The following is a 57671-nucleotide window of genomic DNA, read 5'->3' as shown; positions in this document are numbered from 1 at the left end:
ACAACAAAACCTTGTTGTTGATAGACGAATTCGGAACCGGCTCCGATCCGGAATTGGGTGGTGCTTTGGCGGAAAGTTTTATGGAATATTTCTATGACAAGAAAAGTTTCGGAATTATCACAACACATTATACAAACATCAAATTGGTTGTGGAACAGCTTCCTGCCGCAACCAACGCTGCAATGCTTTTTGATGAAAGAACACTTGAACCACTTTATAAACTGGAAATCGGACAAGCCGGAAGTTCCTTTACTTTTGAAGTTGCGGAGAAAAATAGAATTCCGAGATTCATTATCAAAAATGCGAGAAAAAAAGTAGAACACGACATCGTAAATCTCGATAAAACAATTGTGAAGCTCCAGCAGGAAAAATTTGAAGTTGAAAAACTGAAATCCGATCTGTCAGAAAAACGAGATTCTGTAGAAGACAAACGTGATAATCTTCAAAAGCTGAATGAACAGCTCCAGCAGAAGCTATTCAACTTCCAGAAACTTTACGAAGAAGAACACAGAAAACTACAATTCGGAAACAAGATCGAAACCTTTATCGATAGTTATGTGAAAGGCAAATCCAGAAAAGATGTCGTGAAAGATTTTGTGAAAATCCTGGAGCAGGAAAAATTCCGGAAACTGGGTACAGACAAAGATGAAAGCAAACGTCTCCAGGTTGTGAAACGCAAGATCACGCAGCAGCTCAAAAAAGAAGATGTCATAGAAAAAATTGCTGAAACCAACGAAAAGCTGGAAGAAAAACGCAAAGCAGAACGCGCTGTCTGGATGAAAGTTGGTCAACGTGTCCGAATCTCTGGAAGTACAAGCGTAGGAACGATTGAAAAGATCTCGAAAAACAAAGTCATTGTCAATTACGGAGCTTTCAAAACCACGATCGACTCTGGAGAGTTGGAGAGAATATAATAAAAGCGCAGGTTGACCTGCGCTTTTTGTTTTATGCGTGAAAATGATTTTTCACTTCTTCCAAAACCTGTTGCTCACTGAGTTGAGAATCCGTTCCAAGCTTGATATTCAGATTCTTGTATTGTGGCGTTTCCCGAAGATGATTTCTTAAATTCTTCCTGAGAAGTTCCGGGGCCAGTGACATATAAATCCGTACTGTTGGTAATGATCTTTTCTATTTCCTTATAGAATTTTACCTTGTTGGTCTGTTCTACATTATTTGCCGCATTTTCGCTGGAATTTCCGTGCTGGACATCTGCCTTTACGGTATCAACTACTGCAAATTCTGTGACTTCCTGCCCGTCGTGATTCGTAACAACTATTGCTTTTCTGCCGTCTATCCAAAGTCCGGCCAATTTTTTATCGCTCATGATCTTATTATTTGAGGATAAAGTTCCAAGTATTGTGCAAATCATCTGTTAACAGACGTTAAAGTTGAAGATCAATGATGGTAAACATCGTCATACATCACGCCAGCTTCAATCCTAATCGGTAATTTATTTTCTTCCGGAACAATCGGACAGTTGTAATCAAAAGCGTTGTAAGCACAAAAGGGTTGATAAGATCGATTAAAATCCAAAACAATTTCGTTCCCTGACGGAATTTTCAAGTCCATATACTTTCCGCCGCCGTATGTTTCCTTCCCATTGGTCTCATCGCGAAAAGGCAGGAAAAGATAATCTCTGTACTTCTCCATTTTCATCAGATCCAGACTTTGGTACAAAGTCAATGTCAACGATTTTCCGTCCAATTCGAAAGTTGCTTTTCCATATTCCTGATATTGTTTGAATTTTCCGGAGGAAGTTGGCAACTCAAACGGAACAGGATTTTCAGTTTTTACAAATTTTGCAGTAACTCGATATTTCAAATCGATTGGAAAGAACGGATGTTTTTTGAAATTCTTCAGGTTATCACCACGTAAAGGCGATTCCTTTGGATTCAGATATTCTGCATTCAGTTCTTCTTGAAATTTTTTGACAGCTACGATATTTTCTTTTTCTATTTGGGCATTCAGAAACAAAGATAATATTATGAATAGGAAACTTAATTTTCTCATAGTTTTTATTAAACACAAAGTTCACGAATTTTTACACAATTAGTGTTATTAGCGGTTAACTTTCTTCATTGATATCATTAGACTTCAACTCAGCTTTTTTCTTCTGAAAATACTTATCAAAGGTCGATCTGAAAACCGGAACATCGTCATCCTCACCCATCAGGAATCCCCATGATTGGAGACCTTCTACTCTATCGAAAATGATTTTCAGAATCGCCAAAACCGGGATTGTCAAAAACATCCCCGCAATTCCCCAAAGCATTTCGCCGATGACCAAACCAATGATCACGATCAGAGAGTTGATCTTCACTTTAGAACCGACAACTCTTGGCATTATGATATTCCCGTCTATTGCGTGAATCACAACGATCGCAATCACAATAAACAAAACATGACTGATCCCAGAAGTCGCAAACGTAATCAAAGCACCAATCAGCAAAGCGATAAAAATCCCGATGTAAGGAAGAATATTCAGAATTCCTGTGATGATCGCCAGCATAAAATTGTACTTGACCCCGATAATCGTATAAGCAATAAGTGACAAAATCGTCACGATAATCATCTGCAGAAACAATCCTACCAGATACTTTTTCACCATAAACTGAATGCTGTGAACTACCTCAAAAACAGTTTTGTGATGTGTTTCTGTAAAACTTGCGACCAGGAACTTCAAAAGATGTGTCCTGTACAAAAGGAAAAATAAAGCAAACAAAAATGTAAAACCTGTCAGCATCAGGATATAGCCAATCGATTTCAAAGCTTTTTCTAAAATCGCCGTTCCTGTACTGATCGATTTTCTTGCCGTGTCATTCAGATATTCCAACTGATCGCGTCTCCTGACTCCGAAAGTTCTGGAGATCCAGCTTTGCAAATCATCCGTCAAAGTAATAAACTGTTTCTGGAACTGGGGCCAATCATTCGATAATTTTGCTACCTGTATGGAGATGCCGTAAATCACACCTCCAATAATTGCCAATGCCAAAAGACTTGCCACAATAGAAGACAAACTCCTCGGAAACCTCAGTCTTCTTTCCATAAAACGGGAAAGTGGGGTCAACAATATCGCAACGAGCAGTCCCAAAATCATCGGAACAAAAATCTGCTCACCAATAATGGCCAAAAATCCCAGAACAACAATACTGATGAGTATACAAGATAATTTGAGATAAAAAGGATAAGTTTGCTTCATACTATTAATTTACAATTCTTGAATTTATAAAATATTTCACCACATAGTTTTTGTGACCTTAAAGAATAAATAGCTATTATCTAGGTGGTTTTAAAATCATTTCCCAATCAAAAAAACAGCCGGAACCTTATGTAATTCCGGTTTTTCTTTTTTCCAATCGTTGATGGTTTTTGTTCTTATAAATTCGGTTTCCGGGTCATTGATATTGGCAGCGATGCACAATTTCGTATTCGGGCCCAGAAATCTGGTCAAATCATCGAACAATGGATTATTTCTGTAAGGTGTCTCCATAAATATCTGCGTGAATCCAGTCTTCTCAACCAGATTTTCCAGATGCTGGATCTCCTTTTTCTTCTTATATTTCTCAATCGCCAAGTAGCCGTTGAAAGAAAACTGCTGTCCATTAAACCCACTTGCTATCAAAGCCAATACAAATGAACTTGGTCCGTTGACAGGGACCACTTTGATATTATTTTTGTGAGACCAGCCTACCATAATATTTCCCGGATCGCCGATGCAAGGCAGACCGGCTTCTGATAACAGTCCGAAATCAACACCTTCTTTCATCAGTTTTTGTGCTTCCTTCAAGTCTGCTGTTTCAGAATATTTGTCGAGGAGAAACAATTTGAGTTCCGGTTGTTTTTTCTCGGGAGCAAAAAACTTGATGACCTTTCGGGCTGTCTTTTCGTTTTCCACAAAGTAATGGTCGACATTCATAATAATGTCTTTGATTGTCGGTGCAAAATAATCAACAGGAGAATTTTCTGAAAGATAAGCTGGTAAAAGGTATAGCATTTTATGTTTATTAATTATGTTATGTTCTTTTGTCCTGAAACAAAAGAACCAAAAATTCAAGACTGTGGAAACTCAGCTAAAATATTGAATAAATTACTAAAAAATCTAAACTCGCTGCCACCGTTTTTCCAGCAACAGCTTCAAACAGTAGATTTTTCTTAACGCAATTTTTTCAATATTTCTTAACCCTTCCGTTTCCAATGTCATTTTTGAACGTCGAATTGCACGCAGCCCGACTTGAGCGGAGCTCATTTTTTGCTTGGATTTAACGTAGGCAAAAAATAGCGGGAGCGGAAGGCGGATCAAGCTGCCCAAGCCTAACGCAGTGGTTCGACGTAGTCAAATCCAAATCATTACAAATTTAGTTCAAAACTTCTTTCAATCGGTCTTTATCCAATCTATTTTCCCAATTGGAAACGACAACTGTAGCAACTGCATTTCCAATGACATTGGTCAATGCGCGACACTCCGACATAAATTTGTCAATCCCGAGAATCAGGGTCATCCCGGCAATCGGGACTTCGGGAACCACTGCCAAAGTCGCAGCCAACGTGATAAATCCAGCGCCAGAAACACCTGCTGCACCTTTGGAGCTGAGCATCGCCACCAAAAGCAATCCAATCTGATGTTCCAAAGTCAAATCGATATTGCAAGCCTGCGCGATGAACAATGCGGCCAACGTCATATAAATATTGGTTCCGTCGAGATTAAAGGAATAACCGGCTGGAACCACCAAACCCACAACTCTTTTATCACAGCCTGCATTTTCCATTTTTTTCATCAATCCGGGAAGAGCAGGTTCGGAAGAGCTTGTTCCCAAAACAAGAAAAATCTCTTCTTTGATATACTTCAGAAATTTGAAAATATTGAATCCATTATACCAGGCAACACTTCCTAAAATCAAAACGATAAACAACGCCGAAGTCACGTAAAATGTTCCAACAAGCATTGCCAGGTTTCTGAGCGATTCCACACCGTATTTGCCAATCGTGAAAGCCATTGCCCCGAATGCTCCGATTGGCGCCAATTTCATTAAAATTTCCACAATTTTGAATATCGGAATCGTTAAAGTTTGGAGAAAATCGAGGACAGGATAACTTTTTTCTGACGTGACTGCCAAAGCGACCCCAAATAAAATCGCTACCAGCAAAACCTGCAAAATATTGTCACCCGTCAACGGGCTAAATAACGTCTCAGGAATAACATTGAAAATAAAACTGACCAAAGAATTGTCGTGTGCCGCTTTTACATATTTCTCAACTTCTGCACCATTCAGCGTATTTGGGTCGATGTTCAAACCTTTTCCTGGCTGAACAATATGACTGACAATCATTCCGATAATCAATGCCAAAGTTGAAAATGTAAAAAAGTAAATGAATGCTTTTCCTGCAACCGTTCCTACTTTCTTCAAATCGCTCATTCCTGCAATTCCTGTAGAAACAGTCAAGAAAATCACAGGCGCAATAATCATTTTGACCAGCTTGATAAAACCTTCGCCGAGAGGTTTCATTTTCTCGCCCAAGTCAGGATAAAAATAACCAAGTGAAACACCAAGGAGAATTGCAATCAGAACCTGGATATAGAGCAACTGATAGATCTTTTTGGGTTTTACAGGTTTTTGTTCAATGTCCAAATTCATAAAAAGACTTATCTTACAAATTTAGAATTGTTTATGAATTATATCGTGTTATTCTTGATTTTTTCTGCAATTATTTCGCAGGAATCGTTGAGCATTTTATAAACTTTATCAAAACCGTCGATGCCGCCAAAATATGGGTCCGGAACTTCCAATTCGTTATCGAGAATCAATCTGATCTTGTGTTTTTGAGAATCGTCCGTCATTTTCAGGACATCTTTGTAATTGTTTTTGTCCATACAGAAGATCAAATCAAAGTCATCCAAATCTGATTTTTTGATCGGTCTTGATCTTTGCATCGAGATATCGATTCCGTTTTTGGAAGCGGTCTTTACAGAACGTTCGTCGGGACCGCTCCCTTCATGGTAATTGATCGTTCCCGCACTGTCCACAAAATAACCGTCATCGAGTTTTGATTTCAAAATCCCTTCAGCTAAAGGACTTCTGCAAATATTTCCAAGGCAGACCATTAAAATTTTCATTGCAAATTGAAGTATAAATTATTACAAGCTCAATTTATTAATTTTAAAAATTAATTCCAAAAATTATTTGTCAATAAAATAATAATCGTAATATTGCAATATTAAGTTAATTAAAATGGGTGCAACCAAAACAGAACATTTCACAGAACAACAAAATAGGATCGCGAACATTGCCAAAGCACTTGGACATCCTGCGAGAATTGCCATTATCGAATATCTGATGAAGGTCAACGAATGCATCTGTGGAGAAATAGTCAATGAGCTTCCGTTGGCTCAGCCGACCGTTTCCCAGCATTTGAAGGAACTCAAAAATGCAGGGATCATCAAAGGAAATATCGAAGGAAATTCTATCTGCTATTGCATTGATGAAAAAGCGATTGAAGTTCTGAATGGCTATTTCTCGAAAATCATTGAAACGGTTTCCAAAACAAAATGTTGCTAAATATTTTTTTGAAAACATTAATCGTAATATTGCAATGAAACATTAAATTTAAAATATTGATATTATGACATTAGAACAAATCAAGGAAATTCTGCCAACATTGGAGAATGTAGAATTTCAACTGGAAAACGGAACTTTTGTACCTGAACATTTCCACGTCACAGAAATAGGAATCATTAATAAAAACTTTATTGATTGTGGCGGAACAATCCGAAACGAGAAGGTTGTGAACTTCCAACTTTGGAATGCCGATGATTACGAACATCGTTTAAAACCGAGAAAATTACTTAACATCATTAATCTATCGCAAGAAAAACTGGGTATCGAAAATTCTGAAATCGAAGTGGAATATCAAGCTGATACTATTGGAAAATACGATCTGGATTTCAATGGACAACATTTCATCCTTAAGAACAAAACGACAGCATGCTTAGCACAAGATGCTTGCGGAATTCCTGCGGAAAAAACAAAGAGAGATCTATCTGAACTCAAAGTAAACCCTGCCAACTCCTGTACACCCGGAAGCGGATGTTGTTAACTAAAAGCATAGAAAAATGTTTCAGAAAATAAAAGAACGTTGCGAAATTCTCAGCAAAAATTTCAAAGAAATCAACCCTGAAAGAAAAGCTTTACTTGAAAAACTTGCCTCTCATATTCAGGTTAAAATCAATGGGAATATTGGTATCAACTTGATTTATGTTTGTACCCACAATTCTCGCCGAAGTCATCTCGGACAGGTTTGGTCAAAAGTTGCGGCTGATTTTTACGGGTTCAATATCAATACTTTTTCAGCGGGAACCGAGGCGACAGCTTTTAATCAAAATGCCATCCATGCTTTGATCTCTGCCGGTTTTGAAATCAAAAAATCAGATGGAACAGACAACCCGAGATATGAAGTGTTTTTTGGCGATGGAAAATCGAATCTCTGTTTTTCAAAAACGATCGATGATGAAAGTCTGCCCAAAGAAAATTTTGCAGCAGTAATGACTTGCGGCGATGCAGATGAGAACTGCCCTTTCATTCCGGGATGTGATTTGCGAATCGGAACAACTTATTTTGACCCGAAATCTTACGATAATTCTGTTCTCCAGAACGAAAAATACACCGAAAGGAGCAACCAGATCGCGATGGAATGTCTTTACGTTTTTTCATTATTAAAAAAATAAAATGCAACCAAAATTAAAATTTCTTGATCGGTACTTAACGCTATGGATCTTTCTGGCAATGGCAATCGGAGTGGGGATCGGGTATTTTAACCCTGATATTTCCAGACTTGCAGAGACTCTTTCAGTGGGAAGCACCAATATTCCGCTTGCAATTGGCCTGATCCTGATGATGTTTCCTCCGCTTGCAAAAGTAGATTATTCTCTGCTGCCAAAAGCGCTTAAAGACAAAAAAGTACTTTCCATTTCTCTGATGCTTAACTGGGTTATCGGTCCACTTTTAATGTTTATTCTTGCTATAATTTTCCTCCAAAACGAACCGGATCATATGGTGGGACTAATCTTGATCGGTTTGGCAAGATGCATTGCAATGGTCATTGTCTGGAATGATTTAGCGAAAGGAAATCGTGAATATGCTGCGTTTTTGGTCGCCTTGAACAGTATTTTCCAAATTTTTTCTTACAGTTTTCTGGTCTGGTTGTTTATCAATGTGATTCCAAATTCATTGGGATTAGGTAATTTTTCGGTGAATGTTCCGATGAGCGATGTTACCGAAAGTGTCCTGATCTATCTCGGAATCCCTTTTCTGACCGGATTTTTAACAAGATATTTTTTGGTGAAGAAAAAAGGAATCGAATGGTACAACCGAAAATTTGTTCCAGCCATTTCCCCTATCACTTTGTATGCTTTATTGTTCACTATTGTTCTGATGTTCAGTCTAAAAGGAAATACAATAATGGAACTTCCTTTTGATGTACTGAAAGTTGCCGTTCCTCTGATCATTTATTTTGTAGTGATGTTTTTTGTAAGCTTCTTTATCAATAAAACAATGAAAGTTCCCTATGATAAAAATGCAGCCATATCTTTTACGGCAACCGGAAATAATTTTGAGCTTGCCATTGCAGTAGCCATTTCAGTTTTCGGAGTCAATTCGACACAAGCTTTTGTTGGGGTTATCGGTCCATTGGTGGAAGTTCCTGTTTTGATTCTTTTGGTGAAGCTAAGTTTGTTTTTGAAAGATAAATATTACCTAAAACAAATATTTTGAAATAATGGAATTTTTCACAATAAAACCTTTGCAATCAAATCACAACAAAGAAATCTTAGATATTTACAAACTCGGAATCGAAACTAAAAATGCGACATTCAACACAGCAGTTCCAACATGGGAAGCATGGGACAAAGGTCACCTGAAGCATTCCAGGTTGGTAATAAAAGCCGGTGACAAGATCGCTGGCTGGATCGCACTAAGCCCGGTTTCATCGCGATGCAATTACTCGGGAGTTGCAGAGGTCAGCGTTTATATCTATCCGGGTTTTGGCGGTCTGGGATTGGCTTCCAAATTGATGGAAATGATGATTCCTGAAAGTGAAAATAATGGCATCTGGACATTACAATCCAGCGTTTTTCCAGAAAACAAAGCCAGCATAAAACTTCATGAGAAATTCGGATTCAGAAAAGTGGGTTACCGAGAAAAGATATCAAAAATGAATGGTGTTTGGAGAGACACGATTCTTTTGGAAAGAAGAAGTCCGAATTTGATGTAAATAAAAAAAGTCTGAATAAATAATTCCAGACCTTTTTATTTTTATTGAGCGATCTTTTCTTTTAGATCCTTGATATATTTCTTCAATTCTTTATCAATTTTCGAAACATCCCGAATCGTGTCGCAAGCATACATGACGGTTGAGTGGTCTTTTCCTCCCATTTCCTCACCGATTTTTGTAAAAGTTGCGTTGGTATATTCTTTTGCAAAATACATTGCCAATTGTCTTGGCAAAGCGATTTCTCTTTTTCTGGTCTTCGAAAGCAATTGTTCTCTCTGGATCCCGAAATAATCGCAAACAATCTCCTGAATATAAGGAATATTGATGGTTTTCTTCTGAGTTGTCGCTAGTTTATTGATCGTATCTTTTAATAGGTCCAAACTGAAATCCGATTTGTAAACCGTAGAATAAGCAATCACCGCATTTACAACACCAATCAGCTCTCTTACACCGTTGGTCTTAACTTCAGAAGCCAGATAGTCTAACATATCATCGGTTAGTTCGATTCCGTCACGGCTTAATTTATCCACGATGATCTTTCTTCTTGTCTCGAAATTCGGAGATTTGATCTCCGCAGAAAGTCCCCATTTAAAACGGGAAATAATTCTTTCCTGAGTATCAAGGATATCGGCCGGTGCCTTATCAGAGGTCAAAATAATTTGTTTCCCATTTTGATGCAAATAATCAAAAATATGGAAGAAACTATCCTGAGTCGCCGCCTTACCGGAAAGGAATTGGATATCATCGATGATCAAAACATCGATCATCTGATAGTAATGCTGGAAGTCGGTTTTGTTCTGAGACTTCGCCGCCTTCACAAAATCCTGAATGAATTTTTCCGAAGACTGATACAAAACCACTTTTTCCGGGAAGGAAGCTTTCACCTCCAAACCGATTGCCTGGGCCAAATGCGTTTTTCCAACACCATAACCACCATAAACGAATAGCGGATTAAATGCTGTAGAACCTGGTCTTTTCGCAATTGACCTTGCAACTGTAGAAGCAAACTTGTTGCTTTCTCCTTCTATAAAGTTATCAAAAGACTGGTCAGCCTTCAGATTGGAATCGATATTGATTTTCTTGATTCCCGGAACCACAAAAGGGTTCACGTTATTTTCCTTCAGAACCGGTCTTGCCTCTTGGATTTTCGGAGCTTGTGTAGAAATGCCTTTTACGTTCATCGTAATTGGTTTTTCTTTTCCCGATGGTTTGTTTTCCATCACAGAATACCACAATTTCACACCTTTACCGATATTTTTTTTAAGCGCAGCAGACAGTAAAGACAAGTAATTGTCCTCGATATATTCTTTGTAAAAATCACTAGGAACAAGCAACGTGAGATTATTGTTCACCAAAGAAATTGGCTGAACTTTATCAAATAACAAGTCGAAAGAATTTTCTAACTTTTTGAGGTCTGTGTTATCCTCCGCTGCGTTTAGATTGTCTCTCATAAATTGGAGACACCTATCCCAGATCAATACTAAATTTTCATTCATTTTTCTGCTGCTATTTCCGGTGGGATTTTAGTTTTTTAAGAAGACAACAAATATCTAATTATTAATCTTGATAAAAAAATTTTTTCACTATTGATTATTTAAAAATATATTTGTATGAATTATTAATGACTTAAAATGATACACACAACAAACACAATACGAGTACGTTACGGAGAAACAGACCCTATGAAATATGTCTATTACGGTAACTACGCAGAATATTTCGAAGTGGCAAGAGTTGAACTTTTCCGTACCCTCGGGATGTCATACGACGAGATAGAAAAAAGAGGAATTTTCTTACCTGTTTCAGAATATAAAATTAAGTATTTGAAACCAGGACTTTATGACCAACTTTTGGAAATTCATACCTATGTCAAAAAAGTCCCGGGAGTTAAGATCGAATTCGATTATGAGATCTATAACGAAGATAAAATTAAAATCACCGAAGCTTCTACTACCTTATTTTTCCTGGATGCTGAAACCAACAAAATTGTAAGATGTCCGGATTTTTTATTGGACCTGATCAAGGAAAACTGGAAAGAATGAATTGTCTTTCCTTAAATTTTCAATATATTCGGAATCAAAATAAACCTTAAATGAAAAAATTACTCTCAATAGTTTCATTATCTATCGTATCATTATTTTCAGCACAGCAAAAAACCTATTGCAACCCTATCAATATAGATTATGGTTACACGCCGTTCGAAGTTTTCTCCAAACAAGGGAAACACCGCGCAACTGCCGACCCAGTCATTGTTAATTTTCAGAAAAAGCTATTTTTGTTCTCTACCAATCAGGAAGGCTATTGGTATTCTGACAATATGCTGGACTGGAAATTCGTTCACAGAAAATTTCTCTTAGATAACAAATATACGCACGACCTAAACGCTCCGGCAGTTTGGGCAATGAAAGATACTTTATATGTTTTCGGTTCAACTTGGGAACAGGATTTTCCGATTTGGAAAAGCACCAATCCAACAAAAGACGACTGGAAAATCGCAGTCGATACTTTGAAAGTTGGCGCTTGGGACCCGGCATTTCATTATGATGAAGACAAAGACAAACTTTATCTCTATTGGGGCTCAAGTAATGAATGGCCTCTTCTCGGAACCGAAGTCAAAACAAAAACTCTGCAATCTGAAGGTTTTGTAAAACCCGTCATCAGACTGAAACCAGAAGACCACGGCTGGGAAAGATTTGGGGAATATAATGACAATGTATTTCTTCAGCCCTTTGTAGAAGGTGCTTGGATGACTAAACATAATGATAAATATTATCTTCAATATGGTGCACCTGCAACGGAATTCAGTGGTTATTCAGACGGCGTTTATGTTTCAAAAAATCCATTAGAAGGCTTCGAATACCAGCAACACAATCCGTTTTCTTATAAACCCGGAGGCTTTGCAAGAGGCGCAGGACACGGCGCAACTTTTCAGGATAATTTCAATAATTGGTGGCACGTTTCCACGATTTTCATTTCGACCAAAAATAATTTCGAGAGACGCTTGGGAATCTGGCCGACAGGATTTGATAAAGATGATGTGATGTATACCAATACAGCCTATGGAGACTATCCGACTCTTCTTCCGCAATATGCACAAGGAAAAGATTTCTCCAAAGGATTATTTACCAATTGGATGTTATTGAATTATAACAAGCCCGTTCAGGTTTCATCGACTTTAGGCGGTTATCATTCTAATTATGCAGTGGATGAAGACATCAAAACGTATTGGTCTGCAAAAACCGGAAATTCCGGAGAATGGTTTCAAACTGATTTGGGAGAAGTTTCCACAATCAACGCAATTCAAATTAATTATGCTGACCAAGATGTTGAGTTTATGGGAAAAACACTCGGTAAAATGCACAAGTACAAAATCTACGGTTCCAACGACGGCAAAAACTGGAAACTGATTGTTGACAAATCAAAAAACCAAACCGATGTTCCGCACGATTATGTAGAATTGGAAACGCCAGCAAAAGCAAGATTCCTCAAAATGGAAAATCTGAAAATGCCAACAGGAAAATTCGCTTTGAGCGGATTCCGAGTTTTTGGAAAGGGCGCCGGAACAAAACCTGCGAAAGTCCAAAACTTTGTCCCTCTTAGAGCCGACCCGAAAAAATATGGCGAGAGAAGAAGCATCTGGTTCAAATGGCAACAGAATTCTGACGCGGATGGCTATGTTATCTATTGGGGGAAATCACCTGACAAATTATATGGAAGTATTATGGTCTATGGCAAAAACGAATATTTCTTCACAGGAGCAGACAGAACAGATGCTTATTATTTTCAAATTGAGGCTTTTAACGCAAACGGGATCTCTGAAAGAACAGAGGTTGTAAAATCAGAATAAATTTTAAAGTTTTTCAAACAAAAATTCAAGCTTTCGGAGTCAATCTTCGAAAGCTTTTTTATTTTTTCTGATTATTATTTCGAAATATTAAATTCTCATTAATTCAATGATTTTTAAAATTAGATTAATATTCATTAATAAACTCAAATTTTAAGAGAAAAATACTCAACATTTTTTCATCAATTGAAATAATTTTATAAATTTATAAGAAATAAGAGAATTAAAATAGAATGGAGTTTTTTCTGACATCAGAAGACAATGATGACCGACCGATTTTCGTTACCGGGAATTTTAACAAATGGAATCCGAAAGATTCAAAGTTTGAATTGGAAAAATTGAATGAGGATAATTATTTCATCAATATTCCCGACGAAATTTTAAATGATGAAATCGAATATAAATTCACAAAAGGCGGTTGGGAAAACGTAGAGATTGACAAATATGACAACATCACACCGAACAGAAAAATAAGAAAGGAGGAAAAGAAAACACAGGATTCGGTTGAAAAATGGAGACTGAATTGGGGACCTTTCAAGCAGGAATTTTTCCCGATTGTAGAATTGGTGGATGAAGAATTTTATATTCCTCAACTCGATAAGACAAGGAAAGTATGGGCACTTTTGCCTTATGATTATTACGGTTCAGAGAAGAGTTATCCGGTTTTGTATCTTCAGGATGCACAGAATTTGTTCAATGAAGGTTCGGCTTACGGGAATTGGGAAATTGATAAAAAATTATCCCTGCTGGCAGAATATGGTCGCGGCGATCTGATCGTAATAGCTGTTGAACATGGCAATGATGACAGAATCAAGGAATATATTTTCGATAATGAAGATGTAACGAAAAATGCAGAAGGAAAAAAATATCTAAGATTCATCACAGACACTTTGAAACCTTGGATTGACAAAAATTACAGAACTAAAAAAGATAGGGAAAACACAGGAATTGGCGGAAGTTCTTTGGGTGGATTGATTAGCATTTATGGGGGATTTCTTTATCCGGAAGTCTATTCCAAATTATTGATTTTTTCGCCGTCGCTTTGGGTTGAGCCTGAAAATGATTTCCCGATGATAAACTTCACGAATCCTTACAAGATCAAAGTTTATCTCTACGGCGGAAGATTAGAAGGCTCCCGAATGGTAGGAAGAATCAGATTATTTGAAAAAGCTTTGAAAAAATTGACAGCTCAGAAATCATTTGATTTTGAAGTCAGGACCAACATCAGCGACAAAGGAACGCATCAGGAATTTTTCTGGTCCCAGGAATTTCCAAGAGCAGTAGAATGGCTTTACATAGATAGTCTCGAAAGTCCTGTGAAAGCCAAAAATGAATTAGAAAATGACATCAATAGCGTCGGGCTTTAGCCTGATGAAGAATTAAATATTGTATTTGGCTTTAGCCAAAACTTATAAAAATTATGATCAAAATTTACAATAAGAAAGAATCAACAACTCAAAACATATATCTGTTCAGCGAAGATGATTGGGAACAGGAAAAAAGTTCGCATCCGAATGTTGAACTATTCTTCAATGGGAAAAAGAATGAAGTTTTCATCAAAACTCAGTCTGATAAATTTGATTTCTTCATTGGAATTGGAAAAGATTCAAAAGGATTCGAGATTCAAGCTATCGCCAACAAATTTGCTAATGATTACAAAAAAAATCTGCAGGCGGTTCCAACTTCGGTTCATTCAAAGTTAAGATTGAATTTGACGGAAGAATTTGTAAAAGGTTTATTCTTGGGAACGTACCTCTACCCTTTTGAAAAATCGCATCCGTTTTGGCAGGAGAATTTTGAACTTCATTTTGAAAATATTTCTGAGGAAGAAGGAAAAGATCTAGCCTTGAAAACAGAAGCACTTTGCAACGGACAATTTGCCGGAATGGAATGGCTGAATAAACCAGCCAATCACAAAAAAGTGAATCAGATTTCAGATTTTTTGAAATCGACCGCAGATAGATATGGATTAAAATATAAATCATTCAACAGAGAAGAATCAATAAAAGAAGGTTTGGGAGCGTTTGTCGCTGTGAATCAAGGAAGTTCGCAGGAGGCATCTTTCACGATTTTAGAATACAATTGCGAAAAAGATAACGCAAAAACCTTTGGATTAGTTGGAAAGTGCGTTTTGTTCGACACAGGCGGAATTTCCATCAAACCGTCTGATAATATGCATTATATGAAAAGCGATATGGGCGGAGCAAGCGCAGTTATCGGAGCTTTGATCACAGCTTCGGAATTGAAACTTCCTGTTAATATCATCGCTATTCTTCCGATCACGGATAATGCAGTTTCGGAAAATGCATATTTACCGAGCGATGTTGTGACAGCTTACAACGGAAAAACAATCGAAGTCCTGAACACCGATGCAGAAGGAAGAATGACTTTGGCAGACGGACTTTCATACTTATCAAAAAATTACAAAACTGATGTTCTGATAGATTTGGCAACGCTTACGGGAAGTTCGGTCAGAATGTTCGGATACACTTGTGGAGCTTATTTCTCGAACAATAATGATTTGAAAATCAAACTGGAAAAATCTGCGGATAAAACCAACCAAAGACTTTGGAATCTCCCACTTTGGGATATTTGGAAAGATGATTTCACTTCAGATGTTGCTGATTTCAAAAACATCTCGATGAAACCATTTGGTGACTGCATTATTGCTGGAAAATTTTTGGAACAGTTTATAGAAGAACATCCAAATTGGGCACATCTTGATATTGCCGGCGTTGCTTTTGGAAATGTTGGTTATGCCAAAGATAAAGCGGCGACAGGTTATGGCGTTCAACTCTTGTTAGATTTAATTGAAAATTATTAGACTAGATTAAAGAAGTAAATCTTTATACATTTTACTTTCTACACAATACAATTTTGAAAATGAATATGGAAAAAACGATTGTCTGTATCTCCTGTTATTACAAAGGTTACGATTTTATGGACGAGTGCAAAAAAATCGGGAACAAAGTCATTCTCATCACTTCGGAAAACCTGAAGGAAAGACCTTGGCCTTGGCACGCTATCGATGAAGTTTATTATATGCCAGAGCTAGAACCTTCGGTTTGGAATCTTGACCATTTGGTTCAGGGATTCGCATATTTGATGAAAAATCATCAGATCGATGCTGTGATCGCATTAGATGATTTCGATGTGGAAAAAGCAGCGATGATTCGCGAAACTTATCGTATTCCTGGAATGGGGCAGACAACGCATCGTTATTTCAGAGATAAATTGGCAATGCGCCAACAGGCAAAAGACAACGGAATTTCTGTACCAGAGTTTTCCTCGATTTTCAATGATGCGAAATTGCATCAATTCACACAAGATGTTCCCGGACCTTGGGTATTGAAACCTCGTTCCGAAGCTTCAGCCAGCGGAATCAAAAAAATCAATTCAGCCGAAGAACTTTGGCCGGCTGTGGAAAATCTTGGTGATGAACGTTACAAATTTCTTTTAGAATCTTTCAAGCCAGGCGATGTTTATCACGTGGATTGTCTGGTTTACAATAAAGAAATTGTGTTTTCCTGCTTTTCAAAATATCTTTCTCCTCCGATGAAAGTTTCTCATGAAGGTGGTGTTTTCCGCACCAAAACTTTGGATAAAAATTCAGAAGAAGCAAAAGGCTTAAACGAAATTAACAAACAAGTTCTGGACAAATTCGGAATCCAAAACGGCGCAACTCACAGCGAATATATCAGAGGAACTGACGGACGGTATTATTTCCTTGAAACGTCTTCCAGAGTTGGTGGTGCTCATATTCCTGATATGGTGGAAGCTGCAACCGGAGTCAATATCTGGAGAGAATGGGCAAAATTGGAAAATGCTCTTTTAGACGGAACTCAATATTCGGTTAAAGAAACTCAGAATTTATTTGGTGGATTGATTGTAGCATTAGCAAAAGATAAACATCCTGATACTCAGAATTTACAAAGTGACGAAGTGGAAAAGTTCTTACCAATCGATTATCATATAGGGATTGTTTACAAGGCAAAAACTGCAGATATCATCGAGGAAAGATTGGACCAAGCAGCAGAAGTTGTCACAGAACAGATTCTGAATATTCTTCCACCAAAAGATAAACCAACGAGTTAGATTTTTGTCTTCGAGAACCTCAGACTGACAAAAAATCAATTATAAATTACCATCTATCAACTATAAAAAGATGCCACAAATAACACATACAGATTATTATTCACACATTCTTGGAATGAGCCTTCAGGTCGAAGTCACAGGACATTTCGGATATCCGATCATTATGTTCCCGACTTCTCAGGGTTCTTATACTCAGAATGCCGATTTCCATTTGAACGGAAGCATTTCGCACTTCACAGACAATGGAATTTTGAAATTATTCAATGTTCAAACAATTGATAAATTCAGTTTTTATGACAAAGGGATTTCACCTTACGAAAGAATCAGAAATTATGAAATGTATGTTCAGTTTTTGGTTCAGGAATTCATTCCTTATATCCAAAGAACTCATAACACACATCGTGTAGCTGTTGCAGGTGCAAGTTTCGGAGGTTATCACGCAGCTAATTTTGCATTTAGATTTCCGGATCTGGTTTCGCATCTTTTCTGTTTGTCGGGCGCATTTTCTATACGAAGTTTTATGGATGGTTATGATAATGATCTGATCTACTTCAATTGCCCTGACGAATTTGTAAAGCACGATGCTGCTTGGCGATACAAACATATGCACATCGTCCTCAGCACATCCGACCAGGATATCTGCTTGGAACCAACAAGAAAAATGGCAGGTATCTTAACGGAAAAAGGAATCAATCACTGGTATGATGAGCAAAAATGGATAAACCACGACTGGCCATTGTGGAGAATGGTTTTCCCAAAATTTATTGGAAGATTTTTCGGGTAAATTTTAAAATAAATCTCTCGCAGATTTTATTGATCTAGCAAATATATAATTATGAAAAATCTGCGTAATTTGCTTAATCAGCGAGGCAAATAATTTTAAATTAATAAAATAAACATACAAACTTCGGACTTCGGACATCCGTCTTCCGACCTTAAAAAACAAAATTATGGCAAAAAAAATTGGAATTTTATTCGGGATGGAAGACACTTTTCCTTGGGCTTTTATTGATAAAGTCAATGAACTGGGCAAAGGAGAATATATTGCAGAACCTGTCCAAATCGATAAACTGGAACAAGGTGCTGATTATGGTTATGCCGTGATTATCGACAGGATTTCACAAGACGTACCTTTCTACAGAGCTTATCTTAAAAATGCGGCTGTTAACGGAACTTACGTTATCAATAATCCATTTTGGTGGAGTGCAGATGAGAAATTCTTCAATAATGCATTGATGTCAAAAATAGGGATTCCGTTGCCGAAAACCGTTTTGCTACCTTCTCACGAAAGACCAACCAATACTTCGGAAACCTCATTCAGAAACTTGAAATTCCCTCACGATTGGGAATATATTTTCAATTATATCGGATTTCCGGCTTATATGAAACCTCACGACGGTGGTGGCTGGAGAAATGTCTATCGAGTTGAAAGCCCTGAAGATATGTGGGCAAAACACTCTGAGACAGAACAATTGGTAATGATGGTTCAGGAAGAAATTGTTTTCGAGGATTATTACAGAGTGTATTGTCTAGGCAGAAAATACGTTCACATTATGCCTTATGAACCAAGAAATCCGCACCATTTGAGATATGCAACAACGCATCAAACCGGAGGAAAGGAACTCGAAAAACTATTAAAAACCATTACAGATTATACAATTAAAATGAACGAAGCCTTGGGCTACGATTTTAACACTGTTGAATTTGCTGTAAGAGACGGGATTCCTTATGCGATTGATTTCTGTAATCCGGCTCCTGATGCGGACAGAAACTCCGTTGGAGAAGAAAATTTCCAATGGATTGTAGAACACGCTGCAAAGCTGGCAATTGAAAAAGCAAAAGATTATAAGCCTGGAAAAATCAATATCGATTGGGGAAAATTTGTAACCAATCAGCTTTAAAAAAATAATAATATTTATGGCAGCTTAATCCGCCCTCCGTTCCCGCTTTTTTCTTTTTTATCAAAAAAAGAAAAAGAGCTCCACTCAGGTCGGGCTGCGTGTAATTCACTGTTAAACTAACTATTACTAACTTTAATTTACAAACACAAAGAAAAAATATGCACAAATTCACAATAGGTGTGGAAGAAGAATACCAGATCATAGATGCGGAAAGCCGCGATCTGGTCTCTCACGTTTCCAAAATCATTGAAGGAGGAAAAGCCGTTCTAAGCGAAAACTTAAAACACGAGATGCACGAATCTGTTGTTGAAATGGAAACAGGCATCTGTGAAAATATCCAACAGGCGCGCCAGGAATTGACAGACCTCAGAAGACATCTCGTAAAAACGGCTCACGACCAAGGGTTGCGAGTTTCGGGAGGCGGAACACATCCATTTTCGCACTGGAAAGATAATATCATTACCAAAGATGCCCGTTATGATAAAATCGTGAGTGATATGGGCGACGTTGCAAGGTCGAATCTGATTTTCGGTTTGCACGTTCATATTGGGATTCCTGACCGTGAAGAAGGCATCAGAATCCAGAATGTGATGCGTTACTTTTTGCCTCACGTTTACGCCTTATCAACTAATTCTCCGTTTTGGGTTGGACGATTGACTGGTTTCAAATCTTACAGACAGGAAGTTTTTGCTAAATTCCCAAGAACGGGATTACCAAGTTATTTCAGTAGTGTGGCGGAATTTGATGCTTATGTCAATCTGATGGTAAAAACCGGAACGATTGATAATGCGAAGAAAATCTGGTGGGATTTGAGAGTTCATCCATTCTATCCTACGATTGAATTTAGGATTTGTGATATGCCTTTGACAATTGATGAAACTGTTTGTCTGGCAGCAATTATGCAGTCTTTGGTTGCGAAGGTTTATAAAATGCACCAGCAAAACACAAGCTACAGAAGCTACAGAAGACTTCTGCTGACAGAAAACAAATGGCGTGCTTCCAAAGATGGAATCGATGCACATCTAATTGATTTCGGGAAAGAAGCAAGTGTTCCATATCGTGACCTTTTGGAAGAATTATTACTTTTTATTGATGATGTTGTTGATAATCTAGGTTGTAGAAAAGAAGTTGAATACGCAAGAGAAATCGTCAAAAACGGAACGGGCGCCGACAGACAATTGAAAGTTTTTCACGAAAGCGGCGGTGATATGAAGAAAGTCGTGGATTACATGATCTATGAGACAGAGAAAGGGCTTTTGTAATTATTAATTTTATTCTGTAATTTAATAAATTAAAGAAATATTTTCAATTTTGTAAATTTGCAAAAAGAATTGGTTATGAACATTGAAACAACCAAATTGGAACTAATGAAACTTCTTTTAAATACTCAGAAAGAAAGTGTCCTTGAAAAGATAAAAGATATTTTTCAGAAAGAATCTTCTCAAGATTGGTGGGAAGAAATGAATGAAGAAGAGCATCAAGATATTGAACTGGGACTGAAAGAAACTGAAAACGGGCAAGTAAAGTCACATCAAGATGTGATGAAATTGTTTAATGAATGGAAATAGAAATCGTCTGGACAAATCGTGCAGAAAAAGGGCTTTTCAAAACAATTGAATATCTAAAATCAAATTGGACAAAAAAGGAAATTCTGCGATTGGAAGACAATATCCATAAATTCATTGAACGAATCAAATTACAGCCAAGTCTATATCCTAAAACTATTAGATTCAAACATCTGCATAAAGGAATGGTTGATGAAAATAACTATATCGTTTACAAAATAAATCCGAAAAAGAAACAAATTGTAATAATTAATTTCAGAGACGGTAAGCAAAAATCAATTTATTAAAGACAATTATGAATATGAGTAAAAATGATGTAAGAATTGCACTTCTTGATATGAACAATAATCATCCAAATCAAGGGATGAGAAACATAAAAGAGCTATCGAAAGCGTTTCAGGAGCAGTCGGAATACGATGTTTCCGTGGAGCTTTTTGATGTTCGTTATAAAAATGAAATGCCAAATATTGAAGATTTTGACATTTTCATCTCTTCCGGAGGACCAGGAAATCCACATCGTGAAGGTTATGAATGGGAACAGAAATTTGCTGATTTTCTGACGCAAATATGGGAGCATAATAAAACCAATGAGCAGAAAAAATATCTGTTTTTGGTTTGCCATTCTTTCCAATTGGCGGTGATTCATTTCGGAATTGCGAATGTCTGCAAAAGAAAATCGTATTCATTTGGTGTGATGCCAATTCATAAATCGGAAGACGGCGAAACGGAATTTTTATTTAAAAATCTGGCCGACCCTTTCTACGGCGTAGATTCCAGAGCTTATCAATGTATTGAGCCAAACCAGGAACGACTGGATGAGCTGGGAATGAAAATCGTGGCTTTGGAGAAAATCCGCCCAACGGTTCATTTGGAAAGAGCTATGATGGCCGTTCGTTTTTCTGATGAGATTTTTGGAACGCAGTTTCATCCGGAAGCTGACCCGCTTGGTTTCATCAAAAATCTGGAGGACGAAAAAAATAAAACAGCGATGATTGAAACTTTCGGGATGGAAAAATATCTAGAAACGATTGACAGAATGGACGATGATGACAAAATCGTATTGACCAGAGCGCAAATCGTTCCAAGGTTTTTACAACTGGCTTCTGAACAAATCACCAAGAACTTAGAATTTCATTGAAGTGAAATGTGAGAAGAAAAGTGAATGTTTTTCTTCTTCTTTCTTACTTCTCACATTTTACTAATAACTTCCAAAAAACGCAACTATGATTCCAAAATACAGAACTCAATTCAACGGAGAATTTTCTCAGGAAAAATATCAAAAAGTCAACGAATTGATAAAAGAGAAATGCGGTAACGAAGCCGCGTTTCGACTTTCTGAAAGTCCGATTTTCTTAACCAAAGATTTCCAGCAAAAACTGGAAGATGCTTCTCAGTCTATTATTTCGCAAATCAAAGAAATGTCTGATGAAGAGCTCAGCAAAGCAATTCCTGCGAATTGTAATGTCCCGAATGACACCAAAAAACCACATTTTGTAGCGATTGATTTTGGAATTTGTCAGGATGAAAATGGAAATGTAATTCCGCAGTTGATAGAATTGCAGGCTTTTCCGAGTTTGTTCGGATTTCAAAAGTTGTTTGAAGAAGTGATTACCGAGGTTCATCCTTTTCTGGACGAATTGAAAAACTCACTTCCGAAAGATGAATACATTCAAAAACTGAAACAGGTTATCGTTGGAAACGAAAATCCTGAAAATGTGATTCTATTGGAAATCTATCCTGAAAAACAAAAAACAGCAATTGATTTTGTCCTGACTGAACAATATCTTGGCATCAAAACGGTTTGCTTGACGAAAATCAAAAAGGAAGACAAAAAGTTATTCTATGAAAATGATGGAAAATTGATTCCTATTAATAGAATCTATAATCGTGTGATCTTTGATGAACTGGATAAGATCGAAGGTTTGGAAACTGAATTTGATTTCCGAGAAGAAATTGATGTCGAATGGATCACGCATCCGAATTGGTTTTTCAAAATCTCAAAATACATTCTTCCAAAACTGAAACACGAATTTGTTCCTAAGAGTTATTTCTTGCCAGATTTCCCTAAAGCAGAACAATTGGAAAATTTCGTTTTAAAGCCTCTTTTTTCCTTTGCAGGAAGCGGCGTGAATCTCGATCCAACTCCAGAAATCATCAATCAAATTGAAGATAAAGAAAATTACATCCTTCAAAGAAAAGTAAATTACGTACCACTTTTTGAAGACATCAATGGACAATTTTCCAAAGCTGAGATCCGTTTACTTTTTGCGTGGAATCCAGAAGAAGAAAATCCCGAACTTCTTGTGAATCTTGTAAGAATGACCAAAGCTGCAATGGTGAATGTAGATTTCAACAAGAAAGATGCAATCTGGATCGGGAGTTCTATGGCGTTTTTTGAGAAATAACTTTACAATGAAAATAAACAATTATATCGAAATTATAGGTAAATTAAATCCTTTAGAAGAATCAAAATTCGAATATAAAAGTACAGTTTGGAATAATCTTAATGAAGATTTAAAAAAATATCTTTTTGATTTTGAAAACAAACCTGTAAGTAGGAAAGCGGTAATTGAAAGTTTCAAAAACTATTATATTGGAAAAGTACATTTTAGTGTCCCTTTTGGACTAACAATGGTTTGGGGATTTGGTGATACTGGATATGGAACATATAGAACAAATAATTATTACTCACAGGATAATCACAAAAAATTTATAGAGAATTCATTTCAGTTTGTTGCTAATAATCAAATTGAAAATGCTTACAAAGAATTGCAAAAAATAAAAGGGTTAAATATTAGTTATATTTCTAAACTTTTATATTTTGCATCTCGAGCTCAGAATCATCAATCTTATTGTTTAATATATGATATTAGAGTTGCAAAATCCTTAGTGAAATTAAACTGTCCTGAAGAAATTTTCGAAATATTGGACATAAAACCCTCAAATAAATATATTCATTATAATAAATACAACCTTCTAATACATAAAGTAGCTAAAGAGAATAATGTTTCTGCAGAAGCTTTAGAAATGTTTTTATTTAATCAGTCTTTTTAAATCCCATAAATTTTATCTGGCGCATTTTTTGGACATAGCGATAAAAAAACTATGTTCTATTTTAAGCAAATTCTACTCGGTTCCGAAGATTGGAACTTCCTTCTGGAAACGGTTCTCAGGACTGGAATAATGTTCTTCGTTATCATTTTCGGACTTCGGCTTTTGGGAAAACGAGGTGTGAAACAATTATCAGTTTTTGAGCTTGTTGTGATTATCGGGCTCGGTTCTGCTGCTGGCGACCCGATGTTCTACAAAGATGTCGGAATAATGCCAGCGATTGTTGTTTTCACAATGATCATTAGCTTGTACACTATAATTACATACTTTATTGGCAAAAGCAAAAAATTTGAGAAACTGGTTGAAGGCAAACCGATTTGCCTGATTCAGGATGGTGTTTTTTGTATTGATGATTTCAAGAAAGAATCTCTTGGAGAAGACGAATTCTTTGCTGAGTTGAGACTGAAAGGTGTTTCTCAGCTTGGCCAGGTTGAAAAAGCAATTGAGGAAATTTCCGGCGAAATAAGTGTATTTTATTACGATAATGCCGAAGTAAAATATGGTTTACCGATATTGCCGAATTCTTTGGAAAAACCGTTTAAAACATTTGCTAAAGACACTCACTATTCCTGTACATTTTGTGGTTACACGCAAGAATTCAAAACCGGAGAACATGGCAATTGTAAAGTCTGTAAAAATGATGAATGGGTAGAATCCTCCAACAAAAAAAGGATATCTTAGATCAGTTCCAACTCTTCGACTTTCAGTTCATCAAAATGATGAATGACCAAATCTGCAGTTTTGTAATTCTGATTCTTGCTGTTCTCACTTTTGTAACCAACACAAAAAATTTCGGCAGCATTGGCGGCTTGGATCCCATTTGTACTGTCCTCTATAACAATGCAGTTTGATTTATCATTTCCTGAAAGCCTTTGGGCTTCTATGAAGATAGCTGGATTCGGTTTGGATTCTGGAAAATCTTCCCCACTTACAAGATGTGAGAAAAACGGAAACAGATTGAAACGTTTGAAAACTCTGTCAATTGTAGATCTGGCGGCTGAAGATGCTAATATCAACTGGAAATTGGCAGAATAGAGATTCTTAATCAACACTTCTACTCCATCTAACAATTTCAAAGCTGGGTCAGAATCGAATAAGTTGTAAAAAAGGGTTCTTTTTCTTTGGATCAGTTCTTCAACATTGGTATCTATCCCGAAAATCTCTTTGATCATCTGATAGACGTTTCGGGTAGATTTGCCTGTGAATCTTGAGAACAGTTCTGCATCCACATCGATGTCCAATTCTTTAAAATGCTGATAATAAGCTTTTTTATGAAGTGGTTCTGTATCTACAATCACGCCGTCCATATCAAAAATAACCGTGTTTTTCATCCGTCAATTCCATTAATTTCGGTGCAAAAATAGGGATTATGTTTTACTTTATGATTCAATAAATGCTTGCTTTAACGCAAATCTATTTTTACATTATTGAAAATAAATAATAAATTGATAAAAGGTTTAAAACCCATCAAAGAAATCTAATTGTTCAGAAAATCCAATTTGATGATCTTGTTTTTTCCTGCAAGGATCAAAGTATCATGATTGAGCCATTCGCAGGTGTAGAGATTTTTTTCATCGGAGATCTTTGTCCAGGTTTTCCCATAGTCAGATGAAAAACTGATATGTTGGTCACCAACTGCAACAATCTCCTTTCCTTTGGTTTTTGGACGAAATTTGACACACGTCATATAACCAGTATTTTTTCCGCTGGCTTGTATCTGCCAGGTTTGTCCACCGTCATTAGTTGTAGCAATATTATTGACGTTGTCGGATTGTTTTGTGTAATCTCCACCCACTGCAATCCCAAAATTTTCATCAAGAAAATCTATAGAATAAATTCCTTGTGAAGATGTTCCCTGAATAAATGTTGTTTCGAAAACCTTCCAATTGCAGTCTTTGTTTTTCATCCTGTAGATTCTGGATTTTGAACCTCCGGTTGCGATCCAAATAAAATTTCCGACACCTGCAATATTGGTATTACTCGCAGCAAAGGCAGCCTCTCCTTTTTCTAAATAAGGGAAATCTTTACAATCATTACAATGGATCCATTTCGAACCGCCATCTCGGGTCTGAGAGATATTTAACCGCTGACTATTGGTCGGGTCACTGAATGCAATTCCAAAGTCATTATCGACAAACTTGAATGCGTCATAAAAAGCTGTAGCATCATTATCATTGAATACAACTTTAGATTTTAATGTTTTTTTATTTATTTGAAAAAAATATGCTGGACTTTCTATATTAATAGCATAGAAACTTCTTTTATTTTGAGCAAGTGTCCTGAATTGCAACTTTTTATCAGAAAGTGTAATTTGTTTTTTGTCTGACCTATCTTTTATGTTGACATAACCAAATTTAGAATCCGTTCCTGCATACCAAACTTTTCCATCCCAGAGCTGGATGGCCCGGATGCTGATCTGATCCGTCAGCAATGTATCGATTGTGAATCTCTGGGATAGTACAAATGATGAAATGACCGTTAGTGAAAATAGTATTAGTTTTTTCATTTTATAAAATTAAGGAAACTTTTAAAATATTAATGTTTCGAGAAGCCTCAGCGTGGCATCTCAATACTAAATCGTATTTTGATCTATTTGCAGGGCTTGTCTGGATGATACATGACCTTACTGGAATGTTGATCCCATAGCCCCGATAGTAGCGGCATCCTTTTTCTTTTTTTGCAAAAAAGGAAAAGATACAGCGGATAGCGGGATCAAGCTCCAAAAAAAATTCCGCAAAAGATGCGGAATTCATATTGTTACTGTTTGTTGTCGATATCGATGTCAACGTCTTGCAAAGGTTCTTGTTCTGCTTTAAAAGTTTCCCCGAATCCTCCGTTCTGAAGTTTCGAGTTCTTCTTACTGTACAGGAAATAAATGAAGAATCCAATGACCAACCAACCTAATGAATACATTTGCGCTTCTTTGCTCAGGTTGATGATCAGGTAGATGTTGATCGCGATCCCTAAGACTGCAATTAACGGCAATGCGGGAACTTTGAAGTTTCTCTGTAGACCAGGCTCTTTCACTCTCAAAACCCAAACCGCTACACAAACCATTGTAAAGGCGAACAAGGTTCCAAAACTTGTCATATGCGCCAAATCATTAATTGGTGTGAAAGATGCGATCACTGAAATGACACCTCCTAAAATTATCAAGTTTTTAGAGGGAACGCCTGTAAGCGGGTTAACTTTGGCAAAAGTTTTTGGGATCAAACCGTCTTTTGACATTCCCAAGAATATCCTGGACTGTCCCATGATCATTACCATCAATACTGAGATCAAACCAACTGTTGCAGCAATCGTAATGATGTAACCTGCCCAAGCTTGCCCTGCAATATCGAATGCGTAAGCAACCGGCGCTTTGATCGCATCCGGATATTTTCCTAGTGGATTGAAGTCTGTGTAATGCATCATTCCGGTAAGGATCAATGATACCAAAATGTATAGAACTGTACAAATAACCAATGATGCAATGATCGCAAACGGCACATCCTTTTTAGGATTAATTGCTTCCCCAGCCTGTGTAGAAACGGCATCGAATCCTACATAAGCAAAGAAAATCGCTGATGCCCCAGCAACAACTCCGGCATAACCATAGGCCGGATGTGAAACGCCATTTTCTGTAATCGTTGTCGCTGCAGGAATAAATGGAGTCCAGTTTTCCGGATTGATGAAAAATACTCCCGCAACAATTACGAAAATAATGGCAGACACTTTCATAATCACAATGAAATTATTAGCTTTTGCTGCGCCCTTTGTTCCTCTCAAAAGAATCCCGATCACGACCCATACAATTAAAAAAGCAGGTAAATTCATAGAAAATCCAGAATTACCTGCAGCGATATAAGTTTGTGGGTCAGTCGTTAGCCAAGCTGGTAAATGCAGCCCAAACATCTTAAGTAATTTCCCAAAGTATCCGGACCAAGAAACTGCTACTGTCATAGAACCCATTGCATATTCCAGAATCAGTCCCCAACCAATGATCCACGCAAAGATCTCTCCTACTGTTCCATAAGCATAAGCGTAAGCCGAACCTTCTACCGGGAGTATGGATGCGAATTCTGCATAACATAATGCTGCAAAAACACAGGCAATCCCAGCGATGACAAAAGAAAGTGCCAAAGCAGGACCAGCGTTATAATAAGCACCTGTACCCGTTAAAACAAAAATACCACCTCCAATGATGGCACCAATCCCGATAGCTGTTAAACTCCATTTTCCCAATACACGCTTCAGCTGACTCTTTTTGATGTCCGCTTCATACGCTTCCATTGGCTTCTTAATCCAAATGTTTGCCATAATTTAAAATTTTTTTATCCCCAAAAATTTAAAGGGGGCTTTTCTTCTATATTTATTTTTGAATTACGAAAATATTAAAAAAATATCATCCTTAACATTTTTTAACTAATTTATTTTACTTATCTGTATTAATTATTAATAAGCAACTCGATTTTTGAACATTAATAATTATCTTTGATGATATGAATTTTCTTGAAACCCTTACTGCCCAATACAGTTCTTACGCAACATATCTTATTATTTTTGAGGTTATTGCAGTCATATTTGGTTTACTAAGCGTTTACTTTTCTATTAAAAAAAATATTTGGGTTTATCCCACGGGAATTATCTCCACTGTGCTTTTCATATACATCATGTTTGTTTTTGGACTTTTAGGTGACATGCTGATCAATGTATATTATACCGCAATGAGTATCTATGGCTGGATCCTCTGGGCAAAACACGCCGAAGACCACATCCATGTAGAAGTTAAAACAGCAAGCCAGAATGACTGGAAAGTCGGTAGTATTCTTTTTGCAGGAAGTTTAATTTTTGTTGGATTGATATACTATTTCAAACCTTTTATTGATAATCAGTTTTCCATGCAAGATGTAAAACTGGGACTTTATCATCTGGATTGGGCGAATTACACAGATATTGTCACGACTTCTTTATTTCTCGTCGGAATGTATTTTATGGCCAAACGAAATCTGGAGAACTGGATCTTTTGGATTGTCGCTGACATCGTCTGTGTTCCAATGATGTTCTATAAAGGGCTCGCATTGACAGGATTACAATATTTCGTATTCACTGCAATGGCGATCATCGGTTATATGGAATGGAAGAAAAACTTAGTTAAGTCCTGATAATTTCTCCGCATATTCTTTAGCAAAGAGTTCTTTATCTTCATACAGCTTCTCTACAGATGTCGGAAGAACATAATGGAATATATATTCTTTATTATCATTCAGGAAAACAATCTCCTTCTCCTCGCCATCAATCATTTGTGCAAATATATCCCACATCGATTGGTCTTTCAACTTCAGTAATTCAAAAAAATCATTGGCTTTTATTGTAATGTTTTTCATTTCTTATTTTAAATTTATTATGCTGGCTTTTGAACACGAAGCACACTAAGTTTTTTAATAATTTTATTTATAAGTTCACTAAGCCACTTCGTTTAAATAAGACTTTGTGGTCATTTTTAAGTTTTACACCTTTGTGAACTTAAAAATATAGACAACTATTATGAAAAGTCTTTGTGGATATTGTGTTCAGAAATTTATTTATTAAACGTCTTTTATAAAATCCTCGTACTCGTAGAAGAATCTCTCAAAACCATCCATTTTTTCCACAAAGAATTCGAAGATATCCGGCCAAGTCTGTTTGTTGAAAATACTTACGCCGAATTTATCGACCCAAATTCTACTGATGACTTTCCCATTTTCCAAAACATAAAATTCATCTTTTGTAAATTCTCCGATCTCTTCCTCTAAAATTGATTCCAAAGACCAGATCTTCTCGTAATACGCATTGCGGAACAGCTCATCTTTCATCTCGATATCCAGAGAAACCTCAGCTTTTTTGTTATCTGCATAGAACTTGAAGGAGAAATCTTTGATCTTGGTATCATACAACAACCACTTTCTCGGAAAAGATTTTCCGAAAGCGGTCCAGAATTCTGTTTTCAATTGTTGAGCTTCTTGTTTAGAAAACACGATGTTAAATATAAATGATTAATGATGAATTATAAATAATGAGCAATTCCTTGTTGTTATGAGACCTGGGAATTTTGGTTTAAGCGTTGTCAGGCTGAGACCCTCAAAGCCTTTCAAATTCTGATTTTTTTACTTTTGACTTGTTTTTTACAAACTCAGATCTATTTTCGCTTCGTTGAATTCTTTGATCAGGTTTTCAAAGACTTTTTCAACAGGCAGAATTTCATCGATCAAAGCAGAGACCTGTCCGATTTCCAGCTCGCCTTCAACCAGGTCACCTTCGAACATTCCGCGTTTTGCACGGGCTCTTCCCAGAGTTTCTTTCAAAGCTTCGACATTCCTGCCTGTTTCATACAAACCTTCCAAATCGTGGAAAAATTTATTTTTAACCAATCGAACTGGCGCCAATTCTTTTAACGTTAATTGTGTATCACCTTCTTTCAGTTCAATGATTTTATTTTTGAAATTATCATGAGAACTAGCTTCAATTGTCGCCGCAAAACGGGAACCGATCTGAACGCCGTCCGCGCCCAAAGTCATTGCCGCTCTCATCTGGCTTCCCAATCCTATTCCACCAGCCGCGATCAAAGGAATATCGATATGCTTTCTGACATTAGGAATTAGACAAAGTGTTGTTGTTTCATCTCGTCCATTATGTCCGCCTGCTTCAAAACCTTCTGCTACAACTGCATCTACACCAGCTTCCTGAGATTTCACAGCAAACTTCACACTTGAAACAACGTGAGCGACTTTGATACCTTCTTTTTTTAAGTTCTCAGTATAAGTCTTTGGATTTCCTGCCGATGTAAAAACGATTTTCACACCTTCTTCCAAAATGATATTGATGATCTCTTCAAGATTTGGATAAAGCAACGCCACATTGACCCCGAAAGGTTTATCCGTAGCTTCTTTACATTTTCTGATATTTTCCCTTAAGACATCAGGATACATACTTGCAGAACCGATAAGTCCCAATCCTCCATTGTTGGAAACAGCAGAAGCCAGTCGCCATCCGGAATGCCAGATCATCCCGCCCTGAACGATTGGATATTTGGTGCCGAAAAGCTGAGTGATTCTATTCATTCTGTTGTATTGTTTTTGGGCAATTCCAAAATCTATGAAACTGGACATTTTTTATTTTTTTCAAAAATAACAATTCATTTCCTAAAAATAAAAAAACCTGCAAAATAGCAGGTTTTCTTTGATATGAAAAGATCATCGATCTTTAATGAATTTGATCGTTTGCGTTACTTTATCGGTAAAAACATTGATCAGGTATAGCCCTTTTTGAAGATTTTGAACGTTCAGCTTTTTCTCGTTATTCATATTTTTCTCGATCATTTTTCTACCATCCATTGATATGATCTCTATTTTTAGAATTTTTTCATGGGAAGTAAAATTCAAAATATCTTTTACAGGATTTGGATAGATAAAGATGTTCTGGGTTTTACCAATATTTGAAGCTGATAAAGTTGGCTGCTTCTCGAATGCACCAATATCGATCGTCGTTTCTTCTATTCTACTATTGCCAGAAAGGTCAGAGCTCCCGAATTTTACAGTATCATAAAAGCTATTATTCCCTTTGTTAATTCCATTACTGGAAGGTTGTAATGAAAAATCTCCTGCAATAATATTTTTGAACAATGGGTCTGACGTGTAATGATTAGCGCCAGCCAGAGTCACGTTATATTTCGGAAGAATAATGGAATTATTCGCTGTCACAGTCGTTCCGGAACCATCTATGGCATTCACAGAATTACCACCCATCCAAAGAATCGAATTCTGTATCGAATTGAGAACCGGAGTCTGAGTTGTCAAAAGTGTTCCGCCATCCGGATTGTAAATCGTGGAATTTATGATATTAAAAGTAGAACTATTATTGAAAAGCGGGACATAGGTCTCATCAGAATAGATCAAACTGTTGACCAAAGTCACTTTGGACCCTAATGTGGAAGCAATCGCTGTTCCTTTGTACGCACCCGCATATTGAGTATAGTTTCCTATTCTATTATTAACAAACTTGCTTCTATTAATGGTTACATTACTTCCATTAATAACAAATACTGCAGCACCAGCTCCTCCATTATTACCACCTTGCGAAGCATTATCTACTATATTACCTTCGAAAAGACAGTCCTTGATCTCAACATTCTGTGCTCCCAGATGATTAAAAACACCTATTGCACCCCCTGCAAATTTTGAATAATTATTATAAAATTCACAATTTTCAACTCTTGCAACACTGGTTCCCAAAGTATTGCCATCAATAGATAAAGCACCGATCTGAAACTGAGCATTATTTCTGAATATATTATTAGAAATCAATGGAGCATTGTCATCAACAGAAGGATAAACCAAAATAGCACTACCAGAATATCTTGGAAAATAATTATTAAGAAGGCCTCCTTCATTAGCATTACCATCCTGAAAAGTGAAGCCATCGATCTGCGTAGAGTTATCTATAGGATTGTTATAAGCATCAATAACCATAATATGATAACTGTTATCCGTTGCAGAATTTGGATTGCCAATATTTCCGCTAAGGATCGTCTCATTAGTTTCAGCATCTCTTTGATTCAGAGAAGTTTCTGTTCCTGTAAATCCGCCATAGATTTTCAGGTCATTACGTGTGACATATAAGAAGTCGTCCCTATTGGAAGTCAAGGATGGATAGTAGGTTCCTTTTGCAACCCAAATTTCTTTAATATTATTATTAGAATTAGCAGCCGAAATTACGGGTACAAGACGCTTAACGGCATTCGCCCAAGAAATCCCGGTTCCACTTCCACCACTCGCATTCACGTTGACATAAACCCGACCATTGGAATCCGGAACAATCTGAGCAGAAGTAAACACGGTCGCAAATTCTTTCTTGCTCCACAAACCTTTTGTTGTCCCACAATCGGACCTCACCCAGAAATAATAAGTTTCTCCCATAATCAGATCACTAAGCGACACCGACGTTTGTCCCGCAACAACACTTCCGGAAGGCTCCGTTTCATCTGTAGGAGCAACGGATGACCTGCTGTAATAATATTGATAACCCGCAGAAGGAGCTTCCGAAGGTGCAGTCCAGCTTAACGTAGCCGTAGTCGTCGTTGTAGAAGAAGTAATATCAGTTACCAGTTTACAAGCGCTATATACATCAGCAGAAAACGCAAAAACATTAGGGATCCCTTCACCGGAACTTTTTGTGATCGTGACACTTTTTATAGTTTTTGACTGATTACCAACATTGATGGCCAAGGGAATCTGATAAATTCTAGGATTATTATAAATATCTGACTCCAGGTTATTATTCGCAATATTAATTCTTCCAATTCCACCGATTGCATAGCCACCCCAATTGTACCAATCATAAATAGTAACATTGTTGAATGTCTGTGCTGTGTTATCAGAAAAGTTCACTACAACATTTATAAAACTATTTCCATTGCCACTTGTTGCCAACATATAAAGTGTGACAGCGGGAACTGGTGTCGTAAACGTAAGTGTGCCTGGCGTATTGTTGCCAAGACGCAAAACATTATTACTATCATAAGAATGCAGTTGATAAGTCAAACCATTTGTAGAACCGACAGCGGAATTGATAAGTCCATTGGTTGGCAACCCAAAATTATAAAATGTGCTTGTAGCCGCCAGTTTATAATCCCTTGAAACAAACGCAAAACCTACATTAGCCCCATCGCCATCCACATTATTATTAGTAGAGCTATTTGCAGGACCAGTCCCGTTTGCAACAACATCTGCATTGAATCCACTTTGGATTGCGATCGTCTGGTATTGCTGGGCATTTATCAAACTGGAGATAAACAAAAATGCGAAAAGAAGTCGAAGTGTTTTCATAATTTCATTTTAATAGATAGAATTGAATGACAAGCGATTTGTCGTTCGTCCATTAAAATTAGAAACCACTATTTTCCTATCAGAAAAAATGTTCTGAAACCCAAAGTTTTTGTTCTTAAATGGATCTAGAAATGTTTGGAAATCTTGAAAACCCGGTCCTCGATATATAATTTATCATTCACGATCTTCGTAATATGATAAGGATTGACCGCAATACTTCTGTTGATACGTTTGAAATATTTTGAAGGAAAAACCTCTTCCAGATAAGACATTGTCGTTCTCAATATTTGGTTTTTGCCGGACTTCAAACAGATCTCTACATAGATGTGGTCAGCTTCTGCAAAAAGAAAATCTTTGGACTGGAAATAATAGACCTGCTTCCCGATCTCTATCTTGAAAATATTATCCTGATTCGCTAAAGCAAGATTGATCGCCGTTATCAGGTTCACGCTTTCCACAGGTTTTGAGAGATATGCCGAAGGTTTCAGATTTGTGACTTTTTCTAGCGTGCCTGGATCTGTGAGAGCTGTTGTAAAAATGAAAGGAATGGAAATATTATCATTGATAAATTGCGCCAGATCAAGACCTGTCTTTTCTCCGGAAAGCGAGATATCTATCAAGACAAGATCGAATATTTTGTGTGACAAAAGCAGTTTCGCCTCTTCATAATCATTGGCAATCTCGGGTAAAAAATAGGTTTCCAACGTCCTTTTGACAGAGAACGCGATCAAGACCTCATCTTCTACTATCAGTATTCTGCTTCTATGTTCAGTCATTGTGAAATACGATTTTGTAATTGGCGTTTTCTCTTGTGTAGCTTCCTTTCAGCTGCTTTACCATTCCTTCGATAATCAAAATCCCGAGAGAATCCTTGTTATTTTCGAACTCGAAAACCGTTCCGTTATCTGAGTACGACAATTCAATATTATCATCAATTAGATTTAATTTCAAACTCAATATTAATGAATCATTTTTGGCGTGTTTGATAGAATTGGTGATCAATTCATTCAGAATCAATCCAAGAGGCAATGCTTTATCAACTTTAAGAAAAATATTTTCAACATCGGTTTTATATTCAATCTCTCTTCCGGAGCTGTTTTGATGTGTTTCAAAGATCTTATCCGTGTAACCTTTGGCGTCGATCAGGGCATTATCATTATGATTCACGCTGTAAGAATACAGTTCGTGCGCGATCATGATCGTTTTGATACGCTGATGAAGGTCTTCAAATCTATTTCTATAGTCAAAATTTTCTGCCTGGCTTTTCTGGAAATCAATTAAACTGAGGATCACCGCCAGATTATTTTTCACACGATGATTCAGTTCCTGAACCAGGAATTGTTTTTCCTCCAGATTGGTTTTCAAGGCAATATTATTATCGGAGATCTCCTGTTTCTGGACCTCTATCCTCTTTTTGTTTTTAAGAATCAGCCAAAGAAAAATCGCCAAAACGAAAACAGAAATAAATAATGTAACATTAAGCTTTCTGGTTCCTTCGATATTCTTTTCAAGCAATTCCTTCTCCGATCTTTCTTTATCAAAATCATATTGAATCGCCAACTCCCTGACCTTCAAATTTCTCTGTTCATTATTGAATTGCCGATAAAAATCCGACGCAATCTTATAATAATGCAAAGCCGAATCTGGTTTGTTCAGCTTTTCCATGATCTCACTTTTCCGTTGGAAGATGTCGCCTTTATAGTTCAGTACATTCGATCTGGATGAATTGGCAATCGCAGAATCCGCATAGATATTGGCGATTTTAAAATCTTTGTTCGAAATATAGAAAAACGCAATATTGTTGTACATCGAGTTGATCGCCTCGTTATGATGAAGCCTTTTGTAAAGATAAAGCGCACGTTGGAAATGCTGCAATCTTTTCTTTGGATCATTTCGGTTCCCAAGACCAAGGATCAACTCGACATCGGGAAGATTGGCTTGGTCATTTACCTGGAGTGCATACCTTTTGGCTTCATTGGCAATTTCAAAAGCTATTTTCCTATGTCCATTTACCCTGTAATAAGATGATTTTCTAATGAGAAAATGTGTATAATTTTTTGGTTTAAGTTCCGGATGTTTTATAAATAATTTTTCAGCCTTATCAATTTCTTCCTTGCTGGACCTTTCATCATCATTGATCTCAAAGATCAGTTCCCTTTCTATGAGGATCTTCAGTTGTTGTTCCGGCGTTAGTTTGGAATTGATGAGATATTGAGAAAGTTTGAAGGCCTCATCATAAAGTCCCAGTTCTGTCAGTACCTTTACTTTCTGAACATCAAGCTTTGTCTTTTCAGCATCATTATACTTCTCTCTGTTTTGATCAATGATCTCCAATGCAGATTTATAATCTGAATTCCGAATCCTACCATCAAGATCTTTTTCCAATGCCCGAAAGGAATCTTGCCCGAAACAAAAAACGTGAATAAGACCCAGAAAAAGACTAAAATAAATTCTCACCGCCTAACAAAGATAGAATAAAATATAACGCCCGATCCTACTGAATATCAACCCACTTCTACCCAGGATCAAATATAAATCTTTATCTCAATTCAAAAACAAAAATGTTCTGAAACCACGGTTTCCTGTTCTGTATCCATTAGCGGGACAAATAATTATTAAAAATCTGCATAAATACTTATTTTTACAAAAAAATTACAATTGGACCTATCTCTAAGAACAGTCACAGTCACACGATACATACTTCCTCTGCGGGAAGGTGGATCTCTACCTGCTTTGGCAGAAGCGGATGACGACTTCAAATATGTGTTGAAATTCCGTGGTGCGGGACATGGCGTGAAAGCTTTGATCTCTGAATTGATCGGTGGAAAGATATCCCAGGTTTTGGGCTTCCGTATCCCGGAGTTGGTATTTGCCAATCTTTCTGTAGATTTTGGCCGTGCTGAAGCTGATGAGGAAATACAGGACCTACTAAAGAACAGCTGTGGACTCAACCTTGCTTTACATTATCTTTCCGGAGCAATCACCTATGATCCGGGAGCAGTAAAGATCGATCCGAAAACCGCATCAGAAATAGTATGGCTGGATGCCTTCCTTACCAACATCGATAGAACTTTTCGTAATACCAACATGCTGATGTGGCATAAAGAATTGTGGCTGATCGACAATGGTGCCTCTCTCTACTTTCACCATTCCTGGGACAATTGGGAGAAGAATGCCGTAAGCCCATTTGCAATGATAAAAGATCACGTTCTGCTGCCCCAAGCTTCCGAATTGGATATTGCGAATGAAAGATTCAAAGCTATTTTGACAGATGAAATCCTAAGAGAAATCGTAGAACTGATCCCGACCGATTGGTTACTATGGAACGATACAGAACTTTCTCCCGAAGAGATCAAAGAAGTCTATTTCCAGTTTCTTACCAGACGATTAGCCAATTCCGATAACTTTTTAAACGAAGCCAAAAATGCAAGAGCAAAAGTTATATGAGTATGCAGTGATCCGCCTGGTCCCAAAGCCTGAACGTGAGGAGTTCTTCAACGTTGGTCTGATCATGTTCTCCAAGAGAGAAAAATTCATCAAGGTTAAAATCCATCTTTGTGAGGACAAGTTCCGGTTGATGCATTCCAAAACGGAATATGATGAAGTCCAAAAACATCTGGAATCCTTTGAAAAGATCGCAAAGGGCGAAAAGTCTGCGGGTTCTATCGCACAGCTTGATATTCCGGAACGCTTCCGTTGGTTGACAGCAGTGAAAAGCAGCATCATACAGACCTCGCGCCCGCATCCCGGATCCAGCCAAGATCTGGAGAAGACTTTTGAGAGATTGTTTGAGGAACTGGTATTATAACAATCATATCTGATCTTTTTTAAGATTCTGAATAAAATAGAAAGGTGTCACATCATAGACCTTCTTGAAGGCCATAATGAATACCTGAGGCGAGGCAAATCCACTTTCTTCTGCCAGATAACTGATCTTATACTCTCTGTATTTAGGTTCATTATACAATTTGTGTACTATATAGTCAATCCGTAAGCTATTGATATAGTTGCTGAATTTTTGGGACCTATTCTTATTAATGACCTCTGACAGATATTTCGTATTGGTACCGAACTGATTGGCAAGAAAACCAAGTGTAACATCTTTTTCAAGAAATTTGCCCGAAGCCTCAAATTCTTCAAGCTTCGATAGTATTTTTCTTTCCGTGTCACTAGAAATGTTATTTTGGACAGAGGAAGGAACCTGTCTTATATTCTGTATTGTACCTTTTTTTAGTTGTTCAATAATCTGTTCATATTTTTTGTGGACTATCATATTACTTCTTTTTCGATAAAATAGCATTCCAATAATAATGACAATAAAGAACATAAGAATTCCAGAGGAAATAGAAATGATGTTTTTAATTCTTTTTTCACCATCTGTCTTGTTTTCGGAGATTATTTTTTTCACAGGCGCTTCAACGGCTTCTTTTTCTATTGTTAGGATACTGTCATTCAATTTTGTGAAAAGGTCAAGATATTTTTTTGAGGTCCTGCTGTCACCAATGCCCAAATAAGATTTTGCCAAAACCATATATGCCACCCTTCTGTTATAGGGCATACTATTGGACCTTTCCATTACAAGCATATCCTCCCCATACCCTATCGCTTTTTTATAATCTTTTTTTTCTTGATAAAATTCTTGAAGGGCTTGGTACAAGTCTATTTTTGTATCAGGGTTTATTTCACCTTTAGAATTGTCAAGTTGTCTTAATGCCTCCATGAAATAAAACTCGGATAATTTTATATCTTTATTCTTATTTTTTTGATCCCTGTAGTATATGCCCAGATTCATATTTACAGAGATCAGCATATCTATTTTTTTATTTAAGGAGACTTCTTCATTATTGTCGCTGACCTTCTGAACTTCCTCCTTACTTTTTTCTAAATAGTATAAAACTTTACCATTATCCCGGCCCTGATAAAACGGGGTCAAATTATAATATATCAAAGAAACCTCATAATACCTTGTATCGGCGTTAGGAATAAGCATTGCATATTTTAAAGCCTTTTTATACTCCTTCAGACTTTCTTCATTTAGCCCAAGGTTTTCATATAAAGTGGCTCTGGTTCCATATAAAGTAGATAATATCTTATAATTCTTCTGGTTGAGAGCCAAATCTCTAACCCTATCAGAAATTTCCAAAGCTTTTTTATAATCATATGTTTGAGAAAATACAAGCATCATATTCTTGGTGGCTACTAATTCGCCTTTCTCACAGCCTATCGATCTTGAAAAGTTAACAATCTTTTGAAGCACGTCAATCGCCTCTTTGCTTTTCCCATCACTATTAAGAGAAATAGCCTTATCCATCATTTTTGTGACCTTCTCATTCCCTGGACATAAAATGGTATTTGCGTTTATCATTATTGATAAAAAGAAAAACAGTAAAAATATACATATATATGATAATCGTTGAAAGCCTGTACTACTGATTTTTCCCATTTTTGAATGAAACTTTGGAAAGGATAATTTTAGAATCATAGATAATTATTAACAATTAATTTAAAATGATAAGAGATATTTTTTATTTTAAATTACAAACACCATCGTTGATATAAAGAACTTATTAAAGCACCTTAAAAGTACAATATTCGGAAATATTAAAAACAAAAAAAGACATAGAATAATTTCCGCATTTTACACACTCGAAAATACGCACAGAAATAAAAAAAACACTGATTATCAATATTACTAAATTGTAAAATACACATTTAAGTAAATATAAGAAGATTGACTTACATTAATAATTTCACAAATTATGAATGGTGTGTTTTGCTTCGACCTACGAACCCTCTCTATTATTGCACTCGATTCATAAACTTGATATCCATGAAAAAGCTCCGATATCAATTCTCTTATTATTAAAAATAAATAATATAAAAACACAAATGATCAAAAAAAATTCGAAGGTACTTCCTTTTCTTACAAGAAGGATGCACCTTCTTTTTTTGGTCTTCTTTCCTTTGATTTCTGTGATGTCAAAGGCGATATGCAAACCGGAAGATGCGTGTTACAATGACACCAACAAACAAGAAAAACAAGGAACAGTCTATGTCTCAGAAGGTACTACATTGTTTGTTGCAGAAGGTACTATTACATCCGTGGAAGAATCCATACATAATGATGAGGTCAGCAAAGGCCAACTAAAGTCCGTTAAAAGAAAGAATGCAGAAAAACCAAAAGTCGTTAAAAGACGGTCAATAACAGTTGTGCACCATTCTTCTTTACCATCTGCCGAGACCATTTCCCCAAACATACCCAAACATAGTTGGGACACTGGAGGACCATATAACAAACAGGTATCCATAACTTCCAATATCAGTTTCAAATACGTTGCAGCTGCAATGGATGCCACATTCATCAATGTGATATTAATATTCATAATCCTATTGATAGCGGTCTATCAGAGGCATATTCTCAATACATTACTTCTAGGAGCCAATTTCCAACGCCCCCCACCTTCAATAGCGTAACGATATATTGATAAGATATTCTGCCCTGCTCAGAATCTAATGACCAGAACAGCGTCATATCCGATAATACAAGGCATTGCATGAAATACAATACAGAAAGGACTCCGCAATGGAGTAAAAACACAATATCTCAACTATAAAACGCTATAAAATGATCAAACAAATATACACCGGAACAGCACTCATCATATGCGGTGCAGTTTTCGCTCAAGTAGGAATCAACACTGATACACCTTCCGCTACTCTGGACGTTGTGGGCAAACCTACAGAGACCTCCACTATGGACGGCATCATTGCTCCCAGGATAGAAGGAGCACAATTGAGGGCCAAGACCTATACCTCTGGCCAAACAGGCGCACTGGTATATGTCACAGCGGCTGACACGGCTCCAGCAGGACAAACCGTCGATGTTACATCGATAGGCTACTACTACTTCAATGGAACAAAATGGGTAAGTATTGGGGCAGGTTCAGGGGCAGGAACAGACACGAGCATTTATAATTCCGATGGCTTGCTTACCGGTCCGGGAGGATCTCGCACGCTTACGTTGAATGGAAAATCCTTAAATTTTGTGGGTGCAGAACGAAATACTTACTGGGACACAGCCGGAAGAATACACCAGCAAACTACCAATCCCTCAAATGATGCGGCCATGGGCTTCCATGGGGGAAGTGCTAATCTATGGATACAGCAATGGTATAATGCCAGTTCTGAGATAACAGCATCAGGAAACTCTTCCGGGCTGGGATTGGCTACACACTATACCAACGACCCGGCACCTATCATTCTATCGACAAGCCCCGGAAGCAATACTACCGGGGTAGAAAGAATGCGTATCACAGGGGAAGGAAACATCGGCATCAATACCGAAGATCCTACTGAAAAATTTGACAACGGCGGTATCACCAGGCTCAGGACATTACCGTTAAATGGTACTACCAATGCTATCAACACCGATAGTGCCGGTAATACATCTGCAAGCCAGGACCAAACCTTCACAGCCACCAGAACCGTAGTGGCAGATGCCAACGGCGTATTGGGATCCGTGGCAGGTTTACCTGTAAACCCTGTGAACATCTACAATGCCAACGGTTTCCTTACAAGTGCACGTACATTAACGAATAGTGGTTTTGCTCTTACTTTTTTAGGGAGCAACCAGTCTACAACATTTTCAAGTGCAGGGGGTATTCGGCAATTTGGTACGGCAGGGATCAAAAGAGCTGATATAGTATTGACAGCAAATGACAATAATGGAGATGCGGCAAATTCTACCATGAGTATATATCAGGATGCCGAGAGCGCTGGACAAATCATTGTCGGAAGTGATTCCCGTGGGTTAACCATAGGCTCGAGATTTACAACTCAATCAGCACCAATAAAATTTGAAACGAGCGCAGGAGGAGGAGCTAACAGCATCGAAAAAATGCGGATCACAGGGGAAGGAAATATAGGCGTAGCAACAGGTACGCCAACGGAAAAACTTGATAACAACGGTATCACAAGACTGAGAAATCTTCCGCAGAACGGGACAGCTAATGCCATCTATACCATGCCGGGAGGTGCGGCCTCTACTAACCAGGATCAGACCTTCACAGCTACCAGAACTGTTGTGGCAGACGCCAATGGGGTGCTGGGATATGTAAATACCCTTCCCTCTGATGCAGGAACCACCAAAGTCATCGTAAATGTAAGTGTGCCAGGAACCCAAAATCTGATGAATGCATTTAGCCCTCCCGTTACCGGACAATTTACCAATGAAAGCATAGACACCTATAATGCCTGGACCAACAATATCTTTACAGTTCCTGCCAATCTAACTGGTCTTTATAGTGTTGTAATGCAAAACTCAAGTTCACATACAAGTACCGGAACTGCAACTCCCACATGGTCCACAATCGCCTTTTACGAAAAAAGTACTGATGGTGGAACAAACTGGAGCGAGTTGATGAGGCATACCTATTCTAATCTTGCGGGTACAATAGTAGATAACGGTAATACCGTGTATTGGACAGGTTTTCTGAATGCAGGAGACCAGCTTAGGGTTCGCCTCAACTGCAATTCGACCACCGACAACATTATAAAGAATGGCGGTATTACCATCACAAAAATCGCTCAATAAGTATAAAAAATACCAATTAATAAAAACACATTATGCCAATTTTACACAAGATCAAAGCTTATCTATATGATAACCTTCTTACCAAAGACAACCCGAATGACTTCATTGCCCGCACCATCAGCGAGCGCTCATTATCTGTAAAAGACATCTGCGAGACCGCCGTCAACCGTGGTGGTGCAGATGTAACTGCAGCAGCCATGGAACATGCTACAGAACTCTTTCTGAAAGAGATGGCTTATCAGCTATGTGACGGCTATTCCATAAACACGGGTTACTTCACAGCCGGAACACAGATTCGTGGGGTATTCGATAGCCCTACCGAGACTTTCAACAGCCAAAAGCACAGCATACTGTTCCAGTTCAACCAGGGGGAAAAGCTGAGAGCAGAGATCCCGAACATAGAGATCAATATCCTGGGTGTTGCAGATGCGACCTCTGCGATATTGCAGGTAAAGGATGTGAAGACAGGAACTATAAACGATCTGCTGACCCCAGGACATGCTATAAAGATCAGCGGAAGCAAGATCAAGGTGGCAGGAGATGACAAGGCCAACGGCATCTATTTCGTGAATACAGATACCGATGACCGCATACAGGTAGAACTAAGCGATGTGGTAAACAACAATCCTTCTGAGCTCATTATCATCGTCCCTACCCTCTCTGCAGGTACATACAGGTTGGAAGTGGTGACACAATTCACATCCAACAGTATTTTGTTGAAAGAGCCCAGAACAGCTGCTTTTGACAAGATACTTACAGTAGCATAATACGAGCTTCCTTATTGGCTACCAAAACACTCGGCTATTAGGGTATCCCATACGCTCGTATTGGCGTGTACAATACGATGCTATTGTATCTACCAATAGAGAATAGAAGAATAACTGAACGTAATCATATTCACTTGTGTTAAGCAGCCGGAAGCTTCGCAATCAATTAAAGAAGACATTACGGCTGTGATTACGTTAATTATTAACAGACTCAGTCTGATAAAAGTATCTTTTAAGGATCAAACTGCTTACCCTGGTGAGATAATATTCAAAATATGATGAATGGTAACGGATTGCAGGCTCTTATCGCAACATTCTGCAAGTAAATAAAATCAATTATCAGAACAATGAAAAAAATATATACAGCCTGTTAAAACATGAATTATGAAAAACGACCTCCCGCACAAGTTCCAGCGGAGTCTCAAAAACAAAAAGCTATTCCTACTAACTATAGACGGCAAGACCATTGGTACATTACGTCTTATTAAAAATCTAAATAAACACAATACATGATGAACAATTTTTTTAAACTCAATGTATTTGGGCAATCCCATCGTAAACATGGTGGGATTCCCAAATTACAATTTTTATTATTTGTGGTACTGCTTTTTGCAGGCATGCAGCTTGCCAGGGCACAGTGCAACACCGTGTGCAACAGCAATTACGGGTTCAACTCCAATAATGATGCTGCCACTATTGAGTATGATAATATAATATCAGCCTCGGTTACTAACGCAGTCAGAGAGTCTGATGGTACTTTTAAGATATGGGGATACGGCACGGCTGCTAATGGTTCGGCGAATTTACTCAGTCCCACTATTATAAACAGCACTAATTATCCGGGGTTGCAGGGTACTGTTCTGAAAGTCGCTTTAGGGGGAACATCCGGGCCTTCTAACCAATCCGTTTTACTAACAACGGAAGGTTTATATGCCTGGGGGACTGCTGGCAATTTTATACCAACTGCTCTTCAACCTAATGCTGCTTTTGGCAGGGTGAACACATCAGGCAGTACTTATGGTCTGCCTCCAGGTGTAGAGCCACAGCAGGTTAAAAGCCTTATGGGTACACAATCAGCTTTAGCATTATTGACCTGCAGCGGAGAGACCTGGGTATTGACAAAAAATGCTGCTTTAGCAGGCGCGGGGCTGACAACTGCAAATAATAATTGGAATCGTGTTACTATCTCAGCTCCAGGCAACCCTACACTGGATAATGTGATTGCCTTTAGAGGTTCAATGTCTTCTTTGATGGCCTTACGTGCTGATGGTACGCTATGGACATGGGGAGTTAGCTTTTTAGGAGATGGTACAGCTACTACAACCAGGAGCAGAGCAGAGCAAATGACTTTGCCAAATGCTTCCGGTACCATTAAAATGATTGGTATGGCAAATAGTGGTTCTTATTATGTATTATATACCGATGGCAATCTATATTCTATGGGAAATAACTCTTCCAGAGAATTAGGTGATTGGACAACCACAACCAGATCAACATGGATACAACCCAGATACAATTCGGCTTCGGGAGCGGTAATGAATAACATTAAATGGATCTCACCTACTGAACATCATGACAGTTACCCGTCAATCAATGTACTTACAACTACCGAACAAGTGTATAACTGGGGACATAACTATCAAAGTAAGCTTAGGTCTGGTGGAGGAACTAGTTCAACTATTGATCCGGGCAGTCCTACTACAGACCGGATGCTTGCATTAGAATCTGGAGGTGCACAAACTATTGTTATTAAAGCCTGCACACAAAATTTTGGTTTCGCAGGAAATCAGTATTATGGTAGTATGGGTGATGGGTCTAATACTATCAATGTAACAAGAGTTCCCTATAACTACAGTACAGCACCTGTCAATGTTTGTGGAGCCAATGCTATGGTTACCACGGGTGCTCCGGTGTTCAATGCGGACTTGCCCACTAGCAGATGTCAGGGAGCTGGTACGGAGACATATACCGCTACTGCTAGCGGAGGTACTGTTTCTTATAGCTTATCTCCCGTTGCCGCAGGTAGTATTAACGCCTCAACAGGTGCTGTTACTTACAACGCAAGCTGGTCTGGCACGGCAGAAATCACTGCCACTGCCACCGGGGGGTGTGGTACCCCGGAAACGACAACGTTTACAGTAACTGTAGCCGCAACGCCTGCTACTCCTGTATTTAATAGCGCTTTATCAACTCAAAGATGTACAGGGGCAGGTACGGTAACTTATACCGCTACATCTTCCAACGCAGACAGTATTACATACAGCATTGCCAATACAGGAACAGGAACGCAGCCAACAATCAACCCTACAACGGGTGAGGTAACCTATGCCGCCAACTGGAGCGGAACTTCAACAATTACCGCCACCGCAAGTGGATGTAGCACAACAGCCTCTTCTACCTTCACGGTAAGCACGGCAGCAATCCAAGCAGTAGCAGATGCTGCTACGGGACCGTCTGCTACACCATTAGCGATCAATGTTTTAACCAATGACCTTTGCAGTCCTGATCCTACTACATTAACCATTGTTACGCAACCAGTGAACGGTACTGTGCAGATTGGTACAAATGGTAATGTGACCTACTTGCCAAATGGTGATTTTGCAGGAACAGATACATTTGTTTATAAGGTATGCAATGCCCCTGCAGGAGTATGCAGCCAGGCTACGGTAACTGTTACTATTGCGCCAAATCTGATTGACGTATGCAGTACCGCCGGCTTACCCAAAACGTTTTATCTGCCTTTCCCGGAAAATGCGGAACTGAAAAAAGCACTAATGAGTGCTGGAAGTGATGCAGTAAGTAATAATACTGTCAATGCCAGAAGAATTATTGGTATCAGAGCTAATTACTCTAATACGCTTATCTATTATGATCATTGGGAAGATGGCTATGAGCCTACAGCAGGAACGCGTACACAAACTACTACGGAAATCTGGGGAGACGGGAACACCTCCAACGGTGTCGCTCCGGGATATCCAACAGATATTTTCCCGGAAGGCGCTATCATTACAATAGATAATAACAACGCATACAGAACAGGAGATGGCAGAACCCCTACCGAAACCACAATACAATATGATGGTAGAGACAAAATATATTCTACCAAGTTATTGACCCTTACCAAGGTTACAGGTAGTGATGCAACTTTCTCAGTACAAAATACCAAAGGTAATGTGATCGATACCAACAAATTCGGGCGATTGTTCGTAGTTCCTTTTGGAGAGAATATTAGCTCTCTACTGAATCCTAATATTGCGACTACAGTTTTCGACTATACTTCTCTATTTGTAAGAGCGTCAGAGAACGGTACTATAGTACAGCTGGATTATAATGGAGATGGCGTGGTAGATGTTACATCGCCAACACTTGCAGAAGGAATGGTATGGTTCTATGAAGGAACAGCTGGCCCACCCCCAGGTAATAAAACCAGAGATACAAACAAGGCAAATGATATAAAATCCGGTGCTGTGATCACCAGTAACAAGCCGGTGGGTGTAGATCTTGTTTTTGGAGGGATAGACAACTATGGGACCAGAAATATTCCATTGCTGCCAGGCAACTTTTATGGAAGCACCTACTATTCTCCTGTTTACACAACCTTGTCTACTGCTCCCGTATACGCGGTATTCACAAACAGTTTGAATGAAGCTATAACAGTGAATTGGAAAAATGGACTTGGAGGTAATGGCAGCATCATAATTCCGGCCAAGGGTTATACATCTTTGGAAATGAATCAAGCCACTGCTTATAAGTTTGAGAGTGTCAACGGGAAAAGCTATACAGCTGTCACAATCGTAGATGCTGATGCTAATGGTTTAGCTTATGACTGGGCATTTAATATGATTCCTGGAGAACAACTGACTAACTTTACAACGACAGCTTGGGCGCCTGGCATGGCTTCTGCCGGAGCTGCTAATCCAGTATGGATCACTCCTACCAAGAGTACCACAGTATATGTTAAATATACTGGCAGTGTCATAAGTACTGCACCGGGATTGACAAGTCCTTGCGGGTTGAAGTATGATGTGGCCTATACGCTCTCTGAGCTGCAAGCCCAGAAGGTTTTTACCAGCACAGGAAACAGCGGTATGTCTTTTTTTACCTGTGACGGGACACCTATCTCTGCTGTTTATGGTCAGGATTCATCTGTTGCTGCAGTAAGTGGAGCTACTACACTGGATGCAGGATTTACCTTGGATCCTCAGTGTATAGATTTTGTAATATTTGCAAATGATGACCAATCTCAAACCTATCCTAACATCCCTGTAACTATAGATATCCTGAACAATGATGTAGGAAGAGTATCTCCAACTACTGTTGCTATAGTGTCTCAACCAACAAATGGAACAGTAGTAGTCAACCCGGACGGAACGGTAACCTATACACCAAATCCTGGGTTCTCGGGTACAGATACTTTTAACTACCAAGTTTGTAATTCTGACAGATCATTATGTAGCACAGCTGTTGTAACTGTAAACGTAGGCTGTCTGGATGCTGAGATGAAACATATCCTTACAGGGAAGATATTTGACGATGCTAACAAGAATGGTACAAATGAAAATGGAGAAAGTGGCATTGCCCATACAGTTAATCTATATCTGGATGCCAATGGTAACGGTGTATTAGACACTTCTGAGAACACTCCTGTAGAATCTGTAACTACCAATAATACCGGTGCGTACGTTTTTGACCGTGCTACTCCAATACCAACCACCCAGGCTTCCAATGATTTTGCTACAGCCAGCTACAGTGCAGGAACGGGATGGTCTACCAACTGGATAGAAGAAGGTGAAACAACATCTGCAACTGCAGGGAACATTCAGATCGCGGCGGGCGAGCTTCGTATTACGGGTAATACTGCCGTAGCTGTCAGAAGATCTGTTAATGCGCCTATTACTAATGCCTTGTTATCATTTGATTACAGAACTGCCAACCTAGATGGTCTTCCATATAAAACACTGTTAGTAGAGGTAGCGCCAAGCGCTACAGGACCTTGGACAACTCTTGGATCATTATATAGTACTACAGGATATGCTAACGGGAAAAAGATTTATAATATCCCAGCCTCGGTCGTAAATGCAGGTACAGCCATCCGTTTTAGAACAACAGGAGCAGGCAATCATTTCTTTTATATTGATAATGTAGCGATACAGTCTATACCGACTGTTAATTATATTGTACAGCTTGCAGAACCTCTACCTGCCAACCGCTATCAGACTTTGCCTGTATTGCCGCAGAAAGGTTATGCAGTGGCATTTAACGGTTATAAAACCAGCTGTTCAAATAACTTTGGATTAGCAATCATAGCAGCACCTGCTTGCTACAAGCCTGGTATTACATCAGGAACGGCACTAGATACCAAAGTAGGCATCTCTGCATTGGGAAGAGCAGGAGAGACGGATGCCGACAACTGGCCAATGGCAAGAAAAGGCGGACACATTGCCCTGGAATCAAAAACCAAAGCTTTTGTTCCGAACAGGGTAGCCTTCTCAGGAGGTAACCCTGTGGGAATTGCACCGGCTAACTTTGTAGAAGGAATGATGGTATATGACATCACAAACAAATGTCTTAAGGTATATACCCAGAAAGAAGGAGACTCTGCAATGGCTTGGCATTGTGTAACCACACAAGCGTGCCCAGACTAATAAATTATTTATCATCCTGAGATTGTTAAACAATCTCAGGATATTAAATCAAAAAACAAAAAAAATGATAAAAAACATTATAACCACAACCTCTCTGTTGGTTGCAATTTCTACAAGTGCACAAGTCGCTATAGGCAAAACCGAGATTTCCAATCCTGATGTCTCTCTGGAATTTGCCAATACGGAAAACAAAGGTATGATACTCCCCTATGTGGAAACCAAAACCGGTATCACAGAGAACGGATCGATCATCTATGACATCACAGACCATAAGGTAAAATATCTGAAGGACGGAAGCTGGTTTGACCTTTCGGTAGATACGACAGGACAAGCTGACCTGTCCATACAATCCACAAAAACCGAGCAGGCAACTGCAAAGACCGTGATCGGAGCAGACGGGGCAACCAATAATACATCTGGCATCCTTGTCCTTTCTGATACCAACAAGGCCATGATACTACCAAAAGTGGAGAGCCCACACCTGAACATCATCGATCCCGCACCGGGAATGATGGCCTATGATACGAACAAAAGGCAATTGGCCGTATACAATGGCAGTGTCTGGACATTCTGGAAACCATAAGGTATCACAATGCCGTTTTACTATGATGCTAAAGCCCGATAGTAAAACGGCATTTTCTTACGCCTAAAAAGTATTAGAAATATGAAGATAACAACGCAATTGATGGAAAATGCTTATCAACTAATAGGAAAGACCAAAGAAGAGATATACGCTCTTCTGGGAGCCCCCGACCACTTGGAGTTTGAAGGCACACAACTTATCTATATTACAAGGAGCTGGAGCTGGTTCAGAAGAAATGCTCTGATACTCGAATTGGATCCGGACGAGATGATCGTCGAAAGTACGGAAACGGTCTATGGTATCGAAATACCTAAAGCGGAATAATGCCTAAAGACCTCAAACTCTAAAGAACTTACAAAATGGATAGACCAACAGACTACATCAAAAAATAATGACCATAACAGATCTTATCTGCGAATTGGGAAATGAATTGTCCAACATAGCATATCCCCGAGGAAAAAGCCATAGAGATCAAAGCTTATCTTGACAAAGACAAGATGGACCATCATTCTATGCAGGCGATCATCGACATCTTGGTATCAATCCCCGAAGTCAATAGAAGTGAAAAACTCACAAACATTTTTGACCAACTTTCCATGTAAATCAGTTCTATTAGATCTACTCCGACTCTCTATTCACAAGCTCCATAGAAAAAGCAGGGAGACAGATCGCGATATACTCGCAAGGTTCATAAAACGGATTGGAATAGCGAACACGGGCTCCTTTCTCTATCAGGATGCTTTGCCCTTTTTCAAGAATCACAGAATCCCCATCGATCTCAAAATGCTTTTTACCGGAAAGAATGATAGTAAACTCATCAAACTCCGGTGTCTGGTGAGGCTCGCTCCAATCTGGCGGTGCAACCATATGTGCAATGGAGATATCTGATGTTCTGGTGGAATTCCCCCAGTGTTCTTCAATCAGCTTCCCATCTGTTGTCGGGACCACAAATGGTCTGGCCTGTACTCTGTACTTTTTCATTTTTTATAGTTTATTGATTTCAAAAACAATATTCAGTTTTTCCGGTTCTCCGTAATAGGCAATATTGACCTCATCCACTTTCTTTGCACCCAGTTTTTCCATGGCCTTTTGAGAGCGGATGTTATCCTTCCCAACGTGAAAATTGACCTTATCCACATACTGGAAAATATGATCCAGCATTAATTTTTTGACCTGAGGATTCAGCTTTGATCCCCAGAATTTTCTGCCATAGAATGTATATCCTATGAAGATCGAATTGTCATCAGCATTATAATCATAGAATCTTGTGCTTCCTGCGGTTTCATTTGATTCTTTGTCAATGATTCTGAAAGCACCTCCACTTTCCATCGCTCCCCGGAAGAAAGTTTCGAAGACCTCTCGTTTGTAGCGGTCTTTGTTCGGGTGTTGTTCCCAAACCAACGGATCTGATGCAACTGAGAACAATTTCTCAAGATCATTTTCTTTTAAAGGAAGAAGTTTTACGTTTTCGTTTTCTAAAATGGGCTGGATGTTCATAATTTTTAGACTAATAGATGATAGACTAATAGATGATAGACAGATAGAGGAAAATAGACTGATGAATAATTATTGCCTGTACGGTGTCAGGCTGAGGTGAAGTTTATCCTGAGCTTGACGAAGGGAAGTCTTTCTTGATTCTTTGTTCTTTTATCTTGTTTCTCTTTCAACCGTGATAGACTCTTGAGAAAACGATCTTCCCATCTTTGATCTCCAACACTTCTCTGATCTCCATATCCTCCTCTCCTTCTACTTTTCTGGTGTATTCCATAAAAATCTGTCGGGAATCGGCGGTCAATTTATTCACTTGATATTTTAAAGTTGGTAATCTTTCGAAGCAGTCTTTCCACCAGTTTCTCAGCGTCTCTTTACCTTTGATCAAACCATTGGTTTGGGGCTCTCTGGCTTTAAGTTTCGGGCTGTAATGTTGTGCTGATCCATCATATAGATCTAGCAGATCATCCAAGTTCTGTTCATTAAATGCTTTGAACCAAAGGTTGGCTATATTTTTTAATTCTTCTGATGTCATAGTTTTCATTTTAAAGTACCGCTGATTTGGCAAATTAAGCGGATTTTTAATAAACCTGCAAAATCAACTTAATCTGCGAGATATTATGTTTCAGGCAAAGGTTCTCTACGCCTATTTTTTTAACTACCCCGTCTTTCGAACAAGTTCGAAATCCACCCCTTCAGAGAAGGGGAATTTAGAAAAGGATTGCTTTCTCCAATTCCAATAGTTTCTGCTTTCGCCAGATTCCACCGCCATAACCGGTCAAAGTTCCATTGGTTCCAATGACTCTGTGACACGGGATGATGATGGAGATCTTATTAAGTCCATTGGCATTCGCCACTGCTCTAACTGCTTTTGGATTTCCTAGAATATCGGCTTGTTGCTGATAACTTCTGGTTGTTCCGTAAGGAATGGTTCTAAGGATTTCCCAGACATTTTTCTGAAAGTCTGTCCCAACAGGCGCAAGCGGAACGGTGAAATCCAATCTTTTGCCTTGGAAATATTCTTCCAATTCTTTTTCTAATATTTTAAAATATGGATTCTCTCCCTGAATAATATTGGCTTTGAAATATTTTGAAATATCGTCCAACTCTTTTGAAAGTGATTTTCTATCGGAGAATTCCAGCATACAGATCCCGTTTTCATTGGCGCAGGCAATCATGGTCCCGAGTGGTGTTTCAATTCTTTTGAGGTCAACTATCTTTTCCAATTTCGAGTTCTTTGGAGAAGCTCCGATGATTGACTTGAAACTGTCACTGAAACCGCTCAAACTTTCGTAACCGTTTTCCAAGGCCACATCCAAGACATTCTCGCCTTGCTGAAGTTTCTTGAAGGCCGAATTGATCTTGAACGTTCTCTGAAACGCGTGAAACGTCATCCCATGGTGTTTCAGAAACCAACGTCTTACAGTTGCAGGCTCCATTCCTCGACTTATCAAATCAATATCTTTGAATTTGAGTTCCGGATTTTCTGACAATTCATCCATCAGTTTCTGAATTTCGGTTGGTGTTTCATCCGGATTTTCCAGTGGTTTACAAACTTTGCACGGGCGATAACCTTTCTGTATCGCATCTTTTGTATTATCAAAAAACTCCACATTTTCAGGTTTCGGTTTTCTCGCCGTACAAGTTGGACGACAGAAAATCCCCGTCGTTTTCACACCCATCCAAAAAACTCCTTCGAATTCGGGATTCTTTTCAAACGATGCCTGATACATTATTGTTTCCGTAAGTTCCATAATCATAAAAACACTGGTGAAAAATCTTGTTTTGAAATAATATCCTGACTGATTTCTTTCAAATTTTCATAAATATAATCATTTAAAAAATTCCCTGATGAAATTCTTTTAATATCCAATTTCTGAAGCGTTTCAAAATTAGGCAAATCTTTCATACACATCACATTGATTGGAAGTTTGGTAGATTTTGTAACTGCTTCAATATCTTTTTCCGAAGTAATACAAGGGACAAAAACACCATCAACACCGAGTTCTTCAAACATTTTAATTCGTTCTAAAGTTTCATTTAGAGCATTTTCCAATCCTAACAGAAAAGTATCTGTTCTGATATTGATAAAGATTTCTATTCCCTTATCATTTAATCCATCAATAATAGCTTTCAGTTTTTTATAGAAAGTTTCTTTATCTAATAATTGTCGAGTTCCATTAATTATAAAACTATCTTCTAAATTAATTCCAACAACGCCAATTTCTGAAAGTCTCGAAATATTATCTACAATCTTCTCAACATCATTACCATAACCAGATTCCAAATCCACAGATAACGGAATGGAAACGGATTTAATAATTCTTTCGATAATATAAAAGTATTCTTCAAAAGAAATCTGTTCTCCATCTTCATAACCCAAACTATGTGCAACTGCCGAACTAGACGTCGCAACAGCTTTGTAATCTAAGTTTTCATAGACTTTTGCACTTTGAACGTTCCAAACATTTCCAATTAAAAGTGGTTGCTCGTTTTGATGTAAATTTTTAAAATCCTGAATCTTTGTCATCTTTTTTTGACAAAGTTAGTTTCAGAGCTTCTTTGCAAACAACCGAAAACTGAACAAGTATTTTTTGTTTAAGATTAACAGAAAATATTTATCTTCCAAAACACAAAAATCACAATTATATGGATAAGAAAAAACTTCGTGAATCAATCTTCAGACATTTGGATGGCATCGTGACAGCGCCTGTGATTTCGGCTTTGTCTAAGAAAAAAGTATTGGATTTTATTCTTGCTAATGACAATTTGGAACTTTCTGAAATCAATGAAAAATTTGATTCTAACGAAGGTTATCTGAATGTCGCATTGCGGGTTTTGGCTTCTCAAGGATTTTTGAATTACGAATTGGATAATCAATCTGATATTGTAAAAATTTCTGTTAATTCTAAAAGCAAAGACGCTTTTTCTCATCAGAATTTTTATGTTGATTTAGCAGAATTTTTAGCAGATGATGATGTCATTAATTCTAAAGAACTGACTGAAAATCTTTGTAAAAAATGGATGCTGCTTTTTGATAAATACAAATCTTTTCTGAATGAAAATGCAGACGAATCTTCACTGAATTATCAAATCCAAAAACATATCGAGGGTGCGCTCGTCGGGCCAATCATCATCAAATTGGGAATGAGCGGAATGTTCCATAAATATTTTATGGAAGCGAGTTTCAGTGCAGAAGAATTCCATAAAAACCCTGAATATTTTGGGAAAATCCTTGATTATCTTTCAGAACTCGGTTGGTTTTCAAAGAAGGGAAAAAACTTCCAGTTCACAGAAACCGGATTGTTTTTCGCAAGACGAGCAACAGCTTACGGCGTAACGGTTTCTTATCTTCCGATGTTTTCAAAATTGGACAATCTGATCTTCGGAAAAGCTTCAGAAATCAGGGAAATTGAAGACGGCGAAGACGAAATCCACGTGAACCGAGAAATGAATGTCTGGGGAAGCGGTGGCGCTCATTTGACCTATTTTAAAGTGATCGATGAATTCATTATTGAGATTTTCAACCGCCCGTTGAACGAACAACCAAAAGGAATTCTGGATATGGGCTGCGGAAACGGTGCGCTTTTGCAACATCTTTATGAAGTCATCGAAAGACAGACCTTGCGAGGAAAACATCTCGAAGAAAATCCATTATTTTTGGTCGGTGCAGACTACAATCAGGCTGCGTTGAAAGTGACAAGGGCCAATCTTATCAAAAATGATATTTGGGCAAAGGTAATTTGGGGCGACATTGGAGATCCTCAAAAATTAGCCGAGGATCTACAATCCGATTATAACATTGAATTAGGAGATTTGCTCAACATCCGAACTTTCCTTGACCATAACAGGATCTGGGAAGATGTTTTGGATATTAATTCTGACAGAATCAGTACATCAACCGGAGCATTTGCTTTCCGGGGAAAAAGATTGTCCAACAAAGATGTGGAAGAAAATCTTCTGGGTCATCTTAAAAAATGGACGCCTTATGTTGAAAAATTCGGATTGTTGTTGATTGAACTTCATACGCTTCCGCCAGAGATCACTTCTAAAAACTTGGGATTAACGGCTGCAACTGCCTACGACGCAACCCACGGATTTTCTGACCAATACATTGTAGAAGTCGGTGTTTTCCACAGGATCTGCAAAGAATCCGGTTTGGAGCCGGACATAAATTTATTTAAGAAATTTCCGGATTCTGAATTGGCAACTGTGAGTATTAATCTTTTGAAGCGTTAATTTTGTATCTTGAAGCAACAAAAATTGTATGAAAAGCACTTTAACATTAATTGCTATTTTGATGGCTTCACTATTTGCTCTTGGGCAGAATATCAGCTCGCCAGATTATATAGAAACGAAAATTGAAAGTGGAAGCACGTTCAAAAAATATAAAAATGGAAAGCTGGATAGCATTGTCGTAGCAATGTACGCTGTCAATTATGGCAATGCTCTGATCTTTGCCAAACTGGACAACGAAATCAGAATTACAAACGCTGATGATGAAAATTCTGTCATCAAAATCGAATTAAAAAACAACAAACAAGTCCGAACTTTTTTCTATAAAAATAAACCCGCCATTGTTGTGGAATCTATTGATTTTGATATCAATCAATTACCGAAAAATACAACTGTCACTCGCTCTCTGTCAAATAATGTCATTCAAAATATGAGCATCAAAACCAATTACGAAGTTTTTGGTGATGATAATCCGGATAAAACTTTCAAACTTTTTTATGGACTGAATATCCGTACGGATTTGGATAATCTGGACGCAATTTTTGAAAATATTGGAGCATTTTTCAGTGAAGAAGATGCACTTTTGAAAATTTTCTATGGAAGTTATGCGGAAAAGTTTGCACCAAAGATTTTGACCTATTTAAAAACTAATGATTCGGGAATAATTACGGATGGGATTACTTTAGACTATCAAAATAAAAACGCTAAGGAAACCAATCCTTACAACATCTACAAAAACGGAAAAATCATTAAATCCGGAAAAGCGAGTTTAGCTGATTTCCAAAAAACTTACCAAGATTACATTATCAAATTGCAAGAGTAATCAATCAATTTACTCCGATTTGAATACTTTTTAGAATATTCTCAGCTTGTTTGATGTGTCTCAAATTGTGGTAAATTACGAAGCGGAAAGTATCGCCTAATTTCAGTTTAATGCGTTTTGAGATACTGATTGAAGTTTTAGTTTTTTCCAGATCAACCGTTTCTGCTTTTTCCAAAAGTTCGAGCATTTTGTTCTCTTGGCGGATAAATTCTTCAATTACAGATCTGTCTAAAAGTTTATGAATCGGATTGGAAATTTTAAGCGTTTTCATCTTATTGGGCTTCACTTTTGGAAGCATCATATTGGCAAAATAGTTTCCTAAAAGCCCGCTTTTAAAATCGGGTCTAGCTGCTTGAAATCGGCTTTCATTAATTCGATCTTCAATTTCCGGAAGATAGAATTTTCCATAAAAATTAAGATGTTCCAGACATTCCAAAATGTTCCAGCTGTCTTCCGATGTTCGGAAATTCAAAGTTTCGTTAATTTGGTCGAGTAATGATTGGGCGAACTCAATATTATTTTCCGTGATGATTCTAAGTTCGTTAAGTAGTTGATTGGTTGGAATTTTCATCGTCAAAAATTTTCACAAAGATCTGAAACTTCATTATTAAAAAGATTGATCGAAGTCAAGATTTTTTCAGTCTAGATAATGTTTCCGGTGACATCCTGAGATAGTTCGCAATATACTTGTTCGGGATTTCCTGAAACAGTTGTGCGCTTCGTTTCAGAACCCTTTCGTAGCGGATTTTCGGAGAACTATAAAGTAAATCCTTTTCACGTTCAACCTGTTGCAAAACCAAATCCTCCAAAATAGAATTCCATAATTTCAGATTCTCATTACTTGAATTAATGAATTCATAAAGATCTTTTTTGGAAGCCATTTTTACCGTTGAAACTTTGATCGCCTGAATGTAAAACTCTGAAGTTTTGCCTGATAAAAATGAATCTAACGAAACAATGATATTTCCTTTATATCCAAACCGAATGATCCGTTCTTCACTTTCATCTTCTATAAAAATCCTGACACTTCCCTCTTCTACAAAATAGATGTTTGTATCGATAGTTCCGGATGTTTTGAGAAATTCATTCCGTTTCAATTTTCTTGTTTTCCAAAAAAGTTCCTTTTGTAAAAAATCTAGTATCATAAATGTTCAAGAAAATTTAAATTGAGTCTAAATGTATAGGTAATTTTATTACATTTGAGGATAACAACTATGGAAACCTCAACAAAATGTTCAAAAAAATCACTTTCGCTATATCCGCTATTCTATTTTCAAATTTACTTAATGCTCAGGAAACGATTCCTTTCCGGATTACGAAATACAATAATATCATTGTAAAAACTTTGGTCAATGACAAAGATTCCCTAAATCTGATGTTTCAAATCGCAATGGAAGATGCTTCGATTTCTCCCGAGAGATCCAGGCCTGCAAAAAGTATCGTTTTCAAAGATGAGATCAGTGAAAATAATACGGTAAAAATTGGGAAACTGGAATTTAAAAATGTAAAATTCTACGATAACGAACTGACCGGCCGAGAGGCTGATGGGAAAATCGGAACCGGAATTTTTAAAGGAAAAACATATCAAATCGATTATGATAACAATCAATTTGTAATATATGAAAAATTACCTGATATCACGGGATACAGGGAAGTCTCTTATATATCCAACAAAGAAGGTCAGATCTTCTTATCCTGCGACAATATAATGGGAAATGAGAATTACGAAGCCAATTTTCTGCTACAATCGGGTTATTCCGGAGGTTTACTTTATAGCAATACATTTGCAGAGGGAAAAGACCTGGACACAAAATTGAAGATCACTGGAGAAAAGACACTGAAAAATTCTGCTGGAAAAAGTGTAACAACCAAACAGGGGATTTTGCCATCCTTAATAGTCACTGATGTTAC

56 protein-coding genes (2 of these 56 cut by a window edge) are annotated in these 57671 nt (G+C 37.8%); 32 read left to right on the top strand and 24 right to left on the bottom strand.

Features of this window, described 5'->3' with window-relative positions:
- A protein-coding gene (locus tag BLT30_RS05320) for an endonuclease MutS2 (protein WP_089872076.1) crosses the window boundary here: on the top strand, nt 1–914 show its final stretch. Its footprint begins 1228 nt before the window's first position; only the last 914 of its 2142 coding nucleotides appear in the window; the start codon falls outside the window, past its left edge; the stop codon is at nt 912–914.
- Nucleotides 915–988: 74 nt separating this feature from the next.
- On the opposite strand, the gene BLT30_RS05315 is transcribed toward BLT30_RS05320, so the two are convergent.
- From BLT30_RS05315 to BLT30_RS05290, 6 genes are all read right to left on the bottom strand, one after another.
- Nucleotides 989–1324 carry a hypothetical protein gene (locus BLT30_RS05315; RefSeq protein WP_245707118.1) on the bottom strand — a complete coding sequence of 112 codons (336 nt, stop codon included), beginning with the start codon at nt 1322–1324 and terminating at the stop codon, nt 989–991.
- Between the two features lie 71 nt (nt 1325–1395).
- On the bottom strand, nt 1396–2010 hold the full coding sequence (locus tag BLT30_RS05310; protein WP_089872074.1) for a DUF1684 domain-containing protein: 615 nt from the start codon (nt 2008–2010) through the stop codon (nt 1396–1398).
- A gap of 55 nt (nt 2011–2065) precedes the next feature.
- Nucleotides 2066–3199, bottom strand: coding sequence for an AI-2E family transporter (locus BLT30_RS05305; protein ID WP_089872072.1), 1134 nt, complete (start codon nt 3197–3199; stop codon nt 2066–2068).
- A 96-nt stretch (nt 3200–3295) separates the two neighbouring features.
- The gene (locus BLT30_RS05300) at nt 3296–3994 is read right to left on the bottom strand and encodes an SAM-dependent methyltransferase (RefSeq protein WP_089872070.1); all 699 of its coding nucleotides are present in this window, start codon (nt 3992–3994) and stop codon (nt 3296–3298) included.
- Nucleotides 3995–4355: 361 nt separating this feature from the next.
- Nucleotides 4356–5633 (bottom strand): dicarboxylate/amino acid:cation symporter, encoded by a 1278-nt coding sequence (locus BLT30_RS05295; RefSeq protein WP_089872068.1) that lies wholly within the window; start codon nt 5631–5633, stop codon nt 4356–4358.
- 38 nt (nt 5634–5671) lie between these two features.
- On the bottom strand, nt 5672–6112 hold the full coding sequence (locus BLT30_RS05290; protein ID WP_089872066.1) for a low molecular weight protein-tyrosine-phosphatase: 441 nt from the start codon (nt 6110–6112) through the stop codon (nt 5672–5674).
- A gap of 115 nt (nt 6113–6227) precedes the next feature.
- Here BLT30_RS05290 and BLT30_RS05285 point away from each other — a divergent pair, with 115 nt between their 5' ends.
- The 5 genes from BLT30_RS05285 to BLT30_RS05265 all read left to right on the top strand — a co-directional run bounded on the left by BLT30_RS05285 (nt 6228) and on the right by BLT30_RS05265 (nt 9264).
- Nucleotides 6228–6554: an ArsR/SmtB family transcription factor gene (locus BLT30_RS05285; RefSeq protein WP_089872064.1), complete on the top strand. Its 327-nt coding sequence runs from the start codon at nt 6228–6230 to the stop codon at nt 6552–6554.
- A gap of 64 nt (nt 6555–6618) precedes the next feature.
- The gene (locus tag BLT30_RS05280; RefSeq protein WP_089872062.1) at nt 6619–7092 is read left to right on the top strand and encodes a DUF6428 family protein; all 474 of its coding nucleotides are present in this window, start codon (nt 6619–6621) and stop codon (nt 7090–7092) included.
- Nucleotides 7093–7108: 16 nt separating this feature from the next.
- Complete coding sequence (locus tag BLT30_RS05275) at nt 7109–7720, top strand: low molecular weight phosphatase family protein (protein WP_089872060.1); 612 nt, start codon at nt 7109–7111, stop codon at nt 7718–7720.
- 1 nt (nt 7721) lies between these two features.
- Nucleotides 7722–8765 (top strand): ACR3 family arsenite efflux transporter, encoded by a 1044-nt coding sequence (arsB, locus tag BLT30_RS05270; RefSeq protein WP_089872058.1) that lies wholly within the window; start codon nt 7722–7724, stop codon nt 8763–8765.
- Between the two features lie 4 nt (nt 8766–8769).
- On the top strand, nt 8770–9264 hold the full coding sequence (locus tag BLT30_RS05265; protein ID WP_089872056.1) for a GNAT family N-acetyltransferase: 495 nt from the start codon (nt 8770–8772) through the stop codon (nt 9262–9264).
- A 41-nt stretch (nt 9265–9305) separates the two neighbouring features.
- On the opposite strand, the gene dnaA is transcribed toward BLT30_RS05265, so the two are convergent.
- On the bottom strand, nt 9306–10760 hold the full coding sequence (gene dnaA, locus BLT30_RS05260) for a chromosomal replication initiator protein DnaA (protein WP_027384367.1): 1455 nt from the start codon (nt 10758–10760) through the stop codon (nt 9306–9308).
- Nucleotides 10761–10895: 135 nt separating this feature from the next.
- Between dnaA and BLT30_RS05255 the strand changes: the two genes are divergently transcribed.
- The 14 genes from BLT30_RS05255 (at nt 10896) to BLT30_RS05190 (ending at nt 24461) form a co-directional block, all read left to right on the top strand.
- Complete coding sequence (locus tag BLT30_RS05255; RefSeq protein ID WP_089872054.1) at nt 10896–11306, top strand: acyl-CoA thioesterase; 411 nt, start codon at nt 10896–10898, stop codon at nt 11304–11306.
- Between the two features lie 50 nt (nt 11307–11356).
- Nucleotides 11357–13111, top strand: a complete 1755-nt coding sequence (locus tag BLT30_RS05250) for a discoidin domain-containing protein (RefSeq protein ID WP_089872052.1) — start codon at nt 11357–11359, stop codon at nt 13109–13111.
- A 230-nt stretch (nt 13112–13341) separates the two neighbouring features.
- Nucleotides 13342–14475, top strand: a complete 1134-nt coding sequence (locus tag BLT30_RS05245) for an alpha/beta hydrolase-fold protein (protein WP_089872050.1) — start codon at nt 13342–13344, stop codon at nt 14473–14475.
- Nucleotides 14476–14528: 53 nt separating this feature from the next.
- Nucleotides 14529–15932, top strand: coding sequence for a M17 family metallopeptidase (locus tag BLT30_RS05240; RefSeq protein ID WP_089872049.1), 1404 nt, complete (start codon nt 14529–14531; stop codon nt 15930–15932).
- A gap of 59 nt (nt 15933–15991) precedes the next feature.
- Entirely contained in the window at nt 15992–17203 is a 1212-nt protein-coding gene (locus BLT30_RS05235; RefSeq protein ID WP_245707117.1) for an ATP-grasp domain-containing protein, read from the top strand.
- Nucleotides 17204–17273: 70 nt separating this feature from the next.
- Nucleotides 17274–17987: an alpha/beta hydrolase-fold protein gene (locus tag BLT30_RS05230; RefSeq protein WP_089872047.1), complete on the top strand. Its 714-nt coding sequence runs from the start codon at nt 17274–17276 to the stop codon at nt 17985–17987.
- A gap of 166 nt (nt 17988–18153) precedes the next feature.
- Nucleotides 18154–19104 (top strand): ATP-grasp domain-containing protein, encoded by a 951-nt coding sequence (locus tag BLT30_RS05225; protein ID WP_089872045.1) that lies wholly within the window; start codon nt 18154–18156, stop codon nt 19102–19104.
- Between the two features lie 158 nt (nt 19105–19262).
- Nucleotides 19263–20366: a carboxylate-amine ligase gene (locus BLT30_RS05220; RefSeq protein ID WP_089872043.1), complete on the top strand. Its 1104-nt coding sequence runs from the start codon at nt 19263–19265 to the stop codon at nt 20364–20366.
- A gap of 75 nt (nt 20367–20441) precedes the next feature.
- Nucleotides 20442–20672, top strand: coding sequence for a hypothetical protein (locus BLT30_RS05215; RefSeq protein ID WP_089872041.1), 231 nt, complete (start codon nt 20442–20444; stop codon nt 20670–20672).
- Nucleotides 20663–20956: a type II toxin-antitoxin system RelE/ParE family toxin gene (locus BLT30_RS05210; protein ID WP_089872039.1), complete on the top strand. Its 294-nt coding sequence runs from the start codon at nt 20663–20665 to the stop codon at nt 20954–20956. Before BLT30_RS05215 ends, BLT30_RS05210 begins: the two co-directional genes overlap by 10 nt.
- Before the next feature lie 8 nt (nt 20957–20964).
- Nucleotides 20965–21807 (top strand): type 1 glutamine amidotransferase, encoded by an 843-nt coding sequence (locus BLT30_RS05205; protein WP_245707116.1) that lies wholly within the window; start codon nt 20965–20967, stop codon nt 21805–21807.
- A gap of 85 nt (nt 21808–21892) precedes the next feature.
- Nucleotides 21893–23074 (top strand): hypothetical protein, encoded by a 1182-nt coding sequence (locus BLT30_RS05200; RefSeq protein WP_089872037.1) that lies wholly within the window; start codon nt 21893–21895, stop codon nt 23072–23074.
- 7 nt (nt 23075–23081) lie between these two features.
- Nucleotides 23082–23723, top strand: a complete 642-nt coding sequence (locus tag BLT30_RS05195; protein ID WP_089872035.1) for an 8-oxoguanine DNA glycosylase OGG fold protein — start codon at nt 23082–23084, stop codon at nt 23721–23723.
- A 51-nt stretch (nt 23724–23774) separates the two neighbouring features.
- Nucleotides 23775–24461, top strand: coding sequence for a DUF421 domain-containing protein (locus BLT30_RS05190; protein ID WP_089872033.1), 687 nt, complete (start codon nt 23775–23777; stop codon nt 24459–24461).
- Here BLT30_RS05190 and BLT30_RS05185 read toward each other — a convergent pair.
- From BLT30_RS05185 to BLT30_RS05175, 3 genes are all read right to left on the bottom strand, one after another.
- Complete coding sequence (locus tag BLT30_RS05185) at nt 24458–25111, bottom strand: HAD family hydrolase (protein WP_089872031.1); 654 nt, start codon at nt 25109–25111, stop codon at nt 24458–24460. The two genes, BLT30_RS05190 and BLT30_RS05185, sit on opposite strands and share 4 nt — an antisense overlap.
- 146 nt (nt 25112–25257) lie before the next feature.
- Nucleotides 25258–26286, bottom strand: coding sequence for a WD40/YVTN/BNR-like repeat-containing protein (locus BLT30_RS05180; protein ID WP_245707115.1), 1029 nt, complete (start codon nt 26284–26286; stop codon nt 25258–25260).
- A 251-nt stretch (nt 26287–26537) separates the two neighbouring features.
- Nucleotides 26538–28079, bottom strand: coding sequence for an APC family permease (locus BLT30_RS05175; protein WP_245707114.1), 1542 nt, complete (start codon nt 28077–28079; stop codon nt 26538–26540).
- 182 nt (nt 28080–28261) lie between these two features.
- Between BLT30_RS05175 and pnuC the strand changes: the two genes are divergently transcribed.
- A complete protein-coding gene (gene pnuC, locus BLT30_RS05170) occupies nt 28262–28924 on the top strand; it encodes a nicotinamide riboside transporter PnuC (protein ID WP_089872029.1) in 663 nt (220 codons plus the stop codon).
- Here pnuC and BLT30_RS05165 read toward each other — a convergent pair.
- The 6 genes from BLT30_RS05165 to BLT30_RS05140 all read right to left on the bottom strand — a co-directional run bounded on the left by BLT30_RS05165 (nt 28910) and on the right by BLT30_RS05140 (nt 36007).
- Nucleotides 28910–29146: a hypothetical protein gene (locus BLT30_RS05165; protein WP_089872027.1), complete on the bottom strand. Its 237-nt coding sequence runs from the start codon at nt 29144–29146 to the stop codon at nt 28910–28912. The genes pnuC and BLT30_RS05165 overlap by 15 nt on opposite strands.
- A gap of 201 nt (nt 29147–29347) precedes the next feature.
- The gene (locus tag BLT30_RS05160; RefSeq protein ID WP_089872025.1) at nt 29348–29776 is read right to left on the bottom strand and encodes a DUF4268 domain-containing protein; all 429 of its coding nucleotides are present in this window, start codon (nt 29774–29776) and stop codon (nt 29348–29350) included.
- A 147-nt stretch (nt 29777–29923) separates the two neighbouring features.
- The gene (locus BLT30_RS05155) at nt 29924–30859 is read right to left on the bottom strand and encodes an NAD(P)H-dependent flavin oxidoreductase (RefSeq protein WP_089872920.1); all 936 of its coding nucleotides are present in this window, start codon (nt 30857–30859) and stop codon (nt 29924–29926) included.
- A gap of 132 nt (nt 30860–30991) precedes the next feature.
- Complete coding sequence (locus BLT30_RS05150; protein ID WP_089872023.1) at nt 30992–33622, bottom strand: T9SS type A sorting domain-containing protein; 2631 nt, start codon at nt 33620–33622, stop codon at nt 30992–30994.
- A gap of 125 nt (nt 33623–33747) precedes the next feature.
- Nucleotides 33748–34398, bottom strand: coding sequence for a response regulator transcription factor (locus BLT30_RS05145; RefSeq protein ID WP_089872021.1), 651 nt, complete (start codon nt 34396–34398; stop codon nt 33748–33750).
- The gene (locus BLT30_RS05140; RefSeq protein WP_089872019.1) at nt 34391–36007 is read right to left on the bottom strand and encodes a sensor histidine kinase; all 1617 of its coding nucleotides are present in this window, start codon (nt 36005–36007) and stop codon (nt 34391–34393) included. The genes BLT30_RS05145 and BLT30_RS05140 overlap by 8 nt, the downstream gene beginning before the upstream one ends.
- Nucleotides 36008–36280: 273 nt before the next feature.
- Here BLT30_RS05140 and BLT30_RS05135 point away from each other — a divergent pair, with 273 nt between their 5' ends.
- Together BLT30_RS05135 and BLT30_RS05130 are read left to right on the top strand one after the other, a co-directional pair.
- The gene (locus tag BLT30_RS05135; RefSeq protein ID WP_089872017.1) at nt 36281–37069 is read left to right on the top strand and encodes a HipA family kinase; all 789 of its coding nucleotides are present in this window, start codon (nt 36281–36283) and stop codon (nt 37067–37069) included.
- Nucleotides 37047–37430, top strand: a complete 384-nt coding sequence (locus BLT30_RS05130) for a DUF3037 domain-containing protein (protein ID WP_089872015.1) — start codon at nt 37047–37049, stop codon at nt 37428–37430. The genes BLT30_RS05135 and BLT30_RS05130 overlap by 23 nt, the downstream gene beginning before the upstream one ends.
- Nucleotides 37431–37433: 3 nt before the next feature.
- Here BLT30_RS05130 and BLT30_RS05125 read toward each other — a convergent pair whose 3' ends face one another.
- The gene (locus BLT30_RS05125) at nt 37434–39065 is read right to left on the bottom strand and encodes a helix-turn-helix domain-containing protein (RefSeq protein WP_175487127.1); all 1632 of its coding nucleotides are present in this window, start codon (nt 39063–39065) and stop codon (nt 37434–37436) included.
- Nucleotides 39066–39511: 446 nt separating this feature from the next.
- Between BLT30_RS05125 and BLT30_RS05120 the strand changes: the two genes are divergently transcribed.
- From BLT30_RS05120 to BLT30_RS05095, 6 genes are all read left to right on the top strand, one after another.
- Nucleotides 39512–40096 (top strand): hypothetical protein, encoded by a 585-nt coding sequence (locus BLT30_RS05120; protein WP_139166575.1) that lies wholly within the window; start codon nt 39512–39514, stop codon nt 40094–40096.
- 151 nt (nt 40097–40247) lie between these two features.
- Entirely contained in the window at nt 40248–42215 is a 1968-nt protein-coding gene (locus BLT30_RS05115; RefSeq protein WP_089872010.1) for a hypothetical protein, read from the top strand.
- A 32-nt stretch (nt 42216–42247) separates the two neighbouring features.
- Complete coding sequence (locus BLT30_RS05110; RefSeq protein ID WP_089872008.1) at nt 42248–42982, top strand: DNA-binding domain-containing protein; 735 nt, start codon at nt 42248–42250, stop codon at nt 42980–42982.
- Nucleotides 42983–43494: 512 nt separating this feature from the next.
- On the top strand, nt 43495–48627 hold the full coding sequence (locus BLT30_RS05105) for an Ig-like domain-containing protein (RefSeq protein ID WP_139166574.1): 5133 nt from the start codon (nt 43495–43497) through the stop codon (nt 48625–48627).
- 64 nt (nt 48628–48691) lie between these two features.
- The gene (locus BLT30_RS05100) at nt 48692–49210 is read left to right on the top strand and encodes a hypothetical protein (RefSeq protein ID WP_245707113.1); all 519 of its coding nucleotides are present in this window, start codon (nt 48692–48694) and stop codon (nt 49208–49210) included.
- Nucleotides 49211–49291: 81 nt separating this feature from the next.
- Nucleotides 49292–49534, top strand: a complete 243-nt coding sequence (locus tag BLT30_RS05095) for a hypothetical protein (RefSeq protein ID WP_089872004.1) — start codon at nt 49292–49294, stop codon at nt 49532–49534.
- Nucleotides 49535–49828: 294 nt separating this feature from the next.
- Here BLT30_RS05095 and BLT30_RS05090 read toward each other — a convergent pair whose 3' ends face one another.
- The 5 genes from BLT30_RS05090 to BLT30_RS05070 form a co-directional block, all read right to left on the bottom strand.
- Entirely contained in the window at nt 49829–50191 is a 363-nt protein-coding gene (locus tag BLT30_RS05090) for a cupin domain-containing protein (RefSeq protein ID WP_089872002.1), read from the bottom strand.
- 3 nt (nt 50192–50194) lie between these two features.
- Entirely contained in the window at nt 50195–50707 is a 513-nt protein-coding gene (locus BLT30_RS05085; protein WP_089872001.1) for a GNAT family N-acetyltransferase, read from the bottom strand.
- A gap of 166 nt (nt 50708–50873) precedes the next feature.
- Complete coding sequence (locus tag BLT30_RS05080) at nt 50874–51245, bottom strand: nuclear transport factor 2 family protein (protein WP_245707112.1); 372 nt, start codon at nt 51243–51245, stop codon at nt 50874–50876.
- 166 nt (nt 51246–51411) lie between these two features.
- On the bottom strand, nt 51412–52461 hold the full coding sequence (locus tag BLT30_RS18440; protein WP_317040515.1) for a bifunctional transcriptional activator/DNA repair enzyme AdaA: 1050 nt from the start codon (nt 52459–52461) through the stop codon (nt 51412–51414).
- Entirely contained in the window at nt 52458–53231 is a 774-nt protein-coding gene (locus BLT30_RS05070; RefSeq protein WP_175487126.1) for an isocitrate lyase/PEP mutase family protein, read from the bottom strand. The genes BLT30_RS18440 and BLT30_RS05070 overlap by 4 nt, the downstream gene beginning before the upstream one ends.
- Nucleotides 53232–53350: 119 nt before the next feature.
- Between BLT30_RS05070 and BLT30_RS05065 the strand changes: the two genes are divergently transcribed.
- Both BLT30_RS05065 and BLT30_RS05060 read left to right on the top strand, forming a co-directional pair.
- Nucleotides 53351–54940: a class I SAM-dependent methyltransferase gene (locus tag BLT30_RS05065; protein ID WP_089871997.1), complete on the top strand. Its 1590-nt coding sequence runs from the start codon at nt 53351–53353 to the stop codon at nt 54938–54940.
- Between the two features lie 28 nt (nt 54941–54968).
- Complete coding sequence (locus BLT30_RS05060) at nt 54969–55760, top strand: hypothetical protein (protein WP_089871995.1); 792 nt, start codon at nt 54969–54971, stop codon at nt 55758–55760.
- A 4-nt stretch (nt 55761–55764) separates the two neighbouring features.
- Here the strand turns inward: BLT30_RS05060 and BLT30_RS05055 are convergent, their stop codons facing one another.
- Complete coding sequence (locus BLT30_RS05055; RefSeq protein ID WP_089871993.1) at nt 55765–56331, bottom strand: DinB family protein; 567 nt, start codon at nt 56329–56331, stop codon at nt 55765–55767.
- A 55-nt stretch (nt 56332–56386) separates the two neighbouring features.
- Nucleotides 56387–56905, bottom strand: a complete 519-nt coding sequence (locus BLT30_RS05050; RefSeq protein ID WP_089871991.1) for a Crp/Fnr family transcriptional regulator — start codon at nt 56903–56905, stop codon at nt 56387–56389.
- 86 nt (nt 56906–56991) lie between these two features.
- Between BLT30_RS05050 and BLT30_RS05045 the strand changes: the two genes are divergently transcribed.
- Nucleotides 56992–57671, top strand: partial view of a hypothetical protein gene (locus BLT30_RS05045; RefSeq protein WP_089871990.1) — the 5' portion only. Its footprint extends 172 nt past the window's final position; 680 of the gene's 852 nt are visible here — the first part of the coding sequence; its start codon is at nt 56992–56994; its stop codon lies beyond the right edge, outside the window.

This window comes from Epilithonimonas hungarica (assembly GCF_900102265.1).
Taxonomy (GTDB): Bacteria; Bacteroidota; Bacteroidia; order Flavobacteriales; family Weeksellaceae; genus Epilithonimonas; species Epilithonimonas hungarica.
This window is presented reverse-complemented; position numbering and strand designations above follow the sequence as displayed.

Bases quoted from the DNA above. Each gene is read 5' to 3' on its own strand.
- BLT30_RS05315 (WP_245707118.1), bottom strand. From the start codon at position 1,324: ATGAGCGATAAAAAATTGGCCGGACTTTGGATAGACGGCAGAAAAGCA.
- BLT30_RS05310 (WP_089872074.1), bottom strand. From the start codon at position 2,010: ATGAGAAAATTAAGTTTCCTATTCATAATATTATCTTTGTTTCTGAAT.
- BLT30_RS05305 (WP_089872072.1), bottom strand. From the start codon at position 3,199: ATGAAGCAAACTTATCCTTTTTATCTCAAATTATCTTGTATACTCATC.
- BLT30_RS05300 (WP_089872070.1), bottom strand. From the start codon at position 3,994: ATGCTATACCTTTTACCAGCTTATCTTTCAGAAAATTCTCCTGTTGAT.
- BLT30_RS05295 (WP_089872068.1), bottom strand. From the start codon at position 5,633: ATGAATTTGGACATTGAACAAAAACCTGTAAAACCCAAAAAGATCTAT.
- BLT30_RS05290 (WP_089872066.1), bottom strand. From the start codon at position 6,112: ATGAAAATTTTAATGGTCTGCCTTGGAAATATTTGCAGAAGTCCTTTA.
- BLT30_RS05285 (WP_089872064.1), top strand. From the start codon at position 6,228: ATGGGTGCAACCAAAACAGAACATTTCACAGAACAACAAAATAGGATC.
- BLT30_RS05280 (WP_089872062.1), top strand. From the start codon at position 6,619: ATGACATTAGAACAAATCAAGGAAATTCTGCCAACATTGGAGAATGTA.
- BLT30_RS05275 (WP_089872060.1), top strand. From the start codon at position 7,109: ATGTTTCAGAAAATAAAAGAACGTTGCGAAATTCTCAGCAAAAATTTC.
- arsB (WP_089872058.1), top strand. From the start codon at position 7,722: ATGCAACCAAAATTAAAATTTCTTGATCGGTACTTAACGCTATGGATC.
- BLT30_RS05265 (WP_089872056.1), top strand. From the start codon at position 8,770: ATGGAATTTTTCACAATAAAACCTTTGCAATCAAATCACAACAAAGAA.
- dnaA (WP_027384367.1), bottom strand. From the start codon at position 10,760: ATGAATGAAAATTTAGTATTGATCTGGGATAGGTGTCTCCAATTTATG.
- BLT30_RS05255 (WP_089872054.1), top strand. From the start codon at position 10,896: ATGATACACACAACAAACACAATACGAGTACGTTACGGAGAAACAGAC.
- BLT30_RS05250 (WP_089872052.1), top strand. From the start codon at position 11,357: ATGAAAAAATTACTCTCAATAGTTTCATTATCTATCGTATCATTATTT.
- BLT30_RS05245 (WP_089872050.1), top strand. From the start codon at position 13,342: ATGGAGTTTTTTCTGACATCAGAAGACAATGATGACCGACCGATTTTC.
- BLT30_RS05240 (WP_089872049.1), top strand. From the start codon at position 14,529: ATGATCAAAATTTACAATAAGAAAGAATCAACAACTCAAAACATATAT.
- BLT30_RS05235 (WP_245707117.1), top strand. From the start codon at position 15,992: ATGAATATGGAAAAAACGATTGTCTGTATCTCCTGTTATTACAAAGGT.
- BLT30_RS05230 (WP_089872047.1), top strand. From the start codon at position 17,274: ATGCCACAAATAACACATACAGATTATTATTCACACATTCTTGGAATG.
- BLT30_RS05225 (WP_089872045.1), top strand. From the start codon at position 18,154: ATGGCAAAAAAAATTGGAATTTTATTCGGGATGGAAGACACTTTTCCT.
- BLT30_RS05220 (WP_089872043.1), top strand. From the start codon at position 19,263: ATGCACAAATTCACAATAGGTGTGGAAGAAGAATACCAGATCATAGAT.
- BLT30_RS05215 (WP_089872041.1), top strand. From the start codon at position 20,442: ATGAACATTGAAACAACCAAATTGGAACTAATGAAACTTCTTTTAAAT.
- BLT30_RS05210 (WP_089872039.1), top strand. From the start codon at position 20,663: ATGGAAATAGAAATCGTCTGGACAAATCGTGCAGAAAAAGGGCTTTTC.
- BLT30_RS05205 (WP_245707116.1), top strand. From the start codon at position 20,965: ATGAATATGAGTAAAAATGATGTAAGAATTGCACTTCTTGATATGAAC.
- BLT30_RS05200 (WP_089872037.1), top strand. From the start codon at position 21,893: ATGATTCCAAAATACAGAACTCAATTCAACGGAGAATTTTCTCAGGAA.
- BLT30_RS05195 (WP_089872035.1), top strand. From the start codon at position 23,082: ATGAAAATAAACAATTATATCGAAATTATAGGTAAATTAAATCCTTTA.
- BLT30_RS05190 (WP_089872033.1), top strand. From the start codon at position 23,775: ATGTTCTATTTTAAGCAAATTCTACTCGGTTCCGAAGATTGGAACTTC.
- BLT30_RS05185 (WP_089872031.1), bottom strand. From the start codon at position 25,111: ATGAAAAACACGGTTATTTTTGATATGGACGGCGTGATTGTAGATACA.
- BLT30_RS05180 (WP_245707115.1), bottom strand. From the start codon at position 26,286: ATGAAAAAACTAATACTATTTTCACTAACGGTCATTTCATCATTTGTA.
- BLT30_RS05175 (WP_245707114.1), bottom strand. From the start codon at position 28,079: ATGGCAAACATTTGGATTAAGAAGCCAATGGAAGCGTATGAAGCGGAC.
- pnuC (WP_089872029.1), top strand. From the start codon at position 28,262: ATGAATTTTCTTGAAACCCTTACTGCCCAATACAGTTCTTACGCAACA.
- BLT30_RS05165 (WP_089872027.1), bottom strand. From the start codon at position 29,146: ATGAAAAACATTACAATAAAAGCCAATGATTTTTTTGAATTACTGAAG.
- BLT30_RS05155 (WP_089872920.1), bottom strand. From the start codon at position 30,859: ATGAATAGAATCACTCAGCTTTTCGGCACCAAATATCCAATCGTTCAG.
- BLT30_RS05150 (WP_089872023.1), bottom strand. From the start codon at position 33,622: ATGAAAACACTTCGACTTCTTTTCGCATTTTTGTTTATCTCCAGTTTG.
- BLT30_RS05145 (WP_089872021.1), bottom strand. From the start codon at position 34,398: ATGACTGAACATAGAAGCAGAATACTGATAGTAGAAGATGAGGTCTTG.
- BLT30_RS05130 (WP_089872015.1), top strand. From the start codon at position 37,047: ATGCAAGAGCAAAAGTTATATGAGTATGCAGTGATCCGCCTGGTCCCA.
- BLT30_RS05125 (WP_175487127.1), bottom strand. From the start codon at position 39,065: ATGGGAAAAATCAGTAGTACAGGCTTTCAACGATTATCATATATATGT.
- BLT30_RS05120 (WP_139166575.1), top strand. From the start codon at position 39,512: ATGATCAAAAAAAATTCGAAGGTACTTCCTTTTCTTACAAGAAGGATG.
- BLT30_RS05115 (WP_089872010.1), top strand. From the start codon at position 40,248: ATGATCAAACAAATATACACCGGAACAGCACTCATCATATGCGGTGCA.
- BLT30_RS05110 (WP_089872008.1), top strand. From the start codon at position 42,248: ATGCCAATTTTACACAAGATCAAAGCTTATCTATATGATAACCTTCTT.
- BLT30_RS05105 (WP_139166574.1), top strand. From the start codon at position 43,495: ATGAACAATTTTTTTAAACTCAATGTATTTGGGCAATCCCATCGTAAA.
- BLT30_RS05100 (WP_245707113.1), top strand. From the start codon at position 48,692: ATGATAAAAAACATTATAACCACAACCTCTCTGTTGGTTGCAATTTCT.
- BLT30_RS05095 (WP_089872004.1), top strand. From the start codon at position 49,292: ATGAAGATAACAACGCAATTGATGGAAAATGCTTATCAACTAATAGGA.
- BLT30_RS05090 (WP_089872002.1), bottom strand. From the start codon at position 50,191: ATGAAAAAGTACAGAGTACAGGCCAGACCATTTGTGGTCCCGACAACA.
- BLT30_RS05085 (WP_089872001.1), bottom strand. From the start codon at position 50,707: ATGAACATCCAGCCCATTTTAGAAAACGAAAACGTAAAACTTCTTCCT.
- BLT30_RS05080 (WP_245707112.1), bottom strand. From the start codon at position 51,245: ATGAAAACTATGACATCAGAAGAATTAAAAAATATAGCCAACCTTTGG.
- BLT30_RS18440 (WP_317040515.1), bottom strand. From the start codon at position 52,461: ATGATTATGGAACTTACGGAAACAATAATGTATCAGGCATCGTTTGAA.
- BLT30_RS05070 (WP_175487126.1), bottom strand. From the start codon at position 53,231: ATGACAAAGATTCAGGATTTTAAAAATTTACATCAAAACGAGCAACCA.
- BLT30_RS05065 (WP_089871997.1), top strand. From the start codon at position 53,351: ATGGATAAGAAAAAACTTCGTGAATCAATCTTCAGACATTTGGATGGC.
- BLT30_RS05060 (WP_089871995.1), top strand. From the start codon at position 54,969: ATGAAAAGCACTTTAACATTAATTGCTATTTTGATGGCTTCACTATTT.
- BLT30_RS05055 (WP_089871993.1), bottom strand. From the start codon at position 56,331: ATGAAAATTCCAACCAATCAACTACTTAACGAACTTAGAATCATCACG.
- BLT30_RS05050 (WP_089871991.1), bottom strand. From the start codon at position 56,905: ATGATACTAGATTTTTTACAAAAGGAACTTTTTTGGAAAACAAGAAAA.